Source organism: Massilia sp. UMI-21, from assembly GCA_015277795.1.
GTDB lineage: Bacteria > Pseudomonadota > Gammaproteobacteria > Burkholderiales > Burkholderiaceae_D > Telluria.
The window spans coordinates 1494115-1551785 of record CP063848.1 but is presented as its reverse complement, the minus strand read 5'-3'; the positions used below and the strand labels follow the sequence as shown (position 1 = coordinate 1551785).

At 65.8% G+C, this 57671-nt stretch carries 42 protein-coding genes (2 of these 42 only partly in view); 19 read left to right on the top strand and 23 right to left on the bottom strand.

Features of this window, described 5'->3' with window-relative positions:
- The 9 genes from IM543_06845 to IM543_06805 form a co-directional block, all read left to right on the top strand.
- A protein-coding gene (locus tag IM543_06845; GenBank protein QOY95567.1) for a flagellar hook-basal body complex protein crosses the window boundary here: on the top strand, nucleotides 1–827 show its 3' portion. The gene continues 361 nt to the left of window position 1, outside the view; the window shows 827 of its 1188 coding nt (coding positions 362–1188); its start codon lies beyond the left edge, outside the window; its stop codon occupies nucleotides 825–827.
- Nucleotides 828–842: 15 nt separating this feature from the next.
- Complete coding sequence (locus IM543_06840) at nucleotides 843–1571, top strand: flagellar basal body rod protein FlgF (protein QOY95566.1); 729 nt, start codon at nucleotides 843–845, stop codon at nucleotides 1569–1571.
- Nucleotides 1572–1599: 28 nt separating this feature from the next.
- A complete protein-coding gene (gene flgG / locus IM543_06835; protein QOY95565.1) occupies nucleotides 1600–2385 on the top strand; it encodes a flagellar basal-body rod protein FlgG in 786 nt (261 codons plus the stop codon).
- Between the two features lie 3 nt (nucleotides 2386–2388).
- Nucleotides 2389–3039, top strand: coding sequence for a flagellar basal body L-ring protein FlgH (gene flgH / locus IM543_06830; protein QOY95564.1), 651 nt, complete (start codon nucleotides 2389–2391; stop codon nucleotides 3037–3039).
- A gap of 46 nt (nucleotides 3040–3085) precedes the next feature.
- The gene (locus IM543_06825) at nucleotides 3086–4177 is read left to right on the top strand and encodes a flagellar basal body P-ring protein FlgI (protein ID QOY95563.1); all 1092 of its coding nucleotides are present in this window, start codon (nucleotides 3086–3088) and stop codon (nucleotides 4175–4177) included.
- 23 nt (nucleotides 4178–4200) lie between these two features.
- Nucleotides 4201–4530, top strand: a complete 330-nt coding sequence (locus IM543_06820) for a rod-binding protein (GenBank protein QOY96553.1) — start codon at nucleotides 4201–4203, stop codon at nucleotides 4528–4530.
- Nucleotides 4531–4646: 116 nt separating this feature from the next.
- Nucleotides 4647–6020, top strand: coding sequence for a flagellar hook-associated protein FlgK (gene flgK / locus IM543_06815; GenBank protein QOY95562.1), 1374 nt, complete (start codon nucleotides 4647–4649; stop codon nucleotides 6018–6020).
- Between the two features lie 11 nt (nucleotides 6021–6031).
- The gene (locus IM543_06810; protein ID QOY95561.1) at nucleotides 6032–6943 is read left to right on the top strand and encodes a flagellar hook-associated protein 3; all 912 of its coding nucleotides are present in this window, start codon (nucleotides 6032–6034) and stop codon (nucleotides 6941–6943) included.
- 14 nt (nucleotides 6944–6957) lie between these two features.
- A complete protein-coding gene (locus tag IM543_06805) occupies nucleotides 6958–7965 on the top strand; it encodes a hypothetical protein (protein ID QOY95560.1) in 1008 nt (335 codons plus the stop codon).
- A 68-nt stretch (nucleotides 7966–8033) separates the two neighbouring features.
- Here the strand turns inward: IM543_06805 and IM543_06800 are convergent, their stop codons facing one another.
- From IM543_06800 to rimP, 8 genes are all read right to left on the bottom strand, one after another.
- Complete coding sequence (locus tag IM543_06800) at nucleotides 8034–8567, bottom strand: porin family protein (protein ID QOY95559.1); 534 nt, start codon at nucleotides 8565–8567, stop codon at nucleotides 8034–8036.
- Between the two features lie 255 nt (nucleotides 8568–8822).
- Nucleotides 8823–9716, bottom strand: a complete 894-nt coding sequence (locus IM543_06795) for a Lateral flagellin (protein QOY95558.1) — start codon at nucleotides 9714–9716, stop codon at nucleotides 8823–8825.
- Between the two features lie 113 nt (nucleotides 9717–9829).
- A complete protein-coding gene (gene typA, locus IM543_06790; GenBank protein ID QOY95557.1) occupies nucleotides 9830–11665 on the bottom strand; it encodes a translational GTPase TypA in 1836 nt (611 codons plus the stop codon).
- A 311-nt stretch (nucleotides 11666–11976) separates the two neighbouring features.
- Nucleotides 11977–12897, bottom strand: a complete 921-nt coding sequence (gene truB, locus IM543_06785) for a tRNA pseudouridine(55) synthase TruB (GenBank protein QOY95556.1) — start codon at nucleotides 12895–12897, stop codon at nucleotides 11977–11979.
- Nucleotides 12894–13301 carry a 30S ribosome-binding factor RbfA gene (gene rbfA / locus IM543_06780; GenBank protein ID QOY95555.1) on the bottom strand — a complete coding sequence of 136 codons (408 nt, stop codon included), beginning with the start codon at nucleotides 13299–13301 and terminating at the stop codon, nucleotides 12894–12896. Before rbfA ends, truB begins: the two co-directional genes overlap by 4 nt.
- Before the next feature lie 126 nt (nucleotides 13302–13427).
- The gene (infB, locus tag IM543_06775; protein ID QOY95554.1) at nucleotides 13428–16295 is read right to left on the bottom strand and encodes a translation initiation factor IF-2; all 2868 of its coding nucleotides are present in this window, start codon (nucleotides 16293–16295) and stop codon (nucleotides 13428–13430) included.
- A 46-nt stretch (nucleotides 16296–16341) separates the two neighbouring features.
- Complete coding sequence (gene nusA / locus IM543_06770; protein QOY95553.1) at nucleotides 16342–17907, bottom strand: transcription termination/antitermination protein NusA; 1566 nt, start codon at nucleotides 17905–17907, stop codon at nucleotides 16342–16344.
- Complete coding sequence (rimP, locus tag IM543_06765) at nucleotides 17904–18392, bottom strand: ribosome maturation factor RimP (GenBank protein QOY95552.1); 489 nt, start codon at nucleotides 18390–18392, stop codon at nucleotides 17904–17906. The genes nusA and rimP overlap by 4 nt, the downstream gene beginning before the upstream one ends.
- 184 nt (nucleotides 18393–18576) lie before the next feature.
- On the opposite strand from rimP, the gene IM543_06760 reads away from it, so the two are divergent.
- Nucleotides 18577–18759, top strand: coding sequence for a hypothetical protein (locus tag IM543_06760; protein QOY95551.1), 183 nt, complete (start codon nucleotides 18577–18579; stop codon nucleotides 18757–18759).
- Nucleotides 18760–18797: 38 nt separating this feature from the next.
- Here IM543_06760 and IM543_06755 read toward each other — a convergent pair whose 3' ends face one another.
- The 7 genes from IM543_06755 to IM543_06725 form a co-directional block, all read right to left on the bottom strand.
- Complete coding sequence (locus tag IM543_06755) at nucleotides 18798–20726, bottom strand: rRNA pseudouridine synthase (GenBank protein ID QOY95550.1); 1929 nt, start codon at nucleotides 20724–20726, stop codon at nucleotides 18798–18800.
- A complete protein-coding gene (gene scpB / locus IM543_06750) occupies nucleotides 20713–21477 on the bottom strand; it encodes an SMC-Scp complex subunit ScpB (GenBank protein ID QOY95549.1) in 765 nt (254 codons plus the stop codon). The genes IM543_06755 and scpB overlap by 14 nt, the downstream gene beginning before the upstream one ends.
- A 375-nt stretch (nucleotides 21478–21852) precedes the next feature.
- Nucleotides 21853–22878 carry a glucokinase gene (locus tag IM543_06745; protein ID QOY95548.1) on the bottom strand — a complete coding sequence of 342 codons (1026 nt, stop codon included), beginning with the start codon at nucleotides 22876–22878 and terminating at the stop codon, nucleotides 21853–21855.
- A gap of 142 nt (nucleotides 22879–23020) precedes the next feature.
- A complete protein-coding gene (locus IM543_06740) occupies nucleotides 23021–23965 on the bottom strand; it encodes a VTT domain-containing protein (GenBank protein QOY95547.1) in 945 nt (314 codons plus the stop codon).
- Between the two features lie 55 nt (nucleotides 23966–24020).
- Nucleotides 24021–25709, bottom strand: a complete 1689-nt coding sequence (locus IM543_06735) for an ABC transporter ATP-binding protein (protein ID QOY96552.1) — start codon at nucleotides 25707–25709, stop codon at nucleotides 24021–24023.
- Entirely contained in the window at nucleotides 25709–26731 is a 1023-nt protein-coding gene (locus IM543_06730) for an ABC transporter permease (protein QOY95546.1), read from the bottom strand. Before IM543_06730 ends, IM543_06735 begins: the two co-directional genes overlap by 1 nt.
- Complete coding sequence (locus tag IM543_06725) at nucleotides 26728–27666, bottom strand: ABC transporter permease (protein ID QOY95545.1); 939 nt, start codon at nucleotides 27664–27666, stop codon at nucleotides 26728–26730. Before IM543_06725 ends, IM543_06730 begins: the two co-directional genes overlap by 4 nt.
- 378 nt (nucleotides 27667–28044) lie before the next feature.
- Here IM543_06725 and IM543_06720 point away from each other — a divergent pair, with 378 nt between their 5' ends.
- On the top strand, nucleotides 28045–30936 hold the full coding sequence (locus IM543_06720; protein ID QOY96551.1) for a TonB-dependent receptor: 2892 nt from the start codon (nucleotides 28045–28047) through the stop codon (nucleotides 30934–30936).
- Between the two features lie 97 nt (nucleotides 30937–31033).
- Here IM543_06720 and ltrA read toward each other — a convergent pair whose 3' ends face one another.
- Together ltrA and aroG are read right to left on the bottom strand one after the other, a co-directional pair.
- Nucleotides 31034–32401, bottom strand: coding sequence for a group II intron reverse transcriptase/maturase (ltrA, locus tag IM543_06715; GenBank protein ID QOY95544.1), 1368 nt, complete (start codon nucleotides 32399–32401; stop codon nucleotides 31034–31036).
- Nucleotides 32402–32847: 446 nt separating this feature from the next.
- Complete coding sequence (aroG, locus tag IM543_06710; GenBank protein QOY95543.1) at nucleotides 32848–33906, bottom strand: 3-deoxy-7-phosphoheptulonate synthase AroG; 1059 nt, start codon at nucleotides 33904–33906, stop codon at nucleotides 32848–32850.
- Here aroG and IM543_06705 point away from each other — a divergent pair.
- Both IM543_06705 and IM543_06700 read left to right on the top strand, forming a co-directional pair.
- Nucleotides 33905–34141, top strand: a complete 237-nt coding sequence (locus IM543_06705) for a hypothetical protein (GenBank protein ID QOY95542.1) — start codon at nucleotides 33905–33907, stop codon at nucleotides 34139–34141. The two genes, aroG and IM543_06705, sit on opposite strands and share 2 nt — an antisense overlap.
- Before the next feature lie 300 nt (nucleotides 34142–34441).
- Nucleotides 34442–37348, top strand: coding sequence for a TonB-dependent receptor (locus tag IM543_06700; GenBank protein ID QOY95541.1), 2907 nt, complete (start codon nucleotides 34442–34444; stop codon nucleotides 37346–37348).
- A gap of 98 nt (nucleotides 37349–37446) precedes the next feature.
- Here IM543_06700 and tldD read toward each other — a convergent pair whose 3' ends face one another.
- From tldD to IM543_06685, 3 genes are all read right to left on the bottom strand, one after another.
- The gene (gene tldD / locus IM543_06695) at nucleotides 37447–38907 is read right to left on the bottom strand and encodes a metalloprotease TldD (protein ID QOY95540.1); all 1461 of its coding nucleotides are present in this window, start codon (nucleotides 38905–38907) and stop codon (nucleotides 37447–37449) included.
- A 174-nt stretch (nucleotides 38908–39081) separates the two neighbouring features.
- The gene (locus IM543_06690) at nucleotides 39082–39879 is read right to left on the bottom strand and encodes a carbon-nitrogen hydrolase family protein (protein QOY95539.1); all 798 of its coding nucleotides are present in this window, start codon (nucleotides 39877–39879) and stop codon (nucleotides 39082–39084) included.
- Between the two features lie 6 nt (nucleotides 39880–39885).
- Nucleotides 39886–44079 carry a TIGR02099 family protein gene (locus IM543_06685; GenBank protein QOY95538.1) on the bottom strand — a complete coding sequence of 1398 codons (4194 nt, stop codon included), beginning with the start codon at nucleotides 44077–44079 and terminating at the stop codon, nucleotides 39886–39888.
- Nucleotides 44080–44242: 163 nt separating this feature from the next.
- Between IM543_06685 and glnE the strand changes: the two genes are divergently transcribed.
- The 5 genes from glnE to map all read left to right on the top strand — a co-directional run bounded on the left by glnE (nucleotide 44243) and on the right by map (nucleotide 52315).
- Complete coding sequence (glnE, locus tag IM543_06680) at nucleotides 44243–47017, top strand: bifunctional [glutamate--ammonia ligase]-adenylyl-L-tyrosine phosphorylase/[glutamate--ammonia-ligase] adenylyltransferase (GenBank protein ID QOY95537.1); 2775 nt, start codon at nucleotides 44243–44245, stop codon at nucleotides 47015–47017.
- Nucleotides 47018–47180: 163 nt separating this feature from the next.
- Complete coding sequence (locus IM543_06675; GenBank protein ID QOY95536.1) at nucleotides 47181–47642, top strand: hypothetical protein; 462 nt, start codon at nucleotides 47181–47183, stop codon at nucleotides 47640–47642.
- 39 nt (nucleotides 47643–47681) lie between these two features.
- A complete protein-coding gene (locus IM543_06670; protein ID QOY95535.1) occupies nucleotides 47682–48164 on the top strand; it encodes a TonB-dependent receptor in 483 nt (160 codons plus the stop codon).
- Nucleotides 48165–48497: 333 nt separating this feature from the next.
- The gene (locus tag IM543_06665) at nucleotides 48498–51407 is read left to right on the top strand and encodes a TonB-dependent receptor (GenBank protein QOY95534.1); all 2910 of its coding nucleotides are present in this window, start codon (nucleotides 48498–48500) and stop codon (nucleotides 51405–51407) included.
- 143 nt (nucleotides 51408–51550) lie between these two features.
- On the top strand, nucleotides 51551–52315 hold the full coding sequence (map, locus tag IM543_06660) for a type I methionyl aminopeptidase (protein ID QOY95533.1): 765 nt from the start codon (nucleotides 51551–51553) through the stop codon (nucleotides 52313–52315).
- 59 nt (nucleotides 52316–52374) lie between these two features.
- On the opposite strand, the gene gap is transcribed toward map, so the two are convergent.
- On the bottom strand, nucleotides 52375–53385 hold the full coding sequence (gene gap / locus IM543_06655) for a type I glyceraldehyde-3-phosphate dehydrogenase (protein ID QOY95532.1): 1011 nt from the start codon (nucleotides 53383–53385) through the stop codon (nucleotides 52375–52377).
- A gap of 84 nt (nucleotides 53386–53469) precedes the next feature.
- Nucleotides 53470–55467 (bottom strand): transketolase, encoded by a 1998-nt coding sequence (gene tkt, locus IM543_06650; GenBank protein QOY95531.1) that lies wholly within the window; start codon nucleotides 55465–55467, stop codon nucleotides 53470–53472.
- A gap of 134 nt (nucleotides 55468–55601) precedes the next feature.
- Between tkt and IM543_06645 the strand changes: the two genes are divergently transcribed.
- Nucleotides 55602–56348, top strand: a complete 747-nt coding sequence (locus IM543_06645; GenBank protein ID QOY95530.1) for a 16S rRNA (uracil(1498)-N(3))-methyltransferase — start codon at nucleotides 55602–55604, stop codon at nucleotides 56346–56348.
- Between the two features lie 58 nt (nucleotides 56349–56406).
- Here IM543_06645 and IM543_06640 read toward each other — a convergent pair whose 3' ends face one another.
- Nucleotides 56407–57671: the 3' portion of a TonB-dependent receptor gene (locus IM543_06640; protein ID QOY95529.1), read on the bottom strand. It continues 1582 nt past the right edge of the window; the window shows 1265 of its 2847 coding nt (coding positions 1583–2847); its start codon lies beyond the right edge, outside the window; its stop codon occupies nucleotides 56407–56409.

Here is a 57671-nt window from a genome sequence, read left to right as displayed (position 1 = left end):
CGACCGTGGGCGGCGTGCTGGGCGTGATGGGCGACATCAGGATCCCGACCGGCCAGATCCCGGCCAAGGCGAGCACCGGCATCAGCTTTGTCGGCAACATGTCGGCCGACTGGAAAAACCCGAGCACCGCGTTCGACCCCGCCGACTCGACCAGCTACAACATGGTCAAGCAGTCGGTGCTGTTCGATTCGATCGGCAACCAGCACACCGTGTCGCAGTATTTCGTCAAGGCCGCCACCCCGGCCAACACCATCGACGTGTACTACGCCTTCGACGGCGCGGCGCCGACCGCGACACCCACCAAGCTCACCTTCGACACCAACGGCCAGCTGCCGCCGGGCACGAAGAGCGCCTCGATGACCGTGCCGGCGCCAGGCGCCACCGCGCTCGCGTTCACCGTCGACTACAGCGGCACCACCCAGTTCGCCGGCGAGCCGACCACCACCACCAACCGCAGCGACGGCTATGCCTCCGGCGCCTTCGTGGGCGTCGAACTGGCCGAAGACGGCTCGGTCCTGGCCAAGTACAGCAACGAGCAGCAGCAGGTGGTCGGCACCCTGGCGATCGCCACCTTCCCGGACGAAGGCAGCCTGGCCCAGACCAGCGACACCAGCTGGATCGCCAACAACGGCTCGGGCGCGCCGCTGTACAGCACCCCGGGCAACGGCCTGGCCGGCAAGCTCTCCAAGGGCACGCTGGAAGGCTCGAACGTGGACATCACCTCGGAACTGGTCGGCCTGATGACCTCGCAGCGCAACTACCAGGCCAACTCGAAGGTGATCACCGCCGAGAACCAGATGATGCAGGCCCTGATGCAGGCCCTGTAAGCCTGGGAACCCATCATGGATAAACTGATCTTTACCGCCGTCAGCGGCGCCGAGCGCACCATGCGTGCGCAGCAGGTGCACGCCAACAACCTGGCCAACATCGAGACCGCGGGCTTCCGCGCCAACCTCGAAGTGGCCGCGACCCAGGCCCTGCAAGGCGGCTACGGCTACGACAGCGCGCACCTGTCGAAGGTCGACGCCGACACCGTCTCGACCCGCGCCGGCGCGGTGCGCGAAACCGGCCGCCCGCTCGACGTCGCCCTCAACGGCAACGGTTACCTGGCGGTCCAGTACGGCGACGGCGAGGCGTATACCCGCGCAGGCAGCATCGACATCGACGCCAACGGCGCGCTGTCGGTCCACGGCCACCCGCTGATCGGCGAAGGCGGCCCGATCGTGCTGCCGCCGCACCAGGCGGTCGAGATCGGCCTCGATGGCACGATTTCCGTACTCACCGAAGGCGCGACCCTGATGCAGCCGGTCGACAAGCTGCGCCTGGTGAACGCCGAAGGCTTCGACCTGACCAAGAACGAAGCGGGCCTGATCGTGTCGCGCCAGGGCGAGCCGCTGGAAGCGGATCCGAACGTCACCGTGCGCGGCCGCGCCCTCGAGGGCAGCAACGTGTCGGCGGTCGAGGAGATGGTCGCCGTGATGAGCCTGAACCGCAGTTTCGAGATGCAGATGAAGCTGTTCAAGGCCAGCGACAGCATGAATGAAGTGGGCAACCGCCTGATCGGCGCCTGACGCCTCACCACACAATTAAGGAAATCCCATGAATCCAGCAATGTGGATCAGCAAGACCGGCGTGCAGGCACAGGATGCCAAGCTGCAGGCGATCGCCAACAACCTGGCCAACGTCAACACCGTCGGCTTCAAGCGCGACCGCGTCGTGTTCGAAGACCTGTTCTACCAGGTCGACGCCCAGCCGGGCGCCCAGAGCGCGGACAACACCGTGTCCAACGGCGTCCAGCTCGGCAACGGTACGCGCCTGGTCGGCACCCAGAAGGTGTTCACCAACGGCAACATGCAGACCACCAGCCAGCCGCTGGACGTCGCCATCAACGGCGCCGGCTTCCTGCAGGTGCGCCGTCCGAACGGCGAGCCCGCGTTCACCCGCGCCGGCCAGCTCCAGGTCGACGCCAACGGCACCCTGACCAATGCCCAGGGCCTGGCGCTGGTGCCGCAGATCACCGTCCCGCAGAACGCCACCGCCATCACCATCGGCGAAAACGGCATGGTCTCGGCCACCGTCGCCGGCTCCACCACCCCGACCGAACTGGGCCAGCTGACCCTGACCGGCTTCGTCAACCCGGCCGGCCTGCTGGCACTGGGCGAGAACCTGTTCCAGGAAACCGCGGCATCGGGCACCGCCAACGAAGGCCGTCCCGGCGACGGCGCGCTCGGCAAGCTGAAACAGGGCGCGCTGGAAGGCTCGAACGTGCAGGTGGTCGAAGAGATGGTCGACATGATCGCCGCCCAGCGCACCTACGAGATGAACACCAAGGTGCTGTCGGCGGCCGACAACATGCTGCAATACCTGGCACAGGCTGCTCGCTGAACAATGAAATATGTCACCGCGGCGCTGTGCGCCCTCCTCCTTGCCGGCTGCGCTTCCGCGCCGCCGCGCCAGGTCTCGAACGACGACGATTTCGTGCCGATGGCACGCACGACGTCGCGCGGCGTCTCGGGCGGCGTATTCACGGGTGAAACCGTGTCGCTGACCTCGGACAGCCGTGCCTACCGCGTGGGCGACGCGGTCACCGTCATCCTCCAGGAAACCACCCAGGCCAGCAAGCGCGCCGGCACCAGCTTCTCGAAAGGCTCGTCGGTCGCCGTCGCGCCGCTCGCGGCCCTGGGCAAGACCTTCGGCAAGACCGCGATCGACATCGCGGCCGACCGCAATTTCGAGGGCGACGCCACCAGCACCCAGCAAAATGCCCTGTCCGGCGCGCTCACCGTGATCGTGCAGGAAGTGCTGCCGAACGGACTGCTGCGGGTCGCGGGCGAGAAGAACCTCACCCTGAACCAGGGCGAGGAATTCGTGCGCCTGAAGGGCTTCATCCGCGCCCAGGACATCGACAACGACAACCAGGTGTCCTCGCTGCGCGTGGCCAATGCCCGCATCGCCTATTCGGGCAAGGGCGCCCTGGCCGACGCCAATTCGCCCGGCTGGCTGACCCGTTTCTTCAACAGCCCGTTGATGCCGTTCTGAGGACGACATGATTCAATTTTCCAGTTTTAATCGTGGTTTTCGAATCATGTTCTGCGCGGCCGTGCTGGCGACGGGCGCCCTGCCCCTGTCCGCTCAAGCGGCGCAGGCGCTGCGCAACCTGGTCAGCGTCGAGGGCGTGCGCGAGAACCCGCTGGTGGGCTACGGCCTGGTGGTCGGCCTGAACGGCAGCGGCGACTCGACCCAGGTCAAGTACGCCAGCCAGTCGGTGGTCAACATGCTCAAGCAGTTCGGCGTGCGCCTGCCGGAAGGCGAAGACGCCCGCAACAAGAACGTCGCCGCCGTCATGGTGTCGGCGGTGTTCCCGCCGGGCTACCGCCGCGGCCAGGCGATCGACATCACCGTGTCCTCGCTGGGCGATGCGAAAAGCCTGCGCGGCGGCACCCTGCTGCTGACCCAGCTGCGCGCGGCCGACAACGAAGTCTATGCGCTGGCCCAGGGCAACCTGGTGGTCGGCGGCCTGAACGCCACCGGCAAGAGCGGCTCCTCGGTGACGGTGAATACCCCGACCACCGGCCGCATCCCGAACGGCGCCATGATCGAGCGCGAGATCGCCACCGACTTCGCCACCCGGCCACAAGTGATGCTGCGCCTGCGCCAGCCGCACTTCGAGACCGCCACCAACGTGGTCAATGCGATCAATGCCAAGTACGGTCCGATCGCCACCACCGCCGACGGCACCAGCGTCGAGGTGGTCGCACCCAGCAACCCGACCGAGCGCGTGGCCTTCGTCGCCGGCCTGAACAACCTGCGGGTGGAAGCCGGCGTCGAGGTGCCGAAGGTCGTGTTCAACTCGCGCACCGGCACCGTCGTCATCGCCGACGGCCTGCGCGTGAAGGCGGCCGCCGTCACCCACGGCGCGCTCAAGGTGATCATTTCGGAAAGCTCGCGCGTCTCGCAGCCGGGCCCGTTCTCGCGCGGCCAGACCGCGGTGACGCCGGAATCGAAGCTGTCGGTGGACCAGGGCTCGGGCCAGATGTTCCGCTGGCCGGCCGGCGCCAAGCTGCAGACCATCATCGACGTGGTCAACAGCCTGGGCGCATCGCCCGACGACATCATGGCGATCCTGCAGGCGCTCGACCAGGCCGGCGCGATCGAAGGCGAACTGGTGGTGATCTGATGAAGCTCGACGCGCAACAGGCGATTCCGCTCCAGACCGGCCTCGAGGCGGGCGTTGCGACGCCGGTGGCGGCCGCCGCCGACCAGCCCGACCCTGCCTACCTTGCCAAGGCAAGCAAGGCGGCGGTCGAGTTCGAACGCTTCTTCATTTCGCACATGCTCAAGGAAATGCGCTCCTCGACCCGCGCCATGGCCACCGAAGACAGCGTATTCAACAACCGCGTCAACCAGGACATGCAGGACATGGCCGACGACCTGCTCGCCGGGAACATGGCCGGCCAGCGCGCCTTCGGCATCGCCGACGCCATCCTGCGCCAGCTGGTGCCGAACGCCAAGCCAGGCAACAAGGCGTGAGGCGCGCGGCCCGCCGAACGCGGCCCGGCCGAAAAAAGCGCGCGCAAAAGCTTAACGAACAGCAATAAGCGGTCGCCTTATACAGGTGTACCCTGCCCCGAGGAAGAATCCGCACCATGGCCATGATCAACAACGCACTGTCGGGCGCGCTTGCCGCCCAGGTGGCACTGAGCGCCAGCAGCCAGAATATCGCCAACCTGCAGACCAAGGGTTATACCCGCCAGGCCGCCCTGCTTGCCGCCGTCGGCCCGCACGCCAGTCCGCGTTCGAGCGGCAACGGCGTGCAGGTCAGCGCCTTGATGCGTTTTTCGGACAACTACAAGAGCCAGGCCATGTGGCGCGCCGCTTCCGAGCTGGGTGCGTATTCGCAGACCCAGCCCTACCTGAGCCAGCTCGAGAACGTGATGGGCGACGATACCGCCAGCCTGTCGGCCGGCATCGACCAGTTCTTCGGCGCCCTCAACGCGGTCGCCGGCGACCCGGGCTCGACGCCGCTGCGCCAGCAGGTGCTGACCTCGGCCGGCCTGATGGCGGAACGCTTCAACGGCCTGAACAACGTCTTCAACGCCCAGCTGCAATCGGTGCGCAACCAGCGCAGCGCGATCGTCGATTCGGCCAACGCCCAGATCGCCACGATCGCGCGCCTGAACCAGCAGATCAGCGAAGCCCAGGCCGGCGGCCTGAGCGCATCGGCCATGATCGACGCGCGCGACCAGGCGATCGACGACCTGGCCAGCAGGATGGGCCTGGAGATCTCGGACAATGCCGACGGCACCCGCGACGTCTCGCTCAAGACCGGCCAGGCGCTGGTGCTGGGCAGCATGCACGGCAGCCTCAAGGCGGCCCCGACCGCCACCAGTCCGCAGGAATTCTCGCTCAGCTTCGCCGGCACCAGCTATGTGCTCGACGCCGGCAAGCTCGGCGGACAGCTGGGCGGCCTCAGCAAATACGAAACCGAAAAACTGGTGCCGCTGCAAAAGGACATCGCCGACATCGCCAAGGAGATCGCGTCCAGGGTCAACACCCAGCTGGGCCTGGGCTTCAAGCCGGACGGCACGGCGGGCACCCCGCTGTTCATCTACACCCCGGGCAGCAATGCCGACATGCTCAAGCTGAACAGCGGCTTCGTGGCGGCCGACCTGGCCTTTTCGAGCGACGGCACCCCGGGCGATACCGGCAACCTGCAGAAACTGGTGGCGATCAAGGGCCAAGCGATCACGGTCGGCACGGTCGGCAACGTGCTGCTGAGCGACGCCGACACCCAGCTCGTCGGCAAGCTTGGCGTCGACAGCCAGCTCAACAAGGCCGCACTGAAGACCACTCAGACCGTGCGCACCCAGTCGCTGGACGACTGGCAGTCGACCAGCGGCGTGAACCAGGACGAGGAAGCGGTCAATCTCGTCGAATACCAGAACATGTACCAGGCGAACATGAAAGTCATCGCAATCGCCAACCAGCTCTTCGACGCCACCCTGGCGATGATGGGCTAAAGGAAGACACCATGCGTATCGCCACCTCGCAGTACCAATCATTGATGAACCAGTCGCTCCAGAACAACCAGGAGCGCATCACCCACCTGACGCAGCAGATGGCGGCCAACAAGCGCATCCTGGTGCCCTCGGACGACCCGATCGACAGCGTGCGCCTGGCGCGCCTGGCGCGCGAAGAAGCGACCGTGCAGCAGTACCGCGACAACATCGGCTCGATCAAGATCCGCCTGACCAAGACCGAAGGCTACCTGACCAACATGGCGACGGAACTGATCCAGGGCCGCGACGTGCTGGTCTGGGCGGCGGACGGCGGCAATGCGCCGGGCGACCTGAAGGCGATGGTCACCCCGCTCGAATCGCTGCGCGACAGCGTGCTGTACAACGCCAATTCGATCGACCAGGAAGGCAATTACAACTTTTCCGGCACCCTGACCAAGACCGCGCCGATCAAGTACGACCCTGCAGCCGCGCTGGGTTCGCGCTACACTTTCGTCGGCAACACGAATTCGCAGAATGTGGTGGTCGGCAACGGCATCACCCAGCCTGCCAACCAGAACCTGCAAGGCATCGAACAGCTCCTGAACCACCTCGACCTGACCATCTCCGCCCTGAAGGCGCCCGGCGCTTCGGCCAACGACCCGGCCGTCCGTTCGGTGCTGGCCAATGCCCTGGGCGGTTTCGACGACGCCCACGACCTGCTGACGGGCAAGGTGGCGACCCTGGGCGGTTCACAGAACATCATGAAGACGCTCGACGCCAACCATTCCAACGTCAGCCTGTCGAACAAGATGGCGATCACCGACATCGGCGCGCTCGACGTCGGCGAGGCAGCTACCGCGCTCAACGGCTATTCGACCGCCCTGCAAGCCACGTATAAAGCCTATAGCCGTATCGGCCAGTTGTCCCTGTTCTCGGTGTTGTAACTCGCTCATTTGTCATGGAAGCAGCCCTTCGCCCCGCCACCCCAGCCCTTGGCAATCCTGCCGCCGCCGGCGCCACAGTCGCAGCGGCGCGCACCAGCGCGCTCAAACCGGTCGATCCCGACAGCCGCGTCGTCACCCAGGTCGCGCCCGCCACGGCCCCGCTCCAGCGCGGCATCCGCTGGGACACCCGGCTGCAGGGCGATGTCGCCCGAGCCCAGCAGGCGGTGGACTACCTGGAGCGCGTCGCCTCCCAGCTCGAAGCCCTGAAAGCCGACCTGAGCGCCAAGATTTCCGGTCGCAGCGACCCGGCGCGGCAGATCGAGGCCCGTACCCAGCAGCTCACCAGCATGCTGGAAGCGCGCCGCAAGCAGGCCGGCGGCGGCGTCGATGCCCAGCTCGGCTTTACCGACGGCCAGCCGGCGATGACCCGCTTCCGCATCCGCGGATTCGACCTCGCCGCGCTGCAGTCCGGCCAGCAGCAGACCTATGCATTCTCGGTCGGCGGCAATGGCGGCCCACAGCTGAGCGCCACCATCGAGCCGGGCATGACGCCGGAACAAATCGCCGCCCGCCTCGACCGCACCCTGTCGCCGGTGAAGGTCCGTGTCGCACTCGACGGCAAGGGCCAGCTGGTGTTCGGCACGCCGGAATCCGAATGGACCGGCATCAAGGACGCGATCGCCATCTCGGGCCGCGGGCGCGTCGATGCGAACGAAGACCCGGCTAGCCTTGCGCCACAACAATGGGACATCGGCAACCCGGACGCCCTGCGCCAGAGCCTGCGCGACGTGCTGCAAGCCCTGGCCCGCGTGCGGCGCTCGCAGGACGCCGCCAGCGCGGCCCTGAGCGCGGCCATGGCGCGCACCTCGCAGTCGCCCGTGCCGGAGGCGGAACTGGCAGTCATCACCGGGGATTTCGCCGCTACCGCGGCGGGCCACGACTACCAGTCGCTGCTGGCGATCACCTCGGCCCTGGTCGGCGTGAGCCGCGAACGGGTGCAAGCCCTGCTCGGCCTGCGCTGATCCTGCTCCGCACGTAAAAAAAGCTCCCACCCGCAAAGCGGGGGGAGCTTTTTTGTTGCGCAAAGGGCTTAGAAACCGTATTTCAGGCCCACGCTCCAGACGTCCGCCTTGGCGCCATAGGCCTTGCTCTCGCCGTAGCGCTCGTACTCGGCCAGCAGTGCCGCATTCTGGTTGAGCTTGTACTCGACGCCCACACCGGCGTAGCCGCCCGTATCCCTGTCCTTGAAGTTCTGGCCCAGGTTGTTGCTGAGCTTGCGCTCACTGTGCGAGACGCCCAGCTTGCCGTAGGCAGATGTCTGTGCGTTGACCGGCAGCGTGTACTTGGCCGCCACATAGGTGCCATAGCCTTCGGTGCTGCCGCGCACACCGTTGCCGGTGGCGAAGTCGGTGCTGTGGTGATTGGTCCAGCCCGCTTCGACGCCGAGGCGCTCGTCGAATTGGTAACCACCGAACAGCTTGCCGTCGGCCTTGTGCGCATCCACGGTCGTGTTCTTGGCACTCACGACGGAGGCGCCGACGTAGGTACGACCGGTTGCGGTCTGGGCCTGGGCGGCGCCGGCGACGGTGGTGGTGGCGATCAGTGCAATCAACAGCTTTTTCATGGTAACTCCCTTTAATCATCATCGACTGGGTCGCAATTCACAATGAATCGCGTTGTAGTCACAATAACAAAGCTTCGTCGATTGGCACAGACGAACCATGGTAAGAACTGTAACAAGATGAAAAATGAAGACCAGATCATCAGCTATGTGCGCTGATTGACCGACGATGCCGCCAGATGCAGCAGCCTGCGCCATGGCAAAAGCTCCCGCGCGCCTTGCGGCGCCGGGAGCTTTTGCCATCCCTGCAGGAGGGGCTTATTGCAGCAGTGACATGACCATCGAAGACATGCTGTTCGACTGCTTGAGCATCGCCGTGCCCGCCTGCATGAGCATCTGGTTCGCCGTCATGCTGGCGCTTTCGGTCGCGAAGTCCACATCCATGACCACCCCTGCAGCCGCCTTGGTATTGGTGCTGACGTTCGACAGGTTGTTGTACACGTGCTCGAGACGGTTGGCGGTGGCGCCCAGTTTCGAGCGGATCGCGCTGACTGCGTCGATCGCATCGTTCAGGTCGCCGATGCGCAGGTTAGCAGAGCCGGCAGCAGTCAGCTCGGTACCGACGCCGGGAATGATCAGGCTGTTGCCGGTGTACTTGGCGCTGACCGGGATGAATGCCGTGTTCATGGCATTGATCTCGGGGAACAGATCCATGCTCATCGTTTCCGATGCACTGGCGCCGATCTGGAACTGTGCCGGATCCATGAAGATGCCGCGCGCCGGACCTGGCACCGAAATATTGAATACGTTCTTGCCGGCAAATGTCGTGTTGCTGACAATATTCCCGATTTCCCTCGCCAGGGCGTCGTATTCGGACTGCATGGCGCTCTTGTCGTCGGCAGTGGACGAGGCATCCGCAGACTGGGTCGCCAGGTCCTTCATGCGCACCAGCACATCGTTCACCTCGTTCATCGCACCCTCGGCGACTTGCAGCAAGGAGGTGCTGGCCTGGGTATTGCGCATCGCAACCGCCATGCCGCTGGCCTGGGACTTGAGGCGCGAGGCGATCTGCAGGCCGGCGGCATCGTCCATCGCGGAATTGATGCGATAGCCGGTCGACAGGCGGGTCATCGACGAGGATAACGCCTGCTGGGTGCGCGTAAGCGAGTTTTGCGCGTCCAGGGCTGCATGGTTGGTGTGTAGGCTGAGCATGTGAGGTTTCCTGAAGTGGATACCAATATCAGGCGACCAAAACGCATCCCTCGTTAAGCAGAAATAAAAAAAAACCCGCTGCAAGCAGCGGGTTTTCTCGGGGCCAGAGGCGATTACGCGCCTTCGCGGCTCGCCTTCTTGCGCTCGTGTTCCTTCAGGAAACGCTTGCGCAGGCGGATCGACTTTGGCGTGATCTCGACCAGCTCGTCGTCCTCGATGAACTCGACGGCGTACTCGAGCGACATCTGGATCGGCGGCACCAGGCGCACGGCTTCGTCGGTACCCGACGAACGCACGTTGGTCAGCTGCTTGCCCTTGATCGGGTTGACGACCAGGTCGTTGTCGCGCGAGTGGATGCCGATGATCATGCCTTCGTACACCGGGGTGTTGTGCTCGACGAACATGCGGCCGCGGTCCTGCAGCTTCCAGATCGCGTAGGCCACGGCGGCGCCGTCGTCCTGCGAGATCAGCACGCCGTTGCGACGGCCGGCCAGCTCACCCTTGCTGTTGTCGACCGCTGCGTATTCGTGGAACACGTGGCTCATCAGGCCGGTACCGCGGGTCAGGGTCATGAATTCGCCCTGGAAACCGATCAGGCCACGCGCCGGGATCAGGTACTCGAGGCGCACGCGGCCCTTGCCGTCCGATTCCATGTTCTGCAGGTCGCCACGGCGGCGGCCCAGCTCTTCCATCACGCCGCCCTGGTTCGCTTCTTCGACATCGACGGTCAGGTTTTCGTACGGTTCCTGGCGCACGCCATCGACCATCTTGTACACCACGCGCGGACGCGACACGGCGAGCTCGAAGCCTTCGCGACGCATGTTTTCCAGCAGGATGGTCAGGTGCAGCTCGCCACGGCCCGACACTTCGAACACGGTGTCGTCGTCGGTCGGCGACACGCGCAGCGCGACGTTGGCCTTCAGTTCGCGCTCGAGACGCTCGCGCAGCTGGCGGCTGGTGACGAACTTGCCTTCGCGGCCGGCCAGCGGCGAGTTGTTGACCATGAAGTTCATGGTCAGGGTCGGCTCGTCGACGGTCAGCATCGGCAGGGCTTCCGGGGTGTCCACGGCGCAGACGGTCGAACCGATGCCGATTTCTTCGATACCGTTGATCAGGCAGATGTCGCCGGCGACGGCTTCGTCGACCAGCACGCGCTCCAGGCCCTTGAAGTTCAGCACCTGGTTGATGCGGCCCTTGATCGGGGTCGAATCGGGGCCGTTCAGGATCACGACGTCCTGGCCGGTCTTGACGCGGCCACGGTTGACGCGGCCGATGCCGATCTTGCCGACATACGAGGAGTAGTCCAGCGAGGTGATCTGCATCTGCAGCGGGCCGTCCGGATTGTCGTCACGCACCGGCACGTACTTCAGGATCGCGTCGAACAGCGGCTTCATGTCGCCGCCGCGCACGCTTTCGTCCATGCCGGCGTAGCCGTTCAGGCCCGACGCGTAGACGATCGGGAAGTCCAGCTGCTCGTCGTTGGCGCCCAGCTTGTCGAACAGTTCGAAGGTCTGGTTGATCGCCCAGTCGGCGCGCGCGCCCGGACGGTCGATCTTGTTGACCACGACGATCGGCTTGAGGCCCAGGGCCAGTGCCTTGCGGGTCACGAAGCGGGTCTGCGGCATCGGGCCTTCCTGCGCATCGACCAGCAGCAGCACCGAGTCGACCATCGACAGCACGCGCTCGACCTCGCCGCCGAAGTCGGCGTGGCCCGGGGTGTCGACGATGTTGATGTGGGTGCCTTCGTACTCGACTGCGCAGTTCTTCGACAGAATCGTGATGCCACGTTCTTTTTCGAGGTCGTTCGAGTCCATCACGCGGGTGTCGACCGCCTGGTTTTCACGGAAGGTGCCCGACTGGCGCAGCAGCTGGTCGACCAGGGTGGTCTTGCCGTGGTCGACGTGGGCGATGATTGCAATATTACGAATTGCGCGTTTGATGTCTGACATGTGTGTATTCAACAGTGAATGTTGCGTGATGGATGGAAGCGGCGACGATGATGCGCATTACCGATTTCCGTAACCCGCTACTATAGCACGCTTATTGCGCTTGCTGCGTTGCAGCGAGGCCGAAAGACGCTGATTTGAACAGTTGCTGCTAGTAATCCCGCTGTTTCGAGGACAGAAAACTGCGAGTATAGCGCCAAGACGTCGAGGATGATGACAGTCCGGACGCCGCCCCCCGGTACGCGGCCGTCGTGCGAACAGGACGACAAGGCTGCGATTCACGGGATGGACCGTCCGGTCCATCCCGGACAGGCTTACTGCTGCGCAGCGATCAGGCGCTCCGGTGCCAGGATCGCATATTCCTGCAGGTTGGCCGTCCCCAGCAGCTTGCCCTCGTGGTAGACCCGCACCCGGCCCAGCTCCGCCGGGACCATGACCGATTCCTTACCCAGCGCCAGACGCTGGCCATTGAGGAAGCGCTTGGCCAGCTCCGGCGTCAGCTCGACCGACGGGAAGCTCGACAGCAGCGCGTCGACCGGCGCCAGCAGCGAGAGCGGATCGGGATGCGCCTGCAGGTCTTCCAGCGTGATCATGCGATCGGTCGTCAGCGCGCCGACCTGCACCCGGCGCAGCGCGTTCAGGTGCGCGCCGCAGCCGAGCGCGGCGCCGATGTCCTCGCCCAGCACGCGCACATAGGTGCCCTTGCTGCAGGTGACCAGGATCTTCAGGTAAGGCGCCGTGTAGTCGACCAGCGACAGGCCGTGGATCGTGACCGGGCGCGCCTCGCGTTCGAGCGTGATGCCTTCGCGCGCGTATTCGTACAAGGCCTTGCCGTCGCGCTTGAGCGCCGAATACATGGGCGGAACCTGGAAGATGGGGCCGCGAAAGCGCGCCAGCGCGGCTTCGATCTGCTCGCGCGTGACATCCACTTCGCGCTGCTCGATGAGTTCCCCTTCGGTGTCGCCGGTGGTGGTCATGATGCCGAGGTGGACCGTTGCCTCATAGGTCTTGTCGGCTTCCAGCAGGTCTTGCGAGAACTTGGTCGCCTCGCCGAAGCACAGCGGCAGCAGGCCGGTGGCGAACGGGTCGAGGGTGCCGGTGTGGCCGGCCTTCTTGGCGTTGAGCACGCGCTTGGCCTTGAGCAGGGCGTCGTTCGAGGACAGGCCGACCGGCTTGTCGAGCAGCAGGACGCCGTCGACGAGGTCGCGCGGCTTCTTGGGCGGGCGGGCGCTCACTCGCTGTCCGAATCGTCGTCCTGGCCGTAATCGGCGGCGCGCACCGCGTTGGCCTGGTCGATCAGGGCCGACATGGCCAGCCCGCGCGTGGTCGAGGTGTCGTGCACGAAGTGCAGCTGCGGCAGCGTATGGATGTGCAGGCGCTTGCCCAGCAGGTTGCGCAGGTAGCCGGCCGCCTTCGACAGGCCCTCGAGGGTCTGCTTGACCTCTTCCGGGCTGTCCTTCAGCAGGGTGAAGTAGACCTTGGCGTGGGCGTAGTCGGGCGTCAGCTTGACTTCGCTGATGGTGACCATGCCGACCCGCGGGTCCTTGAGTTCGAAGGCGATCAGCTCGGACAGGTCTTTCTGGATCTGATCGGCGACGCGCAGGCCGCGCTGGGGGATGCTTTTGCTGTGTTTTGCCATGATGTTGCTGCTTATGTTGTTCTTGTGAATATACGGGCGAACTGCGGCGGCGAAAAAACAAGGGCCAGGCCCCTCGCGGCATCGCCGCGAAGCGTCCTGGCCCTCATGGTACGCCGAATGTCGAAATTACAGCGTACGCGCCACTTCGGTGACTTCGAACACTTCCAGGGTATCGCCCACCTGGATGTCGTTGTAGTTCTTCAGCGACAGGCCGCACTCGAGGCCGGCACGGACTTCCTTCGCATCGTCCTTGAAGCGCTTGAGCGAGTCGATCTCGCCGGTCCAGACGACGATGTTGTTGCGCAGCAGGCGAACCGAGGAGGACCGCTTGACCACGCCATCGGTGACCAGGCAACCCGCGATCGCGCCGACCTTCGACACCAGGATGACCTGGCGAATCTCGACCTGGCCGGTGACGGTCTCGCGCTTCTCCGGCGCCAGCATGCCCGACAGTGCCGTCTTGATCTCGTCGATCGCATCGTAAATGATGCTGTAGTAACGGATGTCGACGCCGTTGGCTTCCGCCAGCTTGCGCGCCTGGCCGTCGGCACGGGCGTTGAAGCCGATGATGACCGCTTTCGAGGCCACCGCCAGGTTGACGTCCGACTCGGTGATGCCGCCGACCGCCGCATGGACGATCTGGACGCGCACTTCCGAGGTCGACAGCTTCTGCAGCGAACCGACCAGCGCTTCCTGCGAACCCTGCACGTCGGTCTTGACGATGAGCGGCAGGTTCTTGACTTCGCCTTCGGCCATCTGGTCGAACATGTTCTCCAGCTTGGCAGCCTGCTGCTTCGCCAGTTTGACGTCGCGGAACTTACCTTGACGGAACAGGGCGATCTCGCGCGCCTTGCGCTCGTCCGCCATCACCATCACTTCTTCGCCGGCGCTCGGCACTTCGGTCAGGCCCTGGATCTCGACCGGGATCGACGGACCCGCCTCGGTGACCGGCTTGCCGTTCTCGTCCAGCATCGCACGGACGCGGCCGAACGAGGAACCGGCCAGCACGACGTCGCCGCGCTTCAGGGTACCCGACTGCACCAGGATGGTGGCGACCGGGCCGCGCCCCTTGTCCAGGCGCGCCTCGACCACCAGGCCACGGGCCGGTGCTTCGGCCGGCGCCTTCAGTTCCAGCACTTCGGCCTGCAGCAGGACTTGCTCCAGCAGGTCGTCGATACCGGTACCGAGCTTGGCCGAGACCGGGACGAACGGCGAATCGCCGCCGTATTCTTCCGGCACCACGCCTTCGGCCACCAGTTCTTGCGTGACACGGTCGGCATTCGCGCCCGGCTTGTCGATCTTGTTGATCGCCACCACCAGCGGCACGCCGGCGGCTTTTGCGTGAGCAATTGCCTCTTTGGTTTGCGGCATCACGCCGTCGTCCGCCGCCACCACCAGGATGACGATGTCGGTCGCTTTCGCGCCGCGGGCACGCATCGCGGTAAAGGCTTCGTGGCCCGGGGTATCCAGGAAGGTGATCATGCCGCGCGGGGTGTCCACGTGGTATGCACCGATGTGCTGGGTAATGCCGCCGGCTTCGCCCGCCGCCACCTTGGCGCGGCGGATGTAGTCCAGCAGCGAGGTCTTGCCGTGGTCGACGTGACCCATGACGGTGACCACTGGGGCGCGCCCCGTCGATTCGAACTCGGCGTGCTCGCCCTGGTCGGCCAGCAGCGCTTCCGGATCGTCGACGGCGGCCGGGAAGGCCTTGTGGCCCATCTCTTCCACCAGGATCATCGCGGTTTCCTGGTCCAGCACCTGGTTGATGGTGCACATCTGGCCCAGCTTCATCAGCTGCTTGATGACTTCCGACGCCTTCACCGACATCTTGTGGGCCAGTTCGGCCACGGTGATGGTTTCCGGCACGTGGACGTCCTTGACGATCGCCTCGGTCGGGGCCTGGAAGTTGGTTTCGCGGTCCTCGCCATGCGAGCGACGGCCACCGCTGCGGCCACCACTACGCCAGCCGTCGCGGCCGCCGCCTGCGCCTGGACCGCCACGGCCTTTCGGGCCGCTCGGTGCGCCGCGCTTCTTGGCGTCGTCCGACCAGGTCGAGGAGACATTCGCCGACTTGATCGACTTCTTGTCGCCCGGCTTCTTGTCGCCCGGCTTGGCGTCGCCCGGCTTCTTGTCGGCGCTGGCCGCAGGCTTGTGCAGCGTGCCTGCCGGCGCGGCCGGCGTAGCCGGCTTGGGCGCCGGTTCCGGGGCCTTGATGACGCGGCGCGGCTGGCTCATCATGAGCTTGATCTGGGCCACTTCGTCGGCCACGGCCTTGCGTGCGCGCTCGGTGGCGGCAGCACGTTCGGCCGCTTCCTTGGCTGCTTCCTCGGCGCGTTTCTTGGCTTCGAGCGCAGCAGCCTGGGCTTTTTCGTCGACGGCAGCGGGAGCGGCAGCAGGCGCGGCTTTCGCGTCCACGGCAGGCGCGGCGGCAGCTGCCGCAGCCGCGGCCTTGGCGGCGGCGGCGTCGCGCTTGGCCTGCTCGGCCGCTTCGCGCTTGGCTTCCTCTTCGGCAGCTTTGGCGTTGGCGGCTTCTTCGGCTTCAAGCTTGGCCAGGCGCTCCTGCTTTTCACGCAGGTCGGCTTCCTGGCGGGCGATCAGCTCGGTCTGGCGGCGCGCCTCTTCTTCGCGGCGTGCCTGCTCGGCAGCGTCGATCACCGGCGCAGCTTCGACCTTCGGCGCGGTGACCAGGTCGTCGCGCTGCACGAAGGTGCGCTTCTTGCGCACTTCCACCGGAATGGTGCGCGACTTGCCGCTGGCGTCGGCCTGGCGGATCTCGGTGGTTTCCTTGCGGGTCACCGTGATCTTCTTCTTTTCGCCGGTTTCGGTGGCGCCGTGGGTACGACGCAGGTGGTTCAGCAGCTTGTCCTTATCATCTTTCGACAAGGGATCTGACGTCGAACTTTTTTCGACGCCGGCCGAGCGCAGCTGTGTCAGCAGCAGGTCTGCGGGCATCTTCAGTTCGGTGGCAAATTGGGCTACGTTGTTACTCGCCATTCAGTCCTCTTTTCTATGTGTCGCTGAGATGATAAAGATTTGCAAATTACGCCTTGGCCGTTTCTGCCAGGCTCCAGGCCTTCGCCTGCAGCGCCTTGGCGCGGTCATCGTATTTGCTGTCGACCAGCTTCATCTCTTCGTCGGTCACATCATTAAATTCGTTCTTGATCAGGTCGCGGGCACGGTCCGACGGCAGCGCCAGGATGGCGCCAAATTCGTCGTAGGCGAGTGCCGCGAATGCGTCGACCGTCTTGATGCCAGCCAGGCCAAGCTTGCCGGCGGTGGTACGGTCCATGCCTTCCAGGTTCACGAGGGCTTCTTCCATCCCTTCGAGGCCTTCTTCGGAAGCGATCGCTTCGGTCACCAGTGCGTCACGGGCACGGGTGCGCAGTTCGTTGACGGTGTCTTCGTCGAACGATTCGATCTCCAGCATTTCGGAGATCGGGACGTAAGCGATTTCTTCAAGGCTCGAGAAGCCTTCGTCCACCAGGATATCCGCCACTTCCTGGTCCACGTCGAGCTTTTCCATGAACAGTGCACGGATGGCTGCGGTTTCCTGCTCCACCTTGTTGGCCGATTCCTCGGCCGTCATGATGTTGATCTTCCAGCCGGTCAGTTCCGAGGCCAGGCGCACGTTCTGGCCGGAGCGGCCGATCGCGATTGCCAGGTTCTCTTCGTCGACCACCACATCCATGGCGTGCTTGTCTTCGTCGACCATGATCGACGAGACATTGGCCGGCGCCAGCGCGCCGATAACGAACTGGGCCGGATCGTCCGACCACAGCACGATGTCCACGCGCTCGCCGCCCAGCTCGCCGGTCACGGCCTGCACGCGCGAACCGCGCATGCCGACGCAGGTACCGATCGGGTCGATGCGCTTGTCGGCGGTGAACACCGCGATCTTGGCGCGCACGCCGGCGTCGCGGGCCGCCGATTTGATCTGCAGGAGGCCCTGCTCGATTTCCGGCACTTCCAGCTCGAACAGCTTCATGATGAATTCCGGCGCGGTGCGCGACAGGATCACCTGCGGGCCACGCATATTGCGGTCCACGCGCAGGATGAAGGCGCGGACGCGGTCGCCGATGCGCAGGTTCTCTTTCGGAATCATCTGGTCGCGCGGCAGGCGCGCTTCGATCTTGCCCGATTCCACGATGGCATCGCCGCGCTCCATGCGCTTGATGGTGCCGGTGACCAGCGAATCGCCGCGCTCGAGGAAATCTTGCAGGATCTGCTCGCGCTCGGCATCGCGCACGCGCTGCAGGACCACCTGCTTGGTGTCCTGGGCGAAACGGCGGCCGAACTCGACCGACTCGATCGGATCTTCGATGTATTCGTCGACTTCGATGTCCGGAATCTGTTCCTTGGCTTCGAAATGCAGGATTTCCTGGTCGGGCAGCTGCAGGCCGGCCTCGTCGGGAACGACGTGCCAGCGGCGGAAAGTCTCGAATTCGCCGGTGTCGCGATCGATGCTCACGCGAATGTCGACCTCGCCTTCATAGCGTTTTTTCGTGGCTTGCGCGAGCGCGAATTCGAGCGCTCCGAAAACCACTTCCTTATCGACGTTCTTTTCGCGCGCGAGCGCATCCACCAGTAACAAAATTTCGCGACTCATGCTTTGCGACTCCTAAAATCCACCTGCGGCACCAAGCGTGCCTTGTCCAATTCGGCCAGCGTAAATTCCAACAACGCCGCACCATCTTTATTTTCAAATTCCAGACCGACCTTGTCGCCTTCGACGCCGCGCAGGATACCGGTAAAGGTTTTCCGGTTCGCGGTGCCGGCCATGGCAACCCGCAGCTTCACCGTGCATTCGTGCCCGGCAAAGCGCGCAAAGTCGGCCAGGGTCCGCACCGGGCGATCGAGGCCCGGCGACGAGACTTCCAGCCGTTCGTAATCCACATTTTCGACGGTCAGCACGTGCGACAACTGGTGGCTGACCGTGGCGCAGTCCTCGACCGTGATCAGACCCTTCTCTTCCACGACGTCAGCGGGAAAATCGATGTACACGCGCAGGATTCCGCGCTCGCCCCGTTCGACGTCCACGAGTTCGTAGCCGAGGCCACTGACTGTTTTGGCGATGAGTTCAAACTGCTGCACGGCACTTCTCCAGGACTCGAAAACGATTTACCAAAAAAAAAATGGGCATCTGCCCATCTTTTGTATTCACAACCCAACCAGATGAAAGCACTTGCGCCAAGAAAAAATGGGGAAGAACTTCGATTAGGCTGCAAATTATACAGCTTTCCTGCACCTCCCGCAATCGCCGGGCCAAAAATGGCCTATGACTAGTGCAAAAAGCAACAGTTGGCAGGATGACCATATCGGGGCATGGCTGCATTCTACGGCATTGCAGCATCGCGTGCCCGGCGGCGCGAAAAAATTCCGCTTCTACCGCAGGGTGGACGGGTTCCCCGCCCACGCGTTCAGCCAACCCATGCGCCGCAACGACGCACTGTTCAGCTGAAGGCGCGCACGGCAGAGCCGTACGCCCTACCCGGGCCCTTAACCGCGGCGGCCGCGGCGCGGCAGGCCGTGCTCGGAACCGCGCGGGCCCTGGCCGCCGCGACGGCCGCCGCCGGTGCCGGCGAAGCCGAAGGTGGTCTGCAGCGGGTCGGGCTGCTTGGGACGGCTGCTGCCGCCCTTGTTGCCACCGAATGCACCCGCATTGTTGCCGCCACGACCTTTCCCGCCGGCGCCCTTCGGACCCTGGCCCTGCGGGCGACCGCCCGCGAAGCCGCCCTGGCCCTGGCCACCCTGGCGCGGCGCGCCGACCCGCGCCACCGGCGGGCCGAACGGGTCGACGTTGCGATTGGCATCGGCGCGGTCGATGCGGTTGCCGTCCGAGCGGCGCGCATCGTCCTGCTTGCCGCCCTGGCCCTTGCCGCCCTTGCCCTTGGCATCGGCGCCACCCTTTTTCTCGACCCCGAAGGCGGCCATCAGGGCGCGCACGTCGTTTTCCTGCAGTTCTTCCCAACGGCCGCGCTTGAGGCCGGTCGGCAGGGTCATGGCGCCGTATCGGGTACGGATCAGGCGCGAAACGGTCAGGCCGACCGCCTCGAACATGCGGCGCACCTCGCGGTTGCGGCCTTCGCCGATGACCACGCGGTACCACTTGTTGATGCCTTCGCCGCCGCCGTCCTGGACTTTCGAGAACGAGGCCACGCCGTCGTCGAGCTCGACACCGGCCAGCAGCTTCTGGCGCATGCCTTCTTCCAGCTCGCCCAGGGTCCGCACCGCGTATTCGCGGTCGATGTTGTAGCGCGGGTGCATCAGGCGGTTGGCGAGGTCGCCGGAGGTCGTGAACAGCAGCAGGCCCTCGGTATTGAAGTCGAGGCGGCCCACGGCCAGCCACTTGCCGGCCTTCATGGTCGGCAGGCGGTCGAACACCGAGGGACGGCCTTCCGGATCGTCGTGGCTGACGATCTCGCCGGCCGGCTTGTGGTACACCAGCACGCGCGGCGGCTTGCTGTTGTTCACCCTCCGCTGGATCAGCTTGCCGTTGATGCGCACCGCATCGGTCGGCAGGATGCGCTGGCCGATGTGGGCCGGCTCGCCGTTCACCGACACGCGTCCCGCGACGATCAGTTCTTCCATGTCGCGGCGCGAACCCAGTCCGGCCTCGGCCAGCACCTTGTGCAGCTTCGGCGCATCGTCGTCCGCGGTCAGGTCGCGGCGCGCAGGCTTGCTCGCCGCCTTGCCGCGGCCGCCTTCGTTGGCATCGAAGTCGTCCGAGGTAACGAAGGAGAACACGGCATCGGCTTCGCTGCCCTTGCCGCCCTGCTGCTTGCCCTGCTGCTTGCCTTGTTGCCTGCCCTGCTGCTTGCCCTGCTGCTTGCCGGCCTGTTGGGGCTGCTGGGCTTGTTGCCCACCCTGCGGGCCACGCTTGCCCTGCTTCGGCTGGTTGCGGCCGCGCCCATCGCGCCTGCCTTCGCCCGGCTGCTGGGCGCCCTCGCCCACCTGGGCCGCGTCGGCGCCAGCCTGCGCGCCCGCCTCGACGGCAAGGGCCGGAACGCCCGCCGCGACCGAAGCCTCGTGCTCGCGTGCCTCGCGCTCCTGGCGCTTTTCGCGCATCTGGCGCGGGCCGCGCGGCTTGCGCTGCCCGGCTTCGGGCGCCTCGGCCGCATGCTGCGCCTCCGGCGCGGCGACCGGCGCAGCCTTGGCGGCGCGCGGCTTGCGCGCCTTGGCGGCCGGCTTGTCGGCCTGCTCGGCCGGCACAGCGGCAGCGGCAGGCGCCTCGACTGCGGACTCGGCCGGCGCTGCGCTCGCCGCCTTGCGGGTGCGCTTGGGCTTGACGGCTTCCGGCTGCCCGGTGTCGCCCAGGGGCGCCGCTTCCGGCGCGGCTGCGGCGGCCGGCTTGCGGGTACGCTTCGGTTTGGCGGCAGGGGCGCCTTCGGCCTCGACGGGCTTGTCGTTCGGTTCAGTTGGGTTCATCGTTCGTATCTTTATTGTGCTGACCCGGCCCAGCGGCTGCCGCCGACTCATGGTCAAAATTCCGGTCAAGAATCGCGACTTCGACAGGCGTGGCGCCCGTCTCGGTGTCTGTCTCGTCGGCGTCCGTCGGCTCGGCCGCGGGCACCCTCTCAAAGTTATCGTTCAGCGCCGCTTCCAGCGCCTCCAGGCTGCGGCTGTCCGGCCCCTCCGCCACTGGCTGCAGCGGCGGCAGCTGCGACAACGAAGCCAGGCCGAGGTCATCCAGGAATTGCTTGGTGGTGCCCAGCAGCGCGGGCCGCCCCACCACCTCGCGGTGGCCGATCACGTCGATCCAGCCGCGGTCCTCCAGCAGCTTGATCGTCTGCGAGTTCACGGCGACGCCGCGGATCTCTTCGATGTCGCCGCGCGTGACCGGCTGACGGTAGGCGATGATCGCCAGCGTCTCCAGCGTCGCGCGCGAATACTTCGGCGGTTTTTCAGGCGCCAGGCGGTCGAGATAGGGCTTCATCTCGGGCCGGCTCTGGAACCGCCAGCCCGACGCCAGGCTGACGATTTCGATGCCGCGCCCCTGCCAGTCCTGGCGCAATTCTTCCAGCAAGATCTTGATCGTGTCGCTGCCGACACCGGCATTGAGCTGGCGACCGTTGGCGTCGACCTCGGCGAACAGCTTCTTCATGCCGTGGATCGTCATCGGCTCGCGCGCGCACAGCAAGGCGGTCTCGAGGACGCGCTTGGCCTCGTCAGTATTCATATCGCGGTGTCGTCACGCTCGAATGCAAGAATCAAATCAAAACCGATTTAGCGGATGCCAGCCACGAAGCCGATATCGGCCGCGGTGCGAAGGTGCTGCGCGCAAAACTCTGGAATCCGTGGCCCGGGCTGGAATGCGCCGGGCTGACAAAAGTGACAGGCCTGGTGCCCGTCACGGCTGCCCGCGTGCCAGGCGGGCGGTAGCTGTTGGTCTTTCAGGCCCCGTGAACTGCCTGGCGCATCGGAAGGCTGGCTCGTCGGGACGCACGAGACGCGCAAGCGCCATCGTCTCAAGCAACTGGCGGCCATTGTAACCGATAAAACACGGGAACGGACAAGGCAAGGGCCCTGCGCAGTGCACGCACGGCCTGTTTGATCAAGCGGTGATGAGTTTTTCCGACAAAATCGCCGACACGCCGAGGAAGGCCGGGTAATCGGCCGTGATCACATACGTCGGAACCTCGGCCAGGTAGCCGCTGAAACGTCCCTTCTGCTCGAAGCGGCGGCGGAACGACGAGGCGGTAAAGCGCTCGCCCAGGCGCGGCACGATGCCGCCGCCGATGTACACGCCGCCCTGGGCGCCGAGGGTGATGGCCAGGTTGCCGGCCGCGGTGCCGAGCATGCCGCAGAAGGCTTCCAGGACCTCATCGCACAGGGCGCACTCGCCGGCCAGCGCGCGGCGCGAGATTTCCGGGGCCGCCAGACTGTCCGGGCGGCCGGCGCGCTCGCTCAGGGCGCGGTAGATCAGTTCCACGCCGGCCCCGGACAGCAGGCGCTCGCTCGAGACGTGCTCGAACTCGCGCCATGCGTACTGGAGGATGGCGACTTCGGTCTCGTTGACCGGCGAGAAGCTCACGTGGCCGCCTTCGCTGCGCAGTGCAGTCCAGCCTGCTTTTGCGCCAGCCGCCGACGGAATCAGGCCGGATACGCCCAGACCGGTGCCGGCGCCCAGCAGGCCCAGCGGCGCATCCGCCACCGGCGCCCCACCGCCGACCTGGCGCTTGTGCTCGCCCAGGTGCGGCAAGGAGCGCGCCAGCGCCGAGAAATCGTTGACCACCACCAGGGTGTCGAAACCGCATTCCCGGCGCAAGGCTTCGATCGAAAAGGCCCAGTGATGGTTGGTCATGCGCACCAGGTCGCCGACGACCGGATTGGCGATCGCGATCGCAGCATGGGCGATGCCCGTCGTCAGGCCAGCCACCCGAGGCAGCGCCAGGTAGGCGCGCACCGCGTCGGCCAGGGTCGCATGCTGCTGGCAGGACAGCACTTCGATGGCCTCGAAGCGTCCGGGCCCGGTCTCCAGTGCGAAACGGGCATTGGTGCCGCCGATGTCGGCGAGCAGGCGGGGGCCGCCGGCATGCGTGACGGAGACGGAATCGAGGCTGGAGGGAAAGGCGGTCATTGCAGCTAATAAAGGGGCGATGACCAAGCTTACTAAACTTGTAGTACTCTTACAAGCCAAATTTGTAGTTTAGGTACATCACCGCAGGCCATTCACCCACACGGCATCGCAAACGCACAACACTAGAAGTAGTCGAACTACCTCAACAAGCCGCTGGCGCTGCCTGGGGATCGTCGCCACGCTGTGCATTCAGGGCATCCAGCCCGCCGCGCAGGGGGCGCGCGCGATGGAAGCCGTTGGCCAGGAATTGCCTGGCCAGCTCGGCCGCCGTCACGTCGTCGGGGCAATTGCAATAGATGACAATATGGCGGTCTTTGTCGAGGGTGGCCATGAGCTGGCCGGGAACGCCGGCCTGGAACACCAGTGCGCCGGGAATCGCGGCTTCCAGCTGCTGGGCCGTCAGGCTGCGGGCGTCGATGATGACCGGATCGTGGCCACCGTCGATCAGCGCCCTCAGCTCGGCGAGTTCGATGCGCGGCACCGCGAGATGGGCTCGCTGGCGGCGCCGCTGCACGTATTTGACGGCGACGAACAGGACCAGCAAGGCGAGCAGTACGGACAGCGCGGTGCCGCCGGCCGCCTGGAGCCAGCCGAGCAGGTCCTCGACGCTGTCATGGAACAGGACGCCGAGCAGGATGCCGGTGCCGCTCCACAGTGCCGCACCGGCGCCCGAATAGGCCACGAACTGGCCGGTACGGGTGCCGATCGCGCCGGACAGCGGCGCGGCAATGGTATTGAAGCCGGGGACGAATTTCGACACCAGCAGCGACTTGGCGCCGAAGCGGCGGAAGCGGTCCTCGGTCTGGTTGACGCAGGAATCGGGGGACAAGGATATCTTGCAAAGCAGGTGCAGGATCCGCTTGCCGTAGAAGCGTCCGGCGCGGAACCAGAACATGTCGCAGATGAGGCAGGCGCCGACGGCGGCGAGCAGGCACCATTGCCAACGGAGATCCCCATCGACCGACAGCGCGCCGGACACGACCAGGATCGGAAAGGCGGGAATGGGCAGGCCGAACTGTTCGACGAGGACGACGCCGAACACGATCAGCACGCCATAGGTCTGGAGCAGGTCGGCAAACTGGGACATCGCCGTAGTGTAGCCCACTTTGCCTGGCGCCGCCGTCGGCCGGCTGTTGTTTTCCCTACACGCCGCGCGGGATCGCCGCCAGCAGGGAGCGCGTATACGCATGCTGCGGCTGGCGATACAACGCGTCCGAATCCGCCATCTCGACCACGCTGCCTTGGTGCATCACCATCACCTGGTCGGCGATGTACTTCACCACCGACAAGTCGTGCGAGATGAAGATGTAGCTCATGCCGTACTCGTCCTGCAGGTCCTGCAGCAGGTTCAGCACCTGCGCCTGCACCGACACGTCGAGCGCCGACACCGATTCGTCGCACACCAGGATTTCCGGCTTCATGGTCAGGCAGCGCGCGATGGCGATGCGCTGGCGCTGGCCGCCCGAGAACTCGTGCGGGTAGCGGTGGAAGGCCTGCTCCGGCAGCCCGACCCGCTTGAGCAGTTGGTACGCCATCCCGACCCGCTCTGCGTCGCCGGCGCCGATCCGGTGGATGCGCATCGGCTCGAGCAGGATCTGGCCGACCGTGAAGCGCGGGTTCAGCGAGGCATAGGGATTCTGGAAGATGATCTGGATGCGCCGCTTGCAGGCCTGGAATTCGCGGTCGGACATCGCCAGCAGGTCGCGGCCGTGGAACATGGCGCTGCCGCCGGTGGCGCGGTGCAGGCGCAGCAGGGTCAGCCCGACCGTGGTCTTGCCCGAGCCCGACTCGCCCACCACCCCCAGCGTCTTGCCGCGCGCCAAGGTGAAAGACACGTCCTCCACCGCCTTGAACTCGCGCTGCTTGAAGAAGCCTTCGCGCAACCAGAAGCTCTTGGCCAGGTGCCGCACCACCAGCACCGGCTCGTCGTTCGGGCCGGTGCCGCGGGTACGCTGGGGCAGTTGCTCGTCAAGCGTCAGGCGGCCTTCGAGATAGTCGTCGATCACCGGCAGGCGCAGCGGCCGCTCGTCGAGCTTCGGACGGCAGTGCAGGAGCGCGCGCGTATAGGCGTCGCGCGGAGCGTCGAGCACCTGGGCTGCCGCGCCCTCCTCGCGCACCTCGCCATGGCGCATCACGATCACGCGGTCGGCGATTTCCCCCACCAGGGCAAGGTCGTGGGTGATGAACAGCACCGACATCTGGTGCTTTTTTTGCAGGCCCGCGATCAGGTCCATGATCTGCTTCTGGATGGTCACGTCGAGCGCGGTGGTCGGCTCGTCGGCGATCAGGAGCTTGGGTTCGCAGGCGATCGCCATCGCGATCATCACGCGCTGCTGCTGGCCGCCCGACATCTGGCTCGGGTAGGCGTCGATCTTGGCCGCGGGGTCGGGAATCCCGACCTCGGCCAGCAGTTCGAGCGCGCGCGCGCGCGCCTGCTTCGCGTTCATGCCCATGTGCCGGCGCAGCACCTCGCCGACCTGGTAGCCGACCGTGAACACCGGGTTAAGCGAGGACATCGGCTCCTGGAAGATCATCGCGATGTCCTTGCCGCACAGCTTGCGGCGCTCGGCCAGGGACAGCGCCAGCAACTCGCGGCCGTCGAAGCAGGCACGCGAACCCGGATCGACGATGGTCGTCTCCGGCGGCAGCAGCCCCATCACGGCCAGCGAACTGACCGACTTGCCGCTGCCCGATTCGCCCACCAGCGCCACGGTGCTGTTCCTCGGCACGTCGAAGGAGATGCCCTTGACCGCTTCGACCGTGTTCTTCTTGTCGACGCGGAAGGCGATGCGCAGGTCGCGGACCTGCAGCAGAAGGTTCGGATCGGTCATCATTTGAGCTTCGGGTCCAGGGCGTCGCGCAGGGCGTCCGCGAACAGCGAAAAGGCCGTCACCAGCAGCGCCATGGCGCTGGCGGCGGCGGCCAGTTGCCACCATTTGCCGAGGATGAGTTCATTCTGCGCCTCGTTCAGCATGCTGCCCCAGGACACCACGCCGACCGGCACGCCGAAGCCCAGGAAGGACAGGATCACCTCGGCCTTGATGAAGCCGACCACCAGGATCGACATCTGCACCAGGGCCACGTGCGAGACGTTGGGCAGGATGTGGCCGAACATGCGCGCCCAGCCCGATGCGCCGATAGCGTCGGCCGCCATCACGTATTCGCGCGCCTTGTGCTTGATGTACTCGGCGCGCATCAGGCGGTACGGCCCGGTCCACCCGGTCAGGCCGAGGATCAGCACGATGGTCGCCACGCCCTTCTGCTGCAGCACCGCGGCCACGGTCAGGATCATCAGGATCGACGGAATCGAGGTGAAGATGCTGTAGAACCAGTTGAAGAGGTCGTCGACGACACCGCCGTAGAAGCCCGACAGCGCTCCGAACAGGGTGCCCAGCGCCACCGCGACGAAGGCCGCCACCAGGCCCACCACGATCGACGTCTCGCCGCCCTTGATGGTTTTCTTGATGATGTCGTGCCCCCATTTGTCGGCCCCGAAGGGCAGCGTGGTCGCTTTGGCCACCGGCGGCCCGCTGGCCGCCAGCGTCGCCTTGAGTTCGGCCAGTTCGGCGGCCAGCGGGTCGAAGGCATTCGGCGGCGTCGCGCGCGGCAACTGGGCCGCGGCCAGCGCGCGCGTGCCCGCATCGGCCCCGACGAAGGACGGCGGCGCGTAGTTCACCGCCACCTCTTCTTCCCAGTCGGCGGCGATCAAGCCGGCGCTGGAGAGCGCCACGGTCAGGAGGAAGCCGGCCAGCACCGCCAGCGCGGCCATGGCGACGCGGTCGGCGCGCAGGCGGCGCCAGGCCAGCGTCCACAGGCCCGGCGATTGCAGCCGCATTGTCGTTTCACCTGTCATGTCAGTTGCACCCGCGGATCCACCGCCCGGTACAGCAGGTCGGCCAGCAGGTTGAACACCATGGTCGCGGCGGCCACGTAGACCGTGATCGCCTTGATCACCGGGAAGTCGCTGCGCTCGACGGCCAGGATGACTTCGCGCCCGATGCCCGGGATGCCGAAGAAGCGCTCGAGCAGGAAGGCGCCGATCAGGAGCGCCGGCAGGTTGGCCATGACGTGGGTGATGATCGGGATCGCGGCATTGCGCAGCACGTGCACCCAGACCACGCGGCGCTCGCTCAAGCCCTTGGCGCGCGCGGTGCGCACATAGTCCTGGCTCACTTCATCGAGCACGAAACTACGATACAGGCGCAAGGTCGGCGCGATCGAGACGGCCAGACCGATGATGATGGGCAGCAGTGCGTAGCGCAGCAGGTTTTCGCCCAGGCTGTCGCCCCAGCCCTGCACCGGGAACCATCCCAGCTTGTAGGCGAACACGTACTGGAACACGATGATGTAGACCAGGATCGAGATCGACATCCCGACCGTGCAGGCGAGCATCACTGCGCGATCGGTCAGCGAACCGCGCACGAACGCGATCGCCAGGGCCAGGGCGATGCCCAGCACGGTTTCCAGGATGGTCAGCGGCACCAGCACGGTCAAGGAAGGTCCAAGGCGGCTGGCCAGGATGTGCGAGACCGGCTCGCCCGTGCTCCAGGCATTGCCGAAATCGAAAGTCAGGATCTGCCGGATGAAGATCCACAGCTGGCTTGGCCAGGGCTGATCGGTGCCGAGCTGGCGGCGGATGTTCTCGATGGCCGCGGTATCGGCCATCTTGCCGGCCAACAGGTACGCCGGGTCCCCGCCCACCCAGTTGAACAGCACGAACACCAGCACCACCACGCCTAGCATGGTCGGCAACATCTGCCATAGCCGGCGGACGATAAAGCGAAGCATGGAACTCCTATTGAGCGGCTGTCCGCAGCCGGGAAAGACAGCGGGCCGAAGGGCGTAACGATAGCGCATATTCTGCCGGGTTGGCAGCCTTCCATGCTGCCCCGCTCCCATTCCTTTTTATTTCCCGGCCATAACTCCAAATGTTCTCCTTGTAAAGACTTTCATCACATAGTTGTTTTTTTCACTTGTACATACGAATCAATTGACAATGTACGTACGCCAATGTTTTTATTGCCACGCAGGAAAAGATGCCGGTTTTACACCTACGGCAATGTCATCAAAACCTCTCCGTGGCCGAGGTCAGAAAAATGGGTTGCGGAGCCTATCCGGGAAGCTCACATGATGGTTGAAACAGTATTGTCTCGCTCAGTCCGATTGATGTTTGCCGGCGGCATGGTTTTCGCCGCCTCCGCCTATGCGCAAGACGCGCAACAAGGGCAGCAAGGGGTGGCCGCCGAAGGGCAGCAACTGCAGCGCGTGGAAGTGACCGGTTCGCGCATTGCGACCGCCAACCTCGAAAGCGTGAGCCCGGTTACCGTGGTGGGCGCCAAGGACATCAAGCTGGAAGGCACGCGCTCGGTCGAAAACCTGCTCAACAACCTGCCCCAGGTCTTCGCCGACCAGGGCGGTTCGATCTCGAACGGTTCGTCCGGCACCGCCACCGTCAACCTGCGCAACTTCGGCGCCGACCGCACCCTGGTGCTGGTCAACGGCCGCCGCCTGCCTGCCGGTTCCCCGCGCAATACCGCGGCCGACCTGAACCAGATTCCGGCAGCGCTGATCAAGCGCGTCGAAGTGCTGACCGGCGGCGCCTCGGCCATCTACGGCTCGGACGCGGTCGCGGGCGTCGTCAACTTCATCATGAACGACAATTTCCAGGGCGTTCAACTGGAAACCAACTACGCGTTCTACAACCACCAGCAGAACGGTGGCGCCGCGGCCGAGGCGGCCAAGCGCCGCAACTTCCCGCTGCCGGACGACAAGGGCGCCGACGGCAAGGTCAAGGATGCCAACCTGCTGCTGGGCGGCAACTTCGCCGATGGCCGCGGCAATGCCGTCGCCTTCTTCGGCTACAAGAAGGAAGACGCGCTGCTGCAGTCCGAGCGCGACTTCACCGCCTGCTCGCTGGGCGGCTTCAGCTCGGGCGACACCTTCAACTGCGGCGGTTCGGGCACCAGCTACCCGGGCCGTTTCTTCACCGACGCCGGCCAGCGCACCGTCGCCGACGCCAACGGCAACACCCGTCCGTATGTAGGTGCGACCGACCAGTACAACTTCGGGCCGCTGAACTACTTCCGCCGTCCGTCGGAACGCTACACCTTCAGCAGCTTCACCCATTACGACCTCAACGAACAGGCCCGCCTGTACACCGAGGCCAGTTTCCACGACGATCATACCGTCGCGCAAATCGCCCCGTCGGGCCTGTTCGGCTTCGACGCTTCCGGTGCAAATGCGATCCACTACGAAAATCCGTTCCTGAGTTCGGCCTGGCGCCGCGACCTCGGTCTGACCGCCCCCGGCCAGACCGCGGACGCCCTGATTTTCCGCCGTAACGTGGAAGGCGGCGGCCGCCAGGACGACCAGCGCCATACCTCCTACCGTGGCGTGATCGGCATCAAGGGCGACATCGGCAACTGGACCTACGACGCCTTCGCGCAAGCAGGCAAGGTGCTGTTCTCGGAAACCTATTTCAACGACTTCTCCAACGTGCGCATCGGCCGCGCGCTCGACGTCGTCACCGGCGCCAACGGCCAGCCGGTGTGCCGCAGCGTGGTCGATGGGACCGACCCGAACTGCGTGCCTTATAACATCTGGGCGCTGGGCAAGGTCACGCCTGAGGCTCTGAAATACCTGCAGACGCCGGGCTTCCAGAAGGGCAGCACCTCGCAGACCGTGCAAGGCCTGAACCTGTCGACCGACCTGGGCGAGTACGGCATCAAGCTGCCGACCACCGGCCATGGCGTCGGCCTTGCGCTGGGCTGGGAACACCGCACCGAGAAGCTCGACCTGGCAACCGACACCGCCTTCGAGACCGGCGACCTGGCCGGCCAGGGTGGCCCGACCCTGGGCGTGGCGGGCCAGTTCAGCGTGCGCGACTACTACGCCGAAGCCCGCATCCCGGTGCTGGAGAAGCTGCCCTTCGCCGACCAGTTGACCCTGACGGCTTCCTACCGCCGTTCGGACTACTCGACCGGCCAGAAAACCAACTCCTACGGATTCGGCGCCGAATGGGCACCGGTCCAGGCCGCCAAGGTCCGTTTCGCCTACCAGCGCGCCGCACGTGCCGCCAACGTGGTCGAGCTGTTCACGCCGCAGGGCCTGAGCCTGTTCGGCATGGCGAACGACCCGTGCGCCGGCGCCACGCCAAGCGCCACCCTGGCCCAGTGCCAGCTGACCGGCGTCACCGCGGCCCAGTACGGCACCATCGAGGACAGCCCGGCGCAGCAGTACAACCAGATCACCGGCGGCAACACCAATCTGGCGCCGGAAAAATCGGATTCGTACACGCTGGGTCTGGTCCTGACCCCGATGCGCAACCTGAGCCTGACCATCGACGCCTTCGACATGAAGGTCGAGGGCACGATCGGCGGCCTGCCGGCCTCGACCACCCTGACCCAGTGCCTGCAGACCGGCGATCCGAAGTTCTGCTCGCTGATCACGCGTGACCGCATCGGCAGCCTGTGGGCGCTGAACTCCGCGAACATCGTCGCTACCAACCAGAACCTGGGCATGCGTTCGACCCGCGGCCTCGACCTGGGCGCCAACTACAGCATGAAGATGGGCGCCTACGGCGGCCTCGACCTGTCGTACATCGGCACCTACCTGGACGAGTTCAAGTCGGAAGACTTCCCGGGTTCGGGCGAGTACGACTGCGCCGGCCTGCACGGCACCACCTGCGGCACCCCGCTGCCGAAGTACCGCCACAAGATCCGCGCCGTCTGGGGCACCCCATGGCGCGGCCTCGAAGTGGGCGTGACCTGGCGCCACATCAACTCGGTCAAGCTCGACGCGACCAGCAGCAACCCGCTGCTGGCAACCGAGTTCGAACCGGCCGACGAGAAACTGGCCTCGCGCGACTACCTGGACCTGGTGGGCCAGTGGGCATTCAACAAGAACCTGACCCTGCGCCTGGGCATGAACAATGCGCTGGACAAGGATCCGCCGGTGACCGGTGTCGTGGCCGCCGTGTTCGGCAACGGCAATACCTACCCGCAGGTGTACGACGCCATGGGCCGTCACATCTTCCTGAACCTGACCGCCAAGTTCTGATCCGGCGACAATCGGCATAGGGGACGGCCCTGAGGGCCGCTCCCCTGCCACACCACCCGGCATGCGGGTCCGCACCGGGCGGTTCGAGTAGTTGAGGTCAAGACAGGCGAGGTACACCGAGTCGGTCGAAATAGCCGATAGTCATCACTGTTTTGAGTAACCTATCGCTGTTGTGCCACCAGCGGCGGCTGTTCGCCGCTACGTGCCTCGCTGCCGACGGCCAAGCCCCAAGTTTAAGGAGCTCCCGATACATGGTGCTTCCGCGCTTCCAGTGCTTGAGCTGGATAGCCCGCAGCCTGTGCCGCAACCATTCATCGAGTCCGCGCCATACCTTTGGGGTTTGCGCCAACTGGAAGTACCCTTTCCAACCCAGCATATAGGAACGAAGTCCCTGCACCACATCCGGCATGCTACGTCCACCAGATCGGCGGGTTAGCTCCCTGATGCGTTGTTTAAACGCTTGCAACGGCTTTTCCGCCACCTTGCGTTTGACTTCGCCCCCACGCCCCACCCACAGGCTGTAGCCGAGGAACTTGCGGCCAAAGACGCTGGCCACGGCGCTCTTGCCTTCGTTGACCACGAGGTGCAGTCTGGCATAGCAGCGCCGCAGCAGCCTCATCACCCGCTGGCCCGCACGCACGCTACGAACATAGACGTTCGCGTCGTCGGCGTAGCGCGCAAAGCGATGGCCGCGCCGTTCCAGTTCCTTGTCCACTTCATCGAGCATGACGTTGGCAAGCAGCGGACTCAATGGACCGCCTTGCGGCGTTCCTTCGTTCCGTTCCTGTACTACACCATGCTCCATGATGCCGCTGTTCAGATAGGCACGGACCAGCCGGATCACTCCAGCGTCGTCGATGCGTTTCTTCAAGCGGTCGATCAGGATGTCATGGTTGACCCGGTCGAAGAACTTCGACAGGTCCACGTCCACCACGATTCTCAGCCCGGACTGGACGTATGCCTGAGCGGCTAATACCGCATCCTGCGCACGCCTGCCCGGTCGGAAGCCGTAGCTATGCTCGCTGAAAGTGGGATCAAGGATCGGTTGCAGCACCTGTAATAGTGCTTGCTGGATCAGCCGATCCGTCACCGTCGGGATGCCAAGCTCGCGCTCGCCACCGTCGGGCTTCGGAATCGTCACCCGACGTACCGGACTGGGCCGGTACGTCCCTGCCAACAGTTGTTCTCGTATGTGAGGCCACTCGGTTGCCAGCAGACGCGAGGTCTGGTCAATGTCCAGTCCATCCACGCCAGCCGCTCCCTTGTTGGCACGCACACGCTTGAACGCCCGCCGCAGGTTCTCTGTCGTCAGCGCCGCTTGCAGCAACGCTGACCCCGTGCCTCCGGTTGCATGCCGCGGGCAGAACGCTTCGTCGCTGAAAGCATCGAGCATGGCTTCACCTTGCCCTACGGCTTCCCGCCCCGCGTTAGCAGGCATCTGACGCTGTGCCTTCTGCATCGACATATCGGATTCACTCCTACTCGTTCGGTCCTTCGTCGGCGGAGTCGAGCCTTCCCAGCGCTACCTCCAACTACTATGACCTCTGCTGAGACCCCGCTCCGATTTTTTTTTCGTCGCCCTTTCAGGCACAAGGCGGGGCGTCCCCAGGTAAGGGCCGCACTCCTTCATCACACAACCGCCGCATCTACGCCACCTCTCCTTGACCACAAGAGCTTTGCGGTTCATGGCCCGCTCGCCCTGATCGGCAACGCCTTCTATGCGATTCGTGTTCCTCGGCTCATGATTTACGATCCACGCTTCCTTCCCACACTCGGTTACCCTCATGCAGTTGCGCTTCACTTCGCTCACTGTGGTCAGCTCGCGGCAGGACTTTCACCCGCAGGAGTGCGCCCATGCTGGGCGCACCACGTGAAAACGGCGCACCCCGGTGCGCCGTTTTTTTTCGGACCTTATTCCGGCCGCACCCGCCTCTGCTTGACCGCCTGCGCCAGCCCTTCCAGCACGCCGATGCTGGTCTCCCAGTCGATGCAGCCGTCCGTCACCGACTGGCCGTAGGTCAGCTCCTTGCCCGGCACCAGGTCCTGCCTCCCGCCCACCAGGTGCGATTCGATCATCACCCCGACGATACGGTCGTCGCCGGCCGCGATCTGGGCGGCGATGTCGGCGCACACCGGCACCTGGTTCTGCGGATTCTTGCTGCTGTTGGCGTGCGAGGCGTCGATCATCAGGCGCCCGGCCAGGCCGTTGGCCGCCAGCTGGCGGCAGGCTTCTTCCACGCTGGCCGCGTCGTAGTTCGGCGTCTTGCCGCCGCGCAGGATGATGTGGCAGTCCTCGTTGCCGGCGGTCGACACGATCGCCGAATGCCCGCCCTTGGTCACCGACAGGAAGTGGTGCGGCTGCGAGGCCGCCTTGATCGCGTCGGCGGCGATCTTGATGTTGCCGTCGGTACCGTTCTTGAAGCCGACCGGACAGGATAGTCCGGATGCCAGCTCGCGGTGCACCTGCGATTCGGTGGTCCTGGCGCCGATCGCGCCCCAGCTGATCAGGTCGGCGATGTACTGCGGGCTGATCACGTCCAGGAATTCGGTGCCGGCCGGCAGGCCCAGCGCATTGATGTCGCGCAGCAGCTCGCGCGCCATGCGCAGGCCGTCGTTGATCCGGAAGCTGTTGTCCATGTACGGGTCGTTGATCATGCCTTTCCAGCCGACCGTGGTGCGCGGTTTCTCGAAGTACACGCGCATCACGATCTCGAGCTCGCCGGCAAAACGCTGGCGCAGCGGCGCCAGGCGGTGCGCATACTCGAGCGCGGCCTTCGGATCGTGGATCGAGCACGGGCCGACCACCACCATCACGCGATCGTCCTGGCCGTGCAGGATGCGGTGCAGCGCCACGCGCGCGCTGGCTGCGGTCTGCTCCGCCGCCGGGGTGACCGGGAACTCGCGGATCAGGTGCGCGGGCGGCGTCAGTTCCTTCATTTCGCGAATGCGTAAATCGTCGGTGCGAGGCATGCTGTACTCCGTGTTGGGTTTGGCTGTGCTGGAAAAGAAAAAACCGCCATCGCTGGCGGTTTGTCTGGATTTGCGTCGGACTGTTCCTGAATCTCGCGTGAACCTGCCGCTACTCCACCGCCAAGGGGCTGGAATGGCTAAAGTAAAAATAGCAGGTAAAGAAAACGTGCTGGCGCATGAGAAGTCCGGAATGATCTGGAGACCTTGTTCGCTTGACTATAACGCCATTGTGTAACAGTTGGCAAGCCTTTTTCAGGCCCCGCCAATGCATGCCGTCCACGGTCCGCGATGCTTGCCACGCGGGTTGCCACGACAGGATTTGGCAAGCGGTTGCGGGAACCCCACAGCTGTTCCCTACCTTTTCACACACCTTGACCGGGATCAGTCGATGTTCATCCAGCAATGCAAAAGTTGCTACGAGCCCCCGACTGCTCCGCGTTCTTATTGCGTTCTCGCAAGAAAAGTCTTTTAAGCATTTGATTGTCGTCAATAAAACGCGGGCAGCGGGAACAAACCCAATCACTGGAGTCCGGACATGACTGAAACCCTGCTCTCGCGCGCCCTGCGGCGCATCTTCGCCGGCGGCGGTGCCGTCGGCCTTATGTCGGTCAGCTGTATGTCGGTCAGCTGTATGTCGGTCGGCGTCACGCTGATGGCGGCGCCCTCCCTGCTGAAGGCACAGGAGGTTGCGCCAAAACCCGTCGCACGCGTCGAAATCACCGGTTCGAACATCCGCCGCGCCGAGGCCGAGACCGCCTCCTCGGTGCTGACGGTGAACCGCGCCGACATCGAACGCTCCGGCAAGAACAGCGTCGCCGAACTGCTGCAGACGCTCGCCGTCGACAATCAGGGCTCGGTGCCGGTCAACTTCGGCAGCGGCTTCGCCGCCGGCGCCTCCGGGATCTCGCTGCGCGGCCTCGGCACCGCCTCGACCCTGGTGCTGCTCAACGGCCGCCGCATGGCGCCGTATGGCCTGGCCGACGACGGTCAAAAGGTATTTGCCGACCTCAACGTCATTCCCACCGACGCGGTCGAGCGGGTCGAGATCCTGAAAGACGGCGCCTCGGCCATCTATGGCTCCGATGCGATCGCCGGCGTCGTCAACATCATCCTGCGGCGCGACTTCCAGGGCACAACGGCGCGCGCCATGGTCGGCACCGCCGAGGGGGGCGACGGCCAGCACTACAACGCCGCGCTCACCTGGGGCAAGGGCGACATCGACACCGACCGCTACAACATGCTGCTGACCTTCGAATACAAGCGGACCGACGAAATCTTCAACCGCGAGCGCGGCAACCGCGACTATATCGGCAAGGCCGACCTGCGTCCATGGGGCTTCTCGGCCCAGGAAGCACTGGGCGGCACCGGCGCCATCACCGGCAACAACGCGTCCGGCAATGCGATCAACGGCAACGTGCGCAACCCGACCACCTTCGACTACTACAACCGCGGCAACCTGGCCGGCGCCGGCTTCACCCGCCAGTTCCCGAACGCCGCCTGCGGCAACTTCACCAACCATCCGCAGGGCGACCCCGGCGGCGGCTGCCTGATCGACGCGGCCTTCCAGTACAGCCAGATCCAGCCCCAGACCGAATACCTGTCCCTGTTCGGGCGCGGCACCGCCATGGTGCGTCCGGGCCTCGAGGCGTATGCCGAGCTCAACCTGTACAGCAACCTGACCCAGTCCTCGGCCACGCCGTCCGCGATCAGCTCCTCGGTCGGCTACCCCGGAGGCCCGGTCAGCAATGCCGGGGTCCAACTGGGCGCCACCCATCCCGACAACCCCTACTTCGGCACCGCCGCACGCCTGCGCTACCTGGCGGCCGACGTCGGGCCGCGCCGCTCGGACATCGAGTCCTATTTCACGCGCGCCCTGGTCGGCATCAAGGGCACCAGCTACGACTGGGAGTGGGACAGCTCGCTGCTGTATTCGCGCAGCAAGGTGGACAACGAGCGCACCGGCTACCTGGCGCGCGACGCCACCTTCGCCCTGCTCGATCCGAGCCCGGCCAATATCGCCGCGGCGATCGCCAACAACCCGGCCTACCGCGCCCTGCCGGTCGGCACCGTCTGGCGGATCGCCGAGAATGCCGGCCTGAATTCGCCGGCGGTGTACGCCGCGCTGTCGCCGACGATCAGCAACGACGCCCATACCGAGATCGCGCAGATCGACTTCAAGGCCACGCGCGAGTTCGGCAAGCTGCCCGGCGGGCCGCTCGGGGTGGCGGTCGGCGCCGAGTTCCGCCACGAGTCCTCCGAACTGGAGCCGACCTCCGGCACCGAGCGCGGCAACATCATCGGCCTCGGCTATTCCGCCTACGACGGCCAGCGCAACGTGACCGCGCTGTACGGCGAAGTGCTGGCGCCGGTGTGGCAGGGCGTCGAGCTGACCGGCGCGATGCGCTACGACCACTTCACCGACGTCGGCGATGCCTGGACGCCGAAGGCCGGCGTCAAGTGGACGCCGGCGCGCAACTTCGCCCTGCGCGCGACCTGGGCACGCGGCTTCCGCGCGCCCAGCCCCGCGGAGAACGGCGTCGGCGGCCTGGCCGCCTTCTCCACCGCCGACGACCCGCTGCGTTGCGCGCTTGGCGTCGCGGCCGCCTGCAACCCGGCCTCGATCGCCATCATTACCTCGCCCAACCAGGCACTCAGCCCGGAACGCTCGAAGAGCTGGAACGTCGGCCTGATCTGGGATCCGCTGCCGCGCACCAGCGTTTCGCTCGACTTCTGGCAGATCAAGCGCAAGAACGAGATCAACCAGGAGCAGATCGACGCCGCCATCGCCGCCGGCAGCGTGTCCCGCGACCCGAGCACCGCGGTGCCGACCATCCCGGGCGATCCAGGCGCCATCACCGCGGTGCTGGCACGCTACGTCAACTCGGCCAGCACCAAGGTGCGCGGCATCGACCTCGACGCGCGCCAGAGCTTCGCGCTGCCGAGCGGCTATGGCAACCTGGTGTTCGACGCCAAGTACACCTACCTCGACAAGTGGGAGCGCACCGAGCAGGACGGCACCACGCGCGACTACGCCGGCACCCACGGCAACTGCGACGTGACCAACTGCGTCGGCACGCCCGACCACAAGCTCAACCTGCGCGCCACCTGGGAACGCAGCAACTGGCGCGTGTCGCTCAACGCGAACTACCGCGGCCCCATCGACAACACGCTCTTCAAGGACGATCCGGACGGCTGCGCCACCCATTTCGCCAACGGTAACGACGCACCGACCGATTGCGAACTGGCCTCGTTCACGACCGTCGACCTGGTGTTCCGCTGGAAGCCGCAGCAGCGCTGGGAGGTCTTCGGTTCGATCCAGAACCTGTTCGACAAGAAGGCGCCGCTCGATCCGCTGACCTATGGCGCGGTGTCGTACAACCCGCTCGACTACTACGGCGCGATCGGCCGCTTCGCTACCCTGGGGGCACGCTATACCTTCTGAGTGCAGCCAGAAACGGCAACGCCCGGCGAAGCCGGGCGTTGCTGGATCATGTGGCCTGCGGCGGGCCGGTGCTCAGTGCCGCCTGGCCGGGGCGCCGCTCAGGCCGTACCGCCGACCGTCACGCCGTCGATGCGCAGGGTCGGCTGGCCGACGCCGACCGGAACGCTCTGGCCTTCCTTGCCGCACACGCCGACGCCCGAATCGAGGCGCATGTCATTGCCGATCATCGAGATGTTGTTCATCACTTCGGGGCCGTTGCCGATCAGGGTTGCGCCCTTGACCGGATAGCTGATCTTGCCGTTCTCGATCATGTAGGCCTCGCTGGCCGAGAACACGAACTTGCCGTTGGTGATGTCGACCTGGCCGCCGCCGAAATTGACCGCGTACAGGCCGTTCTTCACGGATGCCAGGATTTCTTCCGGATCCTTGTCGCCGGCCAGCATGTAGGTGTTGGTCATGCGCGGCATCGGCAGGTGCGCAAACGACTCGCGGCGGGCGTTGCCGGTGACCGGCATCTTCATCAGGCGCGCGTTCATCGTGTCCTGGATGTAGCCCTTCAGGATGCCATCCTCGATCAGGGTGGTGCACTGGGTCGGATTGCCCTCGTCGTCCATGTTGAGCGAGCCGCGGCGGTCCTGCAGGGTGCCGTCGTCGACCACGGTGACGCCCTTGGCCGCCACGCGTTCGCCGATCCGGCCGGCGTAGGCCGAGGAACCCTTGCGGTTGAAGTCGCCTTCCAGGCCGTGGCCCACCGCCTCGTGCAGCAGCACGCCGGGCCAGCCCGGGCCGAGCACGATGGTCATCGGGCCGGCCGGCGCCGGACGCGCTTCCAGGTTGACGCAGGCCGACTTCACCGCCTCGGTCGCGTACTTGTCGAGCAGTTCGTCGCTGAAGTAGCCGTAGTCGTAACGGCCGCCGCCGCCGGCCGAGCCGACTTCACGGCGGCCATTCTGCTCGGCGATGACGGTGACGGACACGCGCACCAGCGGACGGATGTCGGCCGCCAGCACGCCGTCGCTGCGCACCACCAGCACCACGTCGTATTCGCCGGCCAGGCCTGCCATCACCTGCACCACGCGCGGATCCTTGGCGCGCGCCATCTTCTCGACCCGCTCCAGCAGCTTCACCTTGGCGGTCGCGTCGAGCGAGGCGAGCGGATCGTGCGGCAGGTAGAGCGAACGGCCGCCCGTGGGGCGCGCTGCGGTGGCGATCTTGACCTTGCCGCTGCCGGCGCGGGCGATGGTGCGGGTGGCGGCCGCCGCGTCCAGCAGCGCCGCTTCGGAAATATCGTCGGAGTACGAAAAGGCCGTGCGCTCGCCCGACACGGCACGCACGCCGACGCCCTGGTCGATCGAGAAGCTGCCGGTCTTGACGATGCCCTCTTCCAGGCTCCAGCCTTCGCTCTTGGTGAACTGGAAATACAGGTCGGCGTAATCGACCTTGTGCGTGAACATCGAGCCCAGCGCGCTCAGCAGCTTGCCCTCGTCGAGGCCGAATGGCGTCAGCAGCACGTCGCGTGCGACAGCCAGGGAGGAAAGGTTCGGTTCGAATGGTTTCATTTTGCTTTCGGTCGTTCGTATGGAAAAGCCATTGTGCCCATTGTGCCATATCCCGCCGCATCGTATCGGACCGGAGCCAGGGGACACGGCGAGGCCACCGACACGGCTGCATGCGGCAAGAGGTCAACATGAATTCGCGGCATGAATCCGAGTTTTCGCGCCGGCGGGCGGCGCCTACAGCCTGCGGTGCTTCAGCGCCGGCAGGCTCTCGCGCACGCTCGCCAGGAAAGCTTCGTCGAGCGTGCCCGTGACGACGCCCTCGCCTTCGCGCAAGACCGCCTTCACCTCGCCCCAGGGGTCGACCAGCATGCTGTGGCCGAAGGTGCGGCGACCGTTGACGTGGGTACCGCCCTGGGCCGACGCCAGCACGTAGCACTGGTTTTCGATCGCGCGGGCGCGCAGCAGCACTTCCCAATGCGCCAGGCCAGTGGTGTGGGTGAAGGCGGCCGGCACGACGATCAGCGCGCACTCGCCCATCGCACGGAACAGTTCCGGGAAGCGCAGGTCGTAGCACACCGACAGGCCGACACGGCCGAAGGGCGCATCGAACGCGCCCACGGCCTGGCCGGGCACGATGGTGCGTGCCTCGTCATACGACTCGCTGCCCTTGTTGAAGCCGAACAGGTGGATCTTGTCGTAGCGGCTGAGCTTCTCGCCCTGCGGGTCGTAGACCAGGGTGGTGTTGAGCACCTTGCCGGCGTCGTCCGACACCAGCGGCAGGGTGCCGCCCACCAGCCAGATGCCGTGTTCGCGCGCCAGTTGCGCCATGCAGTCCTGGATCGGGCCGGCGCCCTCGCGTTCGGCATGCGCCACCTTGTCGCCGTCGCTCATGCCCATGATCGGCCAGTATTCCGGCAGCGCCACCAGCTGCGCGCCATCGATCGCAGCCTGCGCCACCAGCCGGCGCGCGCTCGCCAGGTTGTCTTCCACCCGCGGGGTGGACACCATCTGCACTGCGGCTACCTTGGTCATGTCCTGTCACTCCTTCTGAGCATTCGGGCGCCTGGCGGCAGGGGCCGGCGGCGGCGCGGGATTGTCGATCTTGATGATGGTCGGGGATTTCCACGGCCCCGAGATCCGCATCTGGTAGGTGAGCGCCTTCATCACCGGCGCCCGCAGGAACAGCTGGGCCAGGTAACTGCCGATGCCGATGATCGGGTTCACCGCCAGGCCGTACACCAGCGGCCCGGTGCCGAGATTGAATTCCGGGATCACCACCACGCGCAGGTCGGTGGTCTCGTTGGCGATGTCGGCGCTGCCGTCCATCAGGATCGTCGCCGCCACCCCGTGCATCTTGAGGTTGTCGGTGCGTAGCACGCCGCGTTGGATCAGGGCGTTGGCGCTGATGCCGTCGAAGGCCAGCCCCTCCGAGAACACGTCGTGGAAGTCGAGCTTGAGCAGGCGCGGCAAAGCCTGCAGGCTCAGCACGCCGAGCAGCTTGGCCGCGCCCGGGTCCTGTTTCAGGAACTGGCCCGACTCCACGTTCATTTCGATCTGGCCGGACAGGCTCGGGATGTCCAGCGCATACGGCAACCCGCTCCAGGAAACATCACCCGACATCTTGCCCTTGCCGCGGCGCAGGGTTTCGGGGAAACCGAGGCGGTCCAGCAGCTTGCCGGCATCGATGATGTCGAGGTTGAAATTCAGGCTGGTGTTGCTGCGTCCATCCTTGGTCAGCCAGCGCCCGTTGGCCTTCAACTGGCCGTCCGGATTGTCGAGGCTGAGCCGGTTGATGCGCCACTCGCGCCCGGCCAGGGCCTGCACGTTACTGGCCTGCAACTCGAGGCGGCCCAGGCGTTTGTTGAACAGCTGGAACTGCTCGGCCACGATATCGAGCGAGGGGATGGTGGCGCTGGCGCCGCGGTTCGATTCCAGCAGGTTCTTCACCTCGGCCTCGCTCGACTCGGGGATCACCAGCGTGGCCAGGCGCGCCGTGACCTTGCCTACCCCCTGGACAGCAGCCTGGCCGCTGCCGGCGCCGCCACCCGATTCCGCCCAGGTCAGGTAGCCGCTCGCATGGCGCGAATGCAGGTTGGCCTGCCAGGTGTCCTTCAGGTGGGTGGCGCCCAGCACCACGTCGGCCAGGCGCCGCTCGCCGATGGTCAGCTCGCCCACGCGGCCGGCGATCACGGTCGGCATCACGTACTGCGTGAAGCCGGCCGCGCTGCCGCCGGCGCCGCCGCCGGTGGCGACCTGATCGCCACCCTCACCCGCAATCGCCCTGGCGGCCGCGATCCAGCCGTCGGCGTTCAGCGCGCGCATGTTTACGTTGATCATCATGCCGCCGTCCGGTTCCGGCGCCGGGACATTCACGCCGATGCCGCCGCGCAGCACGGTCCAGGGCCCGCGCCCCTGCTTTTCGCGCAGGTAGCGCGCCGCCACGCCCTCGCCCAGCGTCATCCGGATCTCGTCGCGCGCCACGCCGTTCACGGTCGGTTCGCCGGCCAGCACGAAGCGTAGCGGCAGGCTGCCCGCCTGCGGCTTGTTGAGCGGGGCCGGCAGCTCCAGCCCGAGGCCGGCCAGGTTCGATTCGAGCGTCACGGTGCGCCGCCCCTCGCGCACCACCACGCTGCCGGTGTAGGGCGTGCTGCCCGACAGGCGCGCCGCCAGCCGCCCCAGCGCCGCCGCCGGCGCGGTGCGGCGCATGCCCTCGCTGGACAGGTTGCCGCCGAGACGGATCGCGATGCCGCCGTCCTTCTGGGTGCCGCCGGACAGCGCCAGCGGTCCGCCGAGGAAGCTGGCGCTGATCCCGTTCAGCGCCACGCCGCGCTCCCAGAAATCGATCCGGCCCTGTGCGCCCTGCAGCGGCGGCAGCTCCGGGAACAGGCTGAGCTCGTTGTCCAGCAATTGCAGGCTGCCCTGTACCTTGGTCTCCGGCAGGTGCGCCAGCGGCATGCGCAGGCGCAGGCCCAGGCGCGCATTGCCGCCGGCCCGGGTCTCGTCGGTGAAGTGGCCGATCCAGTCCGGCACCGGGCTGGCCGCCACATAGCGCAGGAATTCCTGCAGCGGAGCGGCGGCGCTGCCGTCGATCTCGAGCATCATCTTCTCGCGCGCGCCCAGGTCGGGAATCACCGCCTTCACGTTCGACAGCGCCACGCCCATGGTGTTCAAGCGCTCGCCGCGGATCTCCATGCGCGCGCGGTCGAACTCGATGCGGCCGTTGATGTTCTCGGCGAGCGGCCACTGCGGGGTGCCGTCGGCATGGCGGTGGCCCGGCGCATATTCCAGGCGCACATTCTCGAGGCGGCCGCCGGCATGGAACTCGCCGCGCGCACGTTCGAGCACCGCATTGACTCCGCCAGTGGTACGGAAAGGGAAATCGGCCAGGTCGCCGCGCAGGCGCAGGCGGGCGTCGCGCAGGCTGCCGCCCTGCAGCGCCCCGGTCAGCCAGTGCGCCAGGTGCTCGGGCGTGGCCAGCGGCAGGAAGCGCCCGATGTTGCCGATCGCGAAGCCGTCGAGCGTCGCCGTGATGTCGGCGCTGCCCCGGCCCGCCACGCCGCCTTCCGGCAGCAGCGGCAAGCTGTGGCGGCCCGACAGCGCGCCGGTAAGCGCGCCCTGCGCGAAGGCCAGGCGCTCGACCTCCACCAGCAGCTGGCGCCCCGGATCGTAGGTCCAGCGCGCCTTCAGGTCGAGGCGGTCGAGCGGCAGGGCCGGCTCGGCGAACCAGGCCGGCATGTGGAGCACCAGCCCGGTCGAATCGACCGTCACGCTACCGCCGTTCTGGCTGGCGTCGATGCTGCCGCTCAGGTTCTCGAAGCCGGGCGTGGCGGGACGGCCGGGGCGCGCCGGCTGGGCATTGATCGAGAGACCGGCGACCTCGCCGCGCAGGCGGAAACCGCGCAGCGCCGGATAACGCCCTTCCCACTCGGCGGCGACATCGAGCAGGCGGCCACGCGGCGCGTAGTCGAGCAGCATCTGGCGCTGTTGCGGCGGCAGCGGCAGGTAGCCGGCCAGCGCCGCCAGCGCGCCGACGTCGAGCTGGCGTGCGCTCAGCTCGCCCTGCTCGGGTTTGCCCGCGCGCGCCGGCAGCCAGCGCTGCTCGAGCGTGGCCGGCGGCAGCGCGCGGCCGTCGCGGGTGGTCACCGAGAAGTCGGTCAGGCTGACCGTATGGCCGTGGGCGCCGAAGGTCGGCTTGCCCTCGTCCTTACCCGGCAGCACTTCTTCGCGCGCGGCCAGGCGTCCCGATACCCGTGCCAGCTCGAGCGGCGCCAGGGTGGCGCCGAGACGCGCGTTGACCTCGGCCAGCGCCAGGTCGGCGGTGAAGCCCGCCACCCTGGCCTGGTCGACGTTCAGCCAGGCCCGCACCGAACCGCGCCCGCTGGCGATCTGGAAGGGCAAGTCGATGTACTGCTTCCAGCCCACCAGGTCGGCGCCGCGCAGGTCGGCATACAGTTCGCCCTTCCAGCGCTTCAGGTCCGAGGGCCGGGCGCCGAAGCGGTGGCGAAAGCGCGCGCGCACGTCGAGCGGCTGGCCGAGCGCGCGCGGCGGGGTGGCGCGCAGCGCGAAACGGTGCCCTCCGCCGAAGCGGTTGAGCAGCGCCAGGGTGACATCGGTCAGGACCAGGGTCGGGCGGCCGCGCAGTTCGTCGGTCCATGCGACCCGGCCGCCGCGGATCACGATCTCGCGCTGGCGCAGCAGCCAGTCGGCGCCGCGTCCGTCGTCGCGCTGAGTGGGGTCGAGCCGCACGCCGGCCACCGAAATCACGCCGTCCCTGCCGCGCCGCACATCCAGTTGCGGGCCGCTGAGCTCGAGCGCATGCAGGCGCGGCTCGAAGGCCGCCAGGCTCCACCAGGACAGCGCCGCCTCGACCTGCGGCAGCGCCAGCGCCTGGCGCCCTGCGCGGTCGATCAGGCGTACGTCGCCCAGCGTCAGTACCGGATGAATGCCTTGCCAGGAGGTATCCAGGCGCGCGATCGTGACGCGGTTGCCGAGCGCGCGCCCGGCGGCCGCTTCGATGTCGTCTTTATAGAGATCGATATTCGGCAGGATGGCGTAGCGCAGCAGCAGGAACAGCACTGCCAGTGCGAAATACAGCAGCAGCACCAGCTTGATGGCGAAGCCGAGGAAATGGTGCGACGCCAGGTTGGCGTAGCGATAGGCCGCCCGCAGCCGGCGCCAGCGCGCGGCCAAGGGCAGGTGCCCCTCGGCCGCCTGCGGTTCCCGGTTGTCCATCAAGGTGTTCAAAAAGGCTCGCCGTAAAATGATTCTCTAATAACAGATCGCTTGCAACAGTCGCGGCGTCTACCTTACCATCGTGCTGACCTGAGCCAGCACGGCGGGCAATTCTACCGTAGGAATGCCTGCCGGACGGCAAAACGCACACCGGATCGACACCATGACTCTTCCTTCGTTGGCATCCGGTTCGCCGGCCGCCGCTTCTCCTCCAGATTCCGCGTGTCCATCGCGATTCCTGCAACGCTGGCTCGGCGCCGATCCTGCGCGCCAGGCCCGGCTCGACGAGTTAAGCCGATTATCGCTGGCCGACGCCGACCTCGGCGCGTTGCTGGCCCGCGAGCTGGACCCTGGCCTGCCCCTTCCCCTGCCGCTTCCACGAGCGATGCGCCGCCTGCGCAACCTGCTGGTCTGCGCCATCATCCGGCGCGACCTGGACGGCCTGGCCGACCTCGACGAGGTGGTCACGACCATGACCCGCTTCGCCGACTTCGCCATCCAGACCCATGTCGCGGCGCTCAGCGAGGAACTGGTCGCCGCCCACGGCATGCCGACGGGCGAGGAATCCGGACGGCCCCAGCAGCTCATGGTGCTGTCCATGGGCAAGGGCGGCGGCGGCGAACTGAACGTTTCGTCGGACATCGACCTGATCTTCGTCTACCCGGAGGATGGCGAGACCGCAGCCGCCCCCGGCCAGCGCCAGTTGTCCAACCATGAATTCTTCGTGCGCCTCGGCCGCCGCCTGATCGCCGCCATGTCGGAAGTCATCGAGGACGGCTTCACCTTCCGCGTCGACATGGCGCTTCGACCCAACGGCAACTCGGGCCCGCTGGCGGCCAGCCTGAACATGGTCGAGGAATACCTTATTGTGCAGGGACGGGAATGGGAGCGTTATGCCTGGGTCAAGGCGCGCGCGGTCACCGGCGACCCGCAGGACATCGCGGCCCTGGATGCGATCGTGCGCCCTTTCGTGTTCCGGCGCTATCTCGACTTCGGCGTGATCGACGCGATCCGCAACATGCACGCCCAGATCCGGGCCGAGGTCAAGCGCCAGGAACGCTTGCACCCCGAACGCAGCCACAACGTCAAGCTGGGCCGCGGCGGGATCCGCGAGATCGAGTTCCTGGCCCAGGTGTTCCAGCTGATCCGCGGCGGGCGCGATCCGGCGCTGCGCGAGCGCTCGACCCGGGCTACCTTGCGCCTGCTGGCCGAACGCGAGCTGCTGTCCCAGGACACGGTAGCGCGCCTGCTCGATGCCTACTCTTTCCTGCGCAACCTGGAGCACCGCCTGCAATACCTGGATGACGCCCAGACCCACACCCTGCCGGCCAGCGAGGAAGACCGGCTGGCGGTGGCACGCATGATGGGCCTGCCGGACGTGGCGACCCTGCTCGCCCGCCTCGAGGAGCAACGCGCGTTCGTTGCCGCCCAGTTCGACGCCATCTTTGCCGACAAGGCCGAAAGTCCGGCCCCGGAGACGGTCACCCTGGGCGACGACCCGGATAACCGCGAGGCGATCGGCGCCCGCCTGGCGGAACTCGGCTACGACGACCCACCCGGGGCCGCGGCGCGCCTGGTGGCGACCCTGCAGGGTCCGCGCCTGTCCAGCCTGCCCGATGCCAGCCGCGCCAGGCTGCTGGCGCTGGGCGACGCCGCCCTGGCCCAGATCGCGACCGTGGTGCGCGAGGCCGGCGTCGGCAGTTGCGCCGCCACGCTCGGGCGCCTGCTCGACTTTTTCGAGGCGATCGCGCGCCGCTCGGCCTACCTGTCGCTGCTCACCGAATATCCGCACACGCTCGAGCGCGTGATCCGCATGATCAATGCCAGCGGCTGGGCCGCCACCTTCCTGACCCAGCACCCGATCCTGCTCGACGAGCTGCTCGACGACCGCAACGAGGGGGCCGGCAGTCCGGAGCAACTGGCCCAGCTTGCCGCGGAACTGGACGAGCACTTGCAGGCCGCCGCCGGCGACACCGAGCGCCAGCTCGACATCCTGCGCGAAGCCCACCATGCCCAGCTGTTCCGGCTGCTGGCGCTGGACCTGGCCGGCGAGCTCTCGGTCGAGCGCCTGGCCGACCACGTGTCCCTGCTGGCCGACACCATTGTCGGCGCCACCATCCGCCACGCCTGGCGCACGATCGCCAGCCGCCACCGCGAGGAACCGCGCTTCGCCGTCATCGCCTACGGCAAGCTGGGCGGCAAGGAGCTCGGCTACGTCTCCGACCTCGACGTCATCTTCCTGTACGACGACGAGGACGAGATGGCGCCGTCCAACTACGCCAAGCTGGCGCAGCGCTTCATCACCTGGAACACCGCCCACACGGCAGCCGGAATCCTGTTCGACATCGACACCGCGCTGCGCCCGGACGGGGCCAGCGGCATGCTGGTCTCCACCATCGCCGCCTTCGAACGCTACCAGACGACCAGCGCCTGGATCTGGGAGCACCAGGCCCTGACCCGGGCCCGCTTCTGCGCCGGCGACGCCGCCATCGGCGCCCGTTTCGAGGCCATCCGCGAGCAGGTACTGCGCCAGGACCGTAGCCATCGGGAAGCGGAACTGAAGAACGAAGTGCTGGCCATGCGCCGGCGCATGCGCGAGGCCAACGTCAATCGCAGCGAACTCTTCGACCTGAAACAGGACGAAGGCGGAATGATCGACATCGAGTTCATCGTCCAGTACCTGGTGCTGTGCCATGCCGCCATCCATCCGCGGCTGACGATCAACACGGGCAATATCGCCCTCCTGAAGCTGTGCGGCGAGCTCGGCCTGATCGACACCGGCATGGCGGCGGCGGTGGCGGACGCCTATCGCACGATGCGCCGCCTGCAGCACCAGGTGCGTCTGCAGGGACAGGAAAAAGCGCGCGTCGAGCCGCAACTGCTGGGCACGCATCCGGACACGGTCCGGCGCCTCTGGCAAGCCTGTTTCGGCAGCTGATCCACCCATCCCGCCTGCATGCACCGCCCGGTGCATGCCCTCTCTTCCCTTGCATTTCCCCCTGCAGCGCACGACGACCCTGCGCCGGACCATCTATTGACTTTTCGGTCAGAAACTTAACTTCTCGCTGAGCTATGGTGCAGGCAACGAGACCGCCGGCCTGATGTTCGGCGTGTCGCACAGCGAACAGGGCGCGGTCTGGGCGCGCGACCGCGAGATCACCAAATACTCGCGCGGCCCCGACTTCCCGCTCGAAAACCTGATCGGCGGCCCGCGGGGACGTATCCGCCAGGTCAGCGCCAGCGGCGGCCCGACCGGTTTCGACAGGATCCTGAACCACACCGGCGCCCAGGACGGTGACGGCCTCGGCCAGGATTCGCGCAAGCCGGCGAATTACCATGACGTGGCGGCCCTGACCCCGGTGACGGCCGACCTGTTCAACGCCACCAACCAGATGGTATTCGCGATGCCGTCCAAGCTCGACACCATTTTCACCAAGGGCGAGCTGCAACTTCCTTACGACATGCGCCTGGTAAGGACCGCCATGTTTGCGCAGCGCAAGGGGGTGTCGACCACCGCCGCCTACCCACTGTCGCCGACCTCGCAAAGCAAGTATCCGGTCTAGGCCGACAAGGACAGCTACTACAATCCATATGGCAACCAGGTGGCCGGCGCCGGCAAGGGCCAGGACCTGTTCTTCTACCGCCGCACCATCGAGGTGCCGCGTGAAACCACCAACAATAGCCGCACCCTGCACGTCGACGCCACCCTCGAAGGCAGTTTCGAGTTACGCAGCATGCCATGGAACTGGAGCCTGGGTAATTGGAGCGCGACCTGGGGCATGCGTTACCTGAGCCCGGTGCTCGACCAGTGCCTGAACATTCCACGCGGCTGGGAATGCAATGCGCCGCAGACGATCCGTGCCGGCTTCACGTCGGCGGGCGCCAACCGCCTGCCGTCGCTGACCTACCACGACATCAGCGTCGGCTACAAGTTCGCATGGAACGGCGCCCTCCTTGCCGGCGTGAACAACGTGTTCGACAAGGCACCGCGCTTCACCCTGCTCGGCGCATCGTCGGCCACGACGATCGATGCCGATCTGCCGATCGACCGTTTCTTCTACGTGCGCTACACCCAGAACTTCTAAAATAAATCATGTACTGATTACCGGGATCGACGCAATTTAATTGCGCACAAAGCCCGTCCGGCGCGAGCCGGGCGGGATTTTTTCCATTTATTCAAGCCATATGTATCTGTCAATAGTGAAGTCAATTGTGCGAGGTAAATACACAATTTAGCAACATTTCAGGGAGTATTTACGCCAACACCGTTGACAGTGAAGCACGCCGGGTGATCTTATTGCTGACTTGAAAGTAATCCTAGTTAAAGAATTATCTACTTTCAGGTGGTCCAACAGACCTTCCCTGTGGCTGTGCTTCACGACAGCATGGCCGCGTTTTCACCCAAGGAGTTTTGCAACATGATGGAAAAAATCTTGTCCCGGTCGGTCCGCGCGATCTGCCTGGGCGGCATGACCCTCAGCATGACCGCCGCGATCGCCCAGGAAACTTCGCCGGCGCCAGCGCGCGTCGAAGTCACCGGTTCCCGTATTCGCCAGGTTGATCTGGAAACGGCCCAGCCGGTCCAGATCCTGAACCAGGAACAGATCCAGAAAACCGGCCTCGTCACCGTCGGCGACATCCTGAACAACCTGTCGTCGGCCGGCGCGCCTGACTTCAGCCGTTCGGGCTCGCTGACCTCGAACACCGAAGCCGGCGGCCAGTACGTCAGCCTGCGCAACCTGGGTTCGAACCGCCTGCTGGTGCTGGTGGACGGCAAGCGCTGGACCCAGACCGTTGCCGGTTTCACCGACCTGTCGACCATCCCGTCGGCCATGATCGAGCGCATGGAAATCCTGAAGGATGGCGCTTCGTCGATCTACGGTTCGGACGCGATCGCAGGCGTGGTCAACATCATCCTGAAGAAGAACATGGAAGGCGGCCAGCTGTCCGCCTACACCGGCGCCTACGATGAAGGCGACGGCCGCAACAAGGACTTCTCGCTGACCTACGGCGCCGGCAACGACACCGCATCGCTGATGTTCGGCCTGGCGCACACCGAGCAGGGCCGCGTCGACACGCAGACCCGCGACATCACCTCGACCTCCTACGGTCCGGACCACCCGTTCGACGGCCTGGGCACCTCGCCATGGGCCCGTATCCGCCAGCTCACCGCCCCGACCGCAAGCGGCTCGCGCAGCCCGACCGGCTTCAACCGCATCCTGAACCACACCGGTACCTATGACGGCGTGGGCACCGGCGCCAACTCGCGCGACCCGAACAGCTACCACACCTACGCCGGCGCCAACGAGGACAAGTACAACTCGAGCCAGGACATGGACCTGCTCTCGCCGAACAAGCTCGATACCCTGTTCGTCAAGGGCGAGATCGCGCTGCCGAAGGAAATGCGCCTGAAGACCACCGCGATGTACTCGCAGCGTGAGTCGATCCGCCAGATCGCCGGCTACCCGCTGCAATCGGCAAGCCAGGCGAAGTACCCGGTCTACATCGACAAGGACAACTACTTCAACCCGTACGGCAACGCCGTTGCAGGCGCCGGCAATGGCCAGGACCTGTACTTCTACCGCCGCACCATCGAACTGCCGCGCATCACCGAGAACGAGAACCGCACCCTGCACATCGATGCAGCTCTGGAAGGCGACTTCATGTTCCGTGACCTGGCCTGGAACTGGGACGTCGGCTACAACCACAACAAGGTCTCGGGCATCTCGCGCGACAGCGGCAACATCAACCTGATCAACCTGAAGCGCGCCCTGGGCCCGTCGTTCATGAACGCTTCCGGCCAGGTACAGTGCGGCACCTCGGCTTCGCCGATCCCGCTGGCTGACTGCGTGCCGTTCGACATCCTGGGCGGCCCGTCGGCTTCGACCCCGGCAGCGCTGGCTTACGTCAACACCTCGGGCGCCAAGACCTACGGTTCGACCATCAACAGCGCCACCGCCAACCTGGCCGGCGAAGTGTACCAACTGCCAGCCGGCGCCCTGGGCGTCGCGGTCGGCGTCGAGCACCGTGAAGTCAAGGGCTCGGACGTGCCTGACCAGTTCTCGCAGTCGGGCTACTCGACCAACCTGTCGGGCCAGCCGACCTACGGTCGCTACACCGTGCGCGAGGCGTACGCTGAAGTGAACATCCCGGTGTTCAAGGACAAGCCGTTCGCTGAACTGCTGAACCTGAACCTGGCGACCCGCCACTCGGACTACAGCAACTTCGGCGTGACCAACAACAGCAAGGCCAGCTTCATGTACAAGCCGGTCAACGACGTGCTGATCCGCGGTACCTGGGCGGAAGGCTTCCGCGCACCGACCCTGGACGACCTGGCCGGCGGCGGTTCGCAGTCCTTCGACACCTTCCTGGATCCGTGCGACACCCGCTTCGGCGAAGCATCGCGTGATCCGGCAGTGGCGGCACGTTGCGCCAGCGGCTTCGCCGGCGTGCGTGGCACCCCGGCCAACTACCGCCAGCTGCTGCAGGCAGGCACCCCGATCACCAGCACCAACGGCACCCAGTCGCTGGTCGCCTTCAACTCGGGCGCCGGCAACAGCTTCCTGCAGCCGGAAACCGCGGTCACCAAGACCGCCGGCTTCGTCTACAGCCCGTCGTTCCTGCGCGGCTTCACCGTCGGCCTGGACTGGTACAACATCAAGGTCACCAACCGTATCACCGCGATCAGCGCGGAATACGTGGCCAACCAGTGCTTCATCGGTGGCGACGCCAACTTCTGCAGCGTGATCCAGCGTGACCCGATCACCGGCCAGATCAACCAGCTGGCACGCGGCAACGCCAACCTGGGCGAAGTGGAAACCGAAGGCCTGGACCTGGCAGTCAACTACCGCTTCCCACGTACCGCCTACGGCCAGTTCGGCCTGCGCAGCGAAACCTCGTACACCGACAAGTTCCGCACCCGCAGCAGCTCGGACTCGGAATGGAACGAGTACGCCGGCGAGTACTTCTACAACCGCGTGAAGTCGAACAACACCATCGACTGGAACATGGGCAACTGGAGCGCCAGCTGGGGCTTCCGTTACTTCAGCCCGGTGCAGGACCAGTGCTGGGACGTGGACGTCGAGTGCAACCAGCCTGACGCCAAAACCACCTTCGGCACCGGCGCCAACAAGCTGGGCTCGGTCACCATCCATGACCTGAGCGTTGGCTACAAGACCTCGTGGAACGGCCGCATCCTGCTGGGCGTGAACAACGCCTTCGACAAGAAGCCGCGTATCGTTTACAGCACCCAGGCTGATGCTGCATCGGTCGACGTCGACCAGCTGCTGGACCGCTTCATCTACGTCCGCTACAACCAGTCGTTCTAATCCTTCGACATGCGCCGGGTCGGCAACGGCCCGCGCATGAAGTCGGCCCGATGCCCGCCAGGTCCGCCTGGCGGGCATTTTTCATGGGGCACGGGTATCATGAGCCCTTTGCGGCCAGCCCGGCCGCCACATTCAAGAACACGATGGCAATCAAACTCAAGAACGACAAGGACATCGCCAAGATGCGCGTCTCCGGCCGCCTGGCGGCCGAGGTGCTGGCGATGATCAAGGAATACGTCGTGCCCGGCGTCTCCACCGAGGAGCTCGACCGCCGCTGCCACGACTACATCCGCAAGGTGCAAAAGGCGACACCGGCCAATGTCGGCTACCACGGCTTTCCGAAGACCCTGTGCACCTCGGTCAACGGCGTGGTCTGCCATGGCATTCCGAGCGAGAAGGACGTGCTGGAAGAAGGCGACATCGTCAATATCGACGTCACCGTGATCAGGGACGGCTGGCATGGCGACACCAGCCGCATGTACTTCGTCGGCGAGCCTTCCCCCCAGGCCAGGAAGCTGGTGGACACCACTTACCAGGCCATGATGGCGGGCATCCGCAAGGTGGCCCCCGGCGCGCGCCTGGGCGACGTTGGCCATGCGATCCAGAAGCTGGCCGAGGGCGCCGGTTTCTCGGTAGTGCGCGAGTACTGCGGCCACGGCATCGGCCGGGTCTACCACGAAGACCCGCAGGTGCTGCACTACGGCCGCCCGAACACCGGCCTGCTGCTCAAGGAGGGCATGGTGTTCACGGTGGAACCGATGATCAACCTGGGCGGCGCCGACGTCGACCAGCTCGAGGACGGCTGGACCGTGGTCACCGCCGACGGTTCGCTCTCGGCCCAGTGGGAACACATGGTGGCGGTCACGAAGAACGGATTCGAGATCCTGACGCCCTGGCCGGACGCTTGAGCCGACGACGAAAAAAAACCGGCCGAAGCCGGTTTTTTTTCGTGCTGCGCGCTGCCGGATTACTTGGCGTTCATCAGCGCCACGGTGGTGTCCAGCATGCGGTTCGAGAAGCCCCACTCGTTGTCGTACCACGACGAGACCTTCACCAGGCGGCCCGACACCTTGGTGAGCGTGGCGTCGAAGTTCGACGAAGCCGGGTTGTGGTTGAAGTCCACCGAGACCAGCGGGTCGGTATTGTAGGTCAGGATGCCCTTCAATGCGCCTTCCGAGGCCGACTTCATGATCTGGTTGACTTCGTCGACGGTGGTGTCGCGCTTGGCGATGAAGGACAGGTCCACGATCGACACGTTGATGGTCGGCACGCGGATCGCGAAGCCGTCCAGCTTGCCGTTCAGTTCCGGCAGCACCAGGCCGACCGCGGCGGCGGCGCCGGTCTTGGTCGGGATCATCGACTGGGTGGCCGAACGGGCGCGGCGCAGGTCTTCGTGCATCACGTCGGTCAGCACCTGGTCGTTGGTGTAGGCGTGCACGGTGGTCATCAGGCCGGTTTCCAGGCCGATGGCGTCGTGCAGCGGCTTGACCAGCGGGGCCAGGCAGTTGGTGGTGCACGATGCGTTCGAAATGACGGTGTCGGTCGACTTCAGCACGTCCTGGTTGACGCCGAACACGATGGTGGCATCGACGTCCTTGCCGCCCGGGGCCGAGATGATGACCTTCTTGGCGCCGCCCTTCAGGTGGGCCGAGGCTTTTTCCTTGGTGGTGAAGAAGCCGGTGCACTCGAGCACCACGTCCACCTGCAACTCGCCCCATGGGATCTCGGCCGGGTTACGCTGCGCGAACACACGGATCTTGTCGCCGTTGACGATCATGTTGTCGCCTTCGACCGTGACAGTGCCCGGGAACTTGCCGTGCGCGGTGTCGTAGCGGGTCAGGTGGGCGTTCGATTCGGCGTTGCCGAGGTCGTTGATCGCCACGATCTGGATGTCTTGCTTCTTGCCACCTTCGTAGAAGGCGCGCAGGATGTTGCGGCCGATGCGGCCATAACCGTTGATTGCAACTTTGATCGTCATTGCTTAGCTCCTGATTATAGAAAAAAACTTTTTTCGTACCGCAAATGGACAACGGGCCGCCGAGAGGCAGCCCGCTGAAACGCTTTACGCCGCGATGACGCCCTTGGCCTTGGCCACCACGTTCTCGACGGTGAAGCCGAAGTGCTTGAACAGCACCGGCGCCGGCGCCGACTCGCCGAAGCTGTCGATGCCGACCACGGCGCCTTCCAGGCCCACGTACTTGTACCAGAAATCGGTCACGCCGGCTTCGATGGCCACCCGTGGAATGCCGCGCGGGAGCACGCTCGCCTTGTAGCTCGCGTCCTGGCGCTCGAACACGTCGGTCGACGGCATCGAGACCACGCGCGCGGCGATGCCCTCGCCTGCCAGCGCGTCGGCGGCCTTCATGGCCAGCTCGACTTCCGAACCGGTGGCGATCAGCACGACTTTTGCGTCGCCGGCGTCGCGCAGCACGTAGCCGCCCTTGGCCACGTTGGCGACGGTAGCGCCGTCACGCTCCATGAACGGCAGGTTCTGGCGCGAGAAGATCAGGGTCGACGGACCATCCTTGCGCTGCACCGCCGCGCCCCAGGCCACGGCCGACTCGACGGTGTCGCACGGACGCCAGTTGTCCAGGTTCGGGATCAGGCGCAGCGACGAGACGTGCTCGACCGACTGGTGGGTCGGGCCGTCTTCGCCCAGGCCGATCGAATCGTGGGTGAACACGAACAGCGAACGGATCTTCATCAGCGCGGCCATGCGCAGCGCGTTGCGGCTGTAGTCCGAGAAGGTCAGGAAGGTCGCGCCGAACGGGATGAAGCCGCCGTGCAGGGCGACGCCGTTCTGGATCGCGGCCATGCCGAATTCGCGCACGCCGTAGTTGATGTGGTTGCCCGGGATGCCCGAGCGCACCGCCACCGATTCCTTCCAGTTGGTCAGGTTCGAGCCGGTCAGGTCGGCCGAGCCGCCCAGGAATTCCGGCATGCTTGGCGCCAGGGCCTGGATCGCGTTCTGCGAAGCCTTGCGGGTGGCGATGGTTTCCTTCTTTTCCACGCACGAGGCGATCGCGGCATCCAGCACTTCATTGAAGTTGGCCGGCAGCTCGCCCTTCATGCGGCGCTCGAATTCGGCGGCAAGCTCAGGGTGTGCGCCGCGGTATTCGGCGAACTTGGCGTTCCATTCGTTTTCGAACGCGGCGCCGCGCGCTTTCGCGTCCCAGGCTTCGTAGATCTCGCCCGGGATGTCGAACGGGATCGGATCCCACAGCAGGTGCTGGCGCACGGCCGCGATTTCCTTGTCGCCCAGCGGGGCGCCGTGGACCTTGTCGCCGCCTTCCAGGTTCGGGGCGCCCTTGCCGATGATGGTCTTGCAGCAGATCAGGGTCGGACGATCCGACTGTTTCGCCTGCTCGATGGCTGCCGAGACGGCGGCGACGTTGTGGCCGTCGACCTTCGGGATCACGTTCCAGCCGTAGGCCTCGAAACGCTTCTGGGTGTCGTCGGTGAACCAGCCTTCCACGCGGCCGTCGATCGAGATGCCGTTGTCGTCGTACAGCCAGATCAGCTTGTTCAGGCGCAGGGTGCCGGCCAGCGACGCCACTTCGTGCGAGATGCCTTCCATCAGGCAACCGTCGCCCAGGAAGGCGTAGGTGTAGTGGTCGACCACGTCGTAGCCCGGGCGGTTGAATTCATAGCCCAGCAGCCACTCGGCCAGCGCCATGCCGACCGAGTTGGCGATGCCCTGGCCCAGCGGGCCGGTGGTGGTTTCCACGCCCGGGGTGATGCCGACTTCCGGGTGGCCTGCGGTCTTCGAGTGCAGCTGGCGGAAATCGCGCAGGTCGTCCATCGTCAGGTCGTAGCCGGCCAGGTGCAGCATCGCATAGTGCAGCATCGAACCATGGCCGTTCGACAGCAGGAAACGGTCGCGGTTGAACCAGCCCGGATTGGCCGGATTGTGGCGGTAGTGCTTGTCCCACAGCGCGACGCCGATCTCGGCCATGCCCATCGGCATGCCCGGGTGGCCCGAGTTGGCTTTCTGGACGGCGTCCATCGCCAGCGCGCGGATCGCGTTGGCCATCAGGGTGGTGGTTTGCGTAGATTTCATGAAGGTACGAAGGTCTGGATTGGAAAGCGGCGGCGATGCAATGCCCGTAACCCGGTATTTTAGCAGACCACGCTCTACCGGCTGCTGCGGTGCCGAATTAAAATGCAGGCTTGATCATTGTCCAAGAGCGCCGCATGCCCCGTTTTTATTGCCCCCAGCCCTTGACCGAAGGCGCCGTCATCGACCTGCCGGAAGCCGTCGCCCACCACCTGCACGTGGTACGCCTGCAACCGGGCGCGGCGCTGACCCTGTTCAACGGCGCAGGCGGCCAGGTCCAGGCCACCCTGCTCGAGGTCGGCAAGCGGCGCGCCAGCGCCCGGGTCGACACCCACCAGGCCATCGAGGTCGAACTGCCGTATGCCCTCACCCTGGCCCAGGGGTTGCCGGAAGGCACGAAAATGGATTGGATCATCGAAAAGGCGGTCGAGCTGGGCGTGGCCGCGGTGCAGCCGCTGGCGGCGCAGCGCAGCGTGGTGCGCCTGTCGGGCGAGCGCGCCGAGAAACGCCAGGCCCACTGGCAGGGCGTGATCGAAGCGGCGTCCGAGCAGTGCGGGCGCAACCGGCTGGCACGGCTCGATCCCCTGCTCGACTTCGGCCGCTGGCTGGCGGCGCCCTCGCCTTCGTCCTCCCTGCGCATCCTGCTGAGCCCGCGGGCAGAGCTGTCGCTGGCGGAGTGGGCGAAGCAGAACGGCCCGCAGCCGCTGACCCTGATGGTGGGCCCGGAAGGCGGTTTCAGCCATGAAGAAGAAGATGCGGCGCTGGCCGCGGGCGCACTGGCGCTATCGGTCGGCCCGCGCGTGCTGCGCACCGAAACCGCGGCACTGGCGGCGCTGGCGATGCTGGGCGGATTGTGGGACGGCATGGGCAAGGCCGCCCCCTGACGGACGAGAAAAAACCCCGGCACGCGCAAGCGTACCGGGGTGGTCGGCCAATGGGCGATCAGAACGTGTAGTTCAGGCCCAGGCTGAAGTAGCGGCCGATGGCGCCCGCCTGGTGCATGGCCGAGTTGTACTGGCTCAGGTTGTTACCTGCCGAGCCGTAGGTCGCCACGTCGATCGGCGGTTCACGGTCGAACACGTTCAGGATCGTGCCTTTCAGGGTCAGGTTATCGCTGAGCTTGTAGGTCACGTTCAGGTTCGTGGTCGTGAACGAACGGATGGTGCAGTACGACGCCGGCATGCCGTTCAGGTCGAACATGGTACGGCCTGCCACGTCGTGTGCGGCGGTGGCGCAGTCGAGCGCGCCGACCGACGGGTCGAGCGCCGAGTACTTGTCGACCCAGTTCACGGTGGTGGTGATGGCCAGCGGACCGCGGTCCCAGCCCAGCGTCAGGTTGGCGCGGTTCTTCGGATTGCCGGTGTTGCCGCCGACCGCCGAAGGACCGTGCGTGCCTGCCAGCTGCAGCTTCTCGGTACCGGTGTCGATCTCGTAGCCGATCATGTGGGTCATGTTCAGGCCGGCACGCAGGTTGCCCATGGCGCCCATGCGGTAACGGTAGGACACGTCCAGTTCCAGGCCGTGCGTCTCGACGCCGCCCAGGTTGACGTACGGGGTCGGACCGTAGGCGATGAAACCGACCGACGGGGTACCGACGACGGTGCCGCCGTTGCCGTCGGCGATATCGGTCGGCACGGCCGGGTTACGCACCCAGTTCGGCGTGAAGCCCGGCACCGACACGGCCGAGGTGATCTGGCCGGTCATCTTGATGCGGTAGTAGTCGAGCGTTGCCGACAGGCCCGGCACCGGTTCCAGGATCACACCCAGGGTGTAGCTCTTGGCCTTTTCCGGCTCGACATCGGCTTCGGTGGTCTGCACGTAGGTCGGCTGGATGCCGCAGGCTGCCGGCACATTGCCTGCGGTGTTGCGGTTGCCGTCGGCGCACAGGACCGGATCGTCGATACCGTTAAACAGGAAGAACGAACCGGCATTGCCCACTTCCGACGCGTTCGGCGCACGGAAGCCCTTGTCGAAGGAACCGCGCAGTGCGAACTGGCGGGTCGGGGTCCACTTGAACTTGGCCGACGGCGTGAACGAATTGCCGTAGGTGTCGTAGTGGTCGTAACGGGCCGACAGGTTCAGCTCGAGCGCCTTGAGCGGATTCGCGCTGATCTCCGCGAACACCGCGGTGTTCTTCTCTTCGCCGAACACGAAGGCCGAGGTATTGGCCACGACGCCGTTGGCCGTCAGCGGCGAGGCAGGCGAGT

Bases quoted from the DNA above. Each gene is read 5' to 3' on its own strand.
- IM543_06840 (QOY95566.1), top strand. From the start codon at position 843: ATGGATAAACTGATCTTTACCGCCGTCAGCGGCGCCGAGCGCACCATG.
- flgG (QOY95565.1), top strand. From the start codon at position 1,600: ATGAATCCAGCAATGTGGATCAGCAAGACCGGCGTGCAGGCACAGGAT.
- flgH (QOY95564.1), top strand. From the start codon at position 2,389: ATGAAATATGTCACCGCGGCGCTGTGCGCCCTCCTCCTTGCCGGCTGC.
- IM543_06825 (QOY95563.1), top strand. From the start codon at position 3,086: ATGTTCTGCGCGGCCGTGCTGGCGACGGGCGCCCTGCCCCTGTCCGCT.
- flgK (QOY95562.1), top strand. From the start codon at position 4,647: ATGGCCATGATCAACAACGCACTGTCGGGCGCGCTTGCCGCCCAGGTG.
- IM543_06810 (QOY95561.1), top strand. From the start codon at position 6,032: ATGCGTATCGCCACCTCGCAGTACCAATCATTGATGAACCAGTCGCTC.
- IM543_06805 (QOY95560.1), top strand. From the start codon at position 6,958: ATGGAAGCAGCCCTTCGCCCCGCCACCCCAGCCCTTGGCAATCCTGCC.
- IM543_06800 (QOY95559.1), bottom strand. From the start codon at position 8,567: ATGAAAAAGCTGTTGATTGCACTGATCGCCACCACCACCGTCGCCGGC.
- IM543_06795 (QOY95558.1), bottom strand. From the start codon at position 9,716: ATGCTCAGCCTACACACCAACCATGCAGCCCTGGACGCGCAAAACTCG.
- typA (QOY95557.1), bottom strand. From the start codon at position 11,665: ATGTCAGACATCAAACGCGCAATTCGTAATATTGCAATCATCGCCCAC.
- rbfA (QOY95555.1), bottom strand. From the start codon at position 13,301: ATGGCAAAACACAGCAAAAGCATCCCCCAGCGCGGCCTGCGCGTCGCC.
- infB (QOY95554.1), bottom strand. From the start codon at position 16,295: ATGGCGAGTAACAACGTAGCCCAATTTGCCACCGAACTGAAGATGCCC.
- nusA (QOY95553.1), bottom strand. From the start codon at position 17,907: ATGAGTCGCGAAATTTTGTTACTGGTGGATGCGCTCGCGCGCGAAAAG.
- IM543_06760 (QOY95551.1), top strand. From the start codon at position 18,577: ATGACTAGTGCAAAAAGCAACAGTTGGCAGGATGACCATATCGGGGCA.
- IM543_06755 (QOY95550.1), bottom strand. From the start codon at position 20,726: ATGAACCCAACTGAACCGAACGACAAGCCCGTCGAGGCCGAAGGCGCC.
- scpB (QOY95549.1), bottom strand. From the start codon at position 21,477: ATGAATACTGACGAGGCCAAGCGCGTCCTCGAGACCGCCTTGCTGTGC.
- IM543_06745 (QOY95548.1), bottom strand. From the start codon at position 22,878: ATGACCGCCTTTCCCTCCAGCCTCGATTCCGTCTCCGTCACGCATGCC.
- IM543_06740 (QOY95547.1), bottom strand. From the start codon at position 23,965: ATGTCCCAGTTTGCCGACCTGCTCCAGACCTATGGCGTGCTGATCGTG.
- IM543_06735 (QOY96552.1), bottom strand. From the start codon at position 25,709: ATGACCGATCCGAACCTTCTGCTGCAGGTCCGCGACCTGCGCATCGCC.
- IM543_06730 (QOY95546.1), bottom strand. From the start codon at position 26,731: ATGACAGGTGAAACGACAATGCGGCTGCAATCGCCGGGCCTGTGGACG.
- IM543_06725 (QOY95545.1), bottom strand. From the start codon at position 27,666: ATGCTTCGCTTTATCGTCCGCCGGCTATGGCAGATGTTGCCGACCATG.
- IM543_06720 (QOY96551.1), top strand. From the start codon at position 28,045: ATGTTTGCCGGCGGCATGGTTTTCGCCGCCTCCGCCTATGCGCAAGAC.
- ltrA (QOY95544.1), bottom strand. From the start codon at position 32,401: ATGTCGATGCAGAAGGCACAGCGTCAGATGCCTGCTAACGCGGGGCGG.
- IM543_06705 (QOY95542.1), top strand. From the start codon at position 33,905: ATGCTGTACTCCGTGTTGGGTTTGGCTGTGCTGGAAAAGAAAAAACCG.
- aroG (QOY95543.1), bottom strand. From the start codon at position 33,906: ATGCCTCGCACCGACGATTTACGCATTCGCGAAATGAAGGAACTGACG.
- IM543_06700 (QOY95541.1), top strand. From the start codon at position 34,442: ATGACTGAAACCCTGCTCTCGCGCGCCCTGCGGCGCATCTTCGCCGGC.
- tldD (QOY95540.1), bottom strand. From the start codon at position 38,907: ATGAAACCATTCGAACCGAACCTTTCCTCCCTGGCTGTCGCACGCGAC.
- IM543_06690 (QOY95539.1), bottom strand. From the start codon at position 39,879: ATGACCAAGGTAGCCGCAGTGCAGATGGTGTCCACCCCGCGGGTGGAA.
- IM543_06685 (QOY95538.1), bottom strand. From the start codon at position 44,079: ATGGACAACCGGGAACCGCAGGCGGCCGAGGGGCACCTGCCCTTGGCC.
- glnE (QOY95537.1), top strand. From the start codon at position 44,243: ATGACTCTTCCTTCGTTGGCATCCGGTTCGCCGGCCGCCGCTTCTCCT.
- IM543_06675 (QOY95536.1), top strand. From the start codon at position 47,181: ATGTTCGGCGTGTCGCACAGCGAACAGGGCGCGGTCTGGGCGCGCGAC.
- IM543_06665 (QOY95534.1), top strand. From the start codon at position 48,498: ATGATGGAAAAAATCTTGTCCCGGTCGGTCCGCGCGATCTGCCTGGGC.
- map (QOY95533.1), top strand. From the start codon at position 51,551: ATGGCAATCAAACTCAAGAACGACAAGGACATCGCCAAGATGCGCGTC.
- gap (QOY95532.1), bottom strand. From the start codon at position 53,385: ATGACGATCAAAGTTGCAATCAACGGTTATGGCCGCATCGGCCGCAAC.
- tkt (QOY95531.1), bottom strand. From the start codon at position 55,467: ATGAAATCTACGCAAACCACCACCCTGATGGCCAACGCGATCCGCGCG.
- IM543_06645 (QOY95530.1), top strand. From the start codon at position 55,602: ATGCCCCGTTTTTATTGCCCCCAGCCCTTGACCGAAGGCGCCGTCATC.